The organism is Bradyrhizobium sp. LeoA1Lang (genome assembly GCF_055413685.1).
In genome coordinates this window covers 1-48,169 of sequence record NZ_JBVAPG010000060.1, presented here as the reverse complement: position 1 = coordinate 48,169, position 48,169 = coordinate 1, and the positions used below count along the sequence as shown (strand labels likewise).

The following is a 48,169-nucleotide window of genomic DNA, read 5'->3' as shown; positions in this document are numbered from 1 at the left end:
GAAAGGAAAAAATGGTCATTCGCATTGCGCTCGCCCGTAAGCTCCTGGTCCGCCTCAACGCCAAAGCACGCGAGGCGCGTGCCGCTTACGCCAATGCAACTTGACAATCCAGATAGTCGCTCATCCGTCGCGCATTTCATGCGCGCCACCTTCTCCCACAAGGGGAGAAGGGAAGAACCATCATCACGTGTTCTTCAGCGCCACCCGAAACTCGGCTTCGGTCTTGGACTTGACTTCGTCGAGCGTGACGCCGTCGGCGAGTTCGACCAGCGCCATGCCGTCCTTGCCGTGCTTGTCGATGGTGAAGACGGCCAGATCAGTGACGACCATGTCGACCACGCGTTCGCCGGTCAGCGGCAGCGAACATTGCTTCAGCAGCTTCGCGCCGTCCTTGGCGGAATGCTCCATCACCACGACGACGCGCTTGACGCCGGCGACGAGGTCCATGGCGCCGCCCATGCCCTTCACCATCTTGCCGGGGATCATCCAGTTGGCGAGATCGCCGTTCTGCGCCACCTGCATCGCGCCAAGGATCGAGAGATCGATATGACCGCCGCGCACCATGCCGAAGGAATCGGCGCTGGAGAAATAGCTGGTCGACGGCAATTCGCTCACCGTCTGCTTGCCGGCGTTGATGAGGTCGGCATCCTCCTCGCCCTCATAGGGGAACGGGCCCATGCCGAGCATGCCGTTCTCGCTCTGCAGGCTGACGTCGATCCCCTCGGGTATGTAGTTCGAAACCAGCGTCGGGATGCCGATACCGAGGTTGACGTAATAGCCGTCGCGCAGCTCTTTCGCAGCGCGCGCCGCCATCTGTTCACGGGTCCAGGCCATGGGACTCTCCTGCTAAATTTAGGCTGCGGGGCGCGGGCGGGTGTTGCGGAACTCGATCCGCTTCTTGCCCGTGCCGACCTCGACGATGCGCTTCACGAAAATGCCTGGTGTGTGGATGTGATCGGGATCGATCTCGCCGGTCGGAACCAGATGCTCGACCTCGGCCACCGTGATCTTCGCGGCCGTCGCCATCATCGGGTTAAAGTTGCGCGCGGTCTTGCGATAGACCAGGTTCCCGGCGGTGTCGCCCTTCCAGGCGTGGATAATGGCGAGGTCGGCGAACAGGCCGCGCTCCATGATGTATTTCTCGCCGTCGAATTCCTTCACTTCCTTGCCCTCGGCAATCAGCGTACCGACACCGGTCTTGGTGTAGAAGGCCGGAATCCCGGCGCCGCCGGCGCGGATGCGCTCGGCCAGCGTGCCCTGCGGATTGAATTCGAGCTCGAGCTCGCCGGCGAGATATTGCTGCGCGAACAGCTTGTTCTCGCCGACATAGGAGGAAATCATCTTCTTGATCTGCCGCGTCTCCAGCAGCCGGCTCAACCCGATACCGTCGACGCCGGCATTGTTGGAGACCACCGTCAGGTCCTTGACCCCGGAGTCCCTGATCGCATCGGAGAGGGTTTCGGCGATGCCGCAGAGGCCGAAGCCGCCCGACATGATCATCATGCCGTCCTTAAGGATGCCGTCGAGTGCCGATTTGGCGTCGGGATAGACCTTGTTCATGGAAGAGGACCTGATGGAGGGGCATTGGCAGCCCGAGGGCGCGGACGGCCGTTACAGACCGGGATTATTAGGCGAAATCTTCGCAATGCGTCAATGACGCCCCGTTTCGCCATCTCACCTGCCTACAACCTCGACGATGGCCTTGAAAGCGTCAAGAAAACCCTTCAAGTTGCGTGGCTTGGCAGGGGCGCCCGGTGCGCCGCCCGTTTTATTCGAATATCCGATCACCTCAACCCGACCTGGATATGTCACTGACGATGGCCCAAGGAATGAAGCGCCTGGGGATGCCGATTGCGGCGTTTTTCGGCCTCGCGCTGCTTGGCCTGATCGGGACATCCTGGTTTCTGAACCGGGACGCCCTGCAGCAGGCGGTGGAGGCGCAGATTCGCGCCGTCACCGGGCTCGACCTCGTCGTCAACGGCCATATCGATGTGTCGGTGTTCCCCGGCAGCTATGTCTCGTTCCATGATGTCGGGCTGAAGGGCGGCGGCACCATCGACCCTGCGCTGCGAGTCGACGTGCTGACCGCCAATCTGCGCCTGCTGCCGCTGTTGCTGCGGCGGTTCGAGATCGCCGACGTGATGATGCTCCGGCCGCATATCCATGTCATCAGGGACGGCAAGGGCGACAGCAACTGGACGCCGTTCATCGACACGATCGCGCGCGCGATGAAGCCCGGTGCCGAGAACCAGATGTCGTTCTCGGAGATCCGCATCCAGGACGGCATCCTCAATTACGAGGATGAGAACAACCATGTCAGGGAGCAGCTCGGCGATATCGACCTGTCGCTGGCCTGGCCATCGATCTCGCGTTCCTTTGCCGCAACCGGGCAGTTCGACTGGCGCGGCGAGCGCGTCGACGGCTCGATCAGCGCCAGCGACTTCATCGCGCTGTTGTCGGGCGACCGCTCGGGGCTGAAGGCGCGGCTTGCCAGTGCGCCGCTCAAGCTCGCCTTCGACGGCACGGTCGCCAACCGGACCAGCCTGATGATGGAGGGCAACGCCACCATCGACAGCGTGTCCTTGCGCAACGCGCTGCGCTGGATGAGACAGGCCCCGCCTGGCAGCGGCGGGTTCGGCCGCTTCACGCTGAAGGCGCGCACCAATCTTGTCGGCGGCTCGGTGGCGCTCACCAATGTCAATGTCGAGCTCGACGGCAATGTCGCCGAGGGCGTGATGACCTTTGCCAACAATGGCAGGCAGACGCTGCAGGCGACGCTCGCCGCAGGCAACCTCGATTTCACGCCTTATGTCTCGACCTTCCGCCTGCTCGCCGGCGGCCAGCGCGACTGGAACCGGCAGTTGTTCGATCTGAACGCGCTCTCCGCCACCGACCTCGACATGCGGCTGTCGGCAGCGCGGGTGACGGTCGGCTCGACCAGACTCGGGCGCACCGCGCTCGGCGCCAATTTGCGCGGCGGCACGCTGGCGCTCTCCGTCGCGGAAGCGCAGATGTATGGCGGCATCGCTAAGGGCTCGCTCGGGATCGCGCGCTCGGATGCCATCGCCGATGTGAAGGCGCAGCTCGAGTTCACCGATGTCGACCTGCAGGCCTGCGCCAGCGAATTGTTCGGCGTCAGCAAGCTCACCGGCCGCGGCAATCTCAACGTCGCGCTGACGGCCTCCGGCTCCAGTCCGTTCGGGCTTGCGCAATCGCTCGATGGCACCGCGACGCTGAGCGGTCATGATGGCGCGATCGCGGGCTTCAATATCGAGCAGCTCCTGAAGCGGCTGGAGCGGCGGCCTCTGTCCGGCGGCGGCAATTTCCGCTCGGGCTCGACGCCTTACGACAATCTGACGATTGCCGTGCGGTTCAATGATGGCGTCGCCACCGCCGAGAACATCCGCCTCGAAGGACCTGCGGCCAAGATCACGCTGACCGGCACCGCCTCGGTGCCGTCGCGGGAATACGATCTGAAGGGCGTCGCCAGCCTGAATTCGGCGCCGAGCGGCAGCAACGGTTTTGACCTGCCGTTCGTGGTGCAGGGGCCGTGGGACGATCCTTTGGTATTCCCGGATCCGGAAAGCCTGATCCGCCGCTCGCCGGCATCGTCGCAGTTGCTCAAGGCGATGAAGGACCGCAAGACCGGCGACACCGTGCGCTCGGTGATCGAGCGCCTCACCGGCGGCGCGCGGCAGCCGCCTGCCGATGCCGCGGCATCCCCGACAAGAGCGCCGACGGCGGCCGAGAACGCCAAGCCGAATTGAACTTTTCCGACTTTCGTCGTGGTTCAAAGGCGAACCGTGCGACCAAGATTCCGACGCGCCATCTGGATCAGGCCGCGGCCATGCGCTAGTCTTTTATCCAACCGGTTAAAAAAACCGGCATCAAGACAGGGAGAACAACGTGAAATCCAAGTTGGGTATTGCTGTGCTTTCTTTCGCGGTCGCCGCCATCGGGCTGATCCACGCGACCGCGCCGGCAATGGCGCAGGAGAAGAAGATCACGGTCTGGTGGGGCAAGGGCTTCTACAAATCCGAGGATGACGCGCTCCTCGAGGCGATCAAGAAGTTCGAAGCCAAGACCGGCATCAAGGTCGAGCTGTCGCAATACGCGATCCAGGACATGATCCCGAAGACAGTGGCCGCGCTCGATTCCGGCACCGTGCCCGACGTCGCCTATTCCGATACGTATGACGTGCAGGCCGGCGGCAAATGGGCGTTCGAAGGCAAGCTCGAGGACCTCTCCGACATCCTGCTGCCGATGAAATCGGCCTTCGCCCCGAACACGCTGGAAACCGCCTACCTCTATAACGACCAGACCAAGAAGAAGGGCTATTACGGCTTCCCACTGAAGCAGCAGAGCATGCACGTCCAGATCTGGGGCGACATGCTGCAGCAGGCCGGCTTCAAGCCGAGCGATATCCCGACCAAATGGGCGGATTACTGGTCGTTCTGGTGCGACAAGGTGCAGCCGGCGATCCGCAAGGCGACCGGCAACCGCATCTACGGCGTCGGTCAGCCGATGGGCGTGGAATCGACCGACTCGTTCCAGTCGTTCTACACCTTCATGGACGCCTATGACGTCAAGCTCGTCGACGACGACGGCAAGCTCCTGGTCGACGATCCCAAGGTGCGCGACGGGCTGATCCACGCGCTCAAGGATTACACCGACACCTACATCAAGGGCTGCACGCCACCCTCCTCGACGACCTGGAAGGACCCGGACAACAACGTCGCCTTCCACAACAAGACCATCGTGATGACCCACAACTTCACGATCTCGATCGCGGCGAAATGGTTCGAGGATTCGAACAACCAGGCACTGACGCCGGAGCAGCGCGCCGCCGGCAAGAAGGCCTATGAGGAAACCATCATCACGGCGTCCTTCCCGAACAAGCCGGACGGCAACCCGATCAAGTACCGCTCCGACGTCAAGACCGGCGTGATCTTCACCGCGGCCAAGAACAAGGCCGAGGGCAAGGAGTTCGTCAAATTCCTGCTGCAGGAAGAGAATCTCGGCCCCTATGTCGAAGGTGCGCTCGGCCGCTGGTTCCCGGTCACGGTCGCCGGCCAGAAGAGCCCGTTCTGGCAGGCCGACCGGCATCGCAAGGCGGTCTACACCCAGTTCACCGGCGGCACCACGCCGTTCGACTTCACCAAGAACTACAAGTTCACGATCCTGAACAACGAGAACGTCTGGGCCAAGGCCATGAACCGCGTCGTCAGCGAGAAGGTGCCGGTGGACAAGGCCGTCGACGAACTGATCGCCCGCATCAAGCAGGTCGCGGGCTGACGCCTGCTTCTCCCTCTCCCCGCTCTTCGCGGGGAGAGGGTCGGGGTGAGGGGCTTTCTCCGCTGGCTCGAAACATATGAGTACGCGGAGAGTCCCCTCACCCGGATCGCATCTTGCGATGCGATCCGACCTCTCCCCGCAGGCGGGGCGAGGTGTACGAAATCGACAGGGATGAGTAATGGCGATCACGCTTTCCGATCATGCGATCCCGCGCCCGCCGCTGTCGGCGCGGCTGTCGACGCCGCAAGTCTGGGGCATCGTGCTGCTGGCGCCCTATCTGCTCGTGTTCCTGGCCTTCGTGCTCTATCCCGTCGGTTACGGGCTATGGCTCGCGCGCCATCCGCAAAGCTATGTCGAGCTCTATCACGACCCGATCTTCGCGCGCGCCGCCGTCAACACGCTGATCTTCCTCGTTATCGGCATCAACGTCAAAATGCTGATCGCGCTGTTCCTGTCGGGCTTCTTCGTCCAGCAGCGCGCCTGGATCAGGTGGCTGTCGGTGCTGTTCATCCTGCCCTGGGCGGTGCCGTCGATCCCGACCATCCTGTCGGTACGCTTCATGCTCAATCCGGAATGGGGCGTGGTCAATCACATCATCTTCAGCTTGACCGGCGATGACGGTCCGAACTGGCTCAACGATCCCACGGTGGCACTGACCATGGCGATCGGCGTGCACATCTGGAAGTCGCTGCCGTTCTGGACGCTGATCCTGATGACCGGGCGGCTTGCCATCTCCAACGACCTGTTCGAGGCCGCAGCCGTCGACGGCGCGAGCTTTTGGCAAAAATTCCGCTACATCACCTGGCCGTCGATGCAGACGCTGTACATCACCTGCACGCTGCTCTCGATGATCTGGACGCTCGGCGACTTCAACAGCGTCTATCTCTTGACCGGCGGCGGGCCGGCCGACCTCACCCATGTGCTGTCCACGCTCGGCATCCGCTATCTCCGGCTGGACCAGCTCAATCTGGCGATGGCCTCGATCGTTTGCGCGCTGCCGCTGGTGCTGCCACTCGTCTATTTCATGATGAAACGGTTGTCGCGATGAAGCTCCCTACCCTGCGCGAGATCGGCACCGAGGCCAAGCTGCTCCTGATCGGCATCCCCGTCCTGATCTGGACGTTGGTGCCGATCTATCACATGTTCCTGTTCGCGATCTCGCCGAAGGAGGACGCGTTCTCCGGCAAGCTTTGGCCCGATCATCCGACGCTGCACAATTTCGAGATCGTGTTCCGCCAGCAGCATTACTTCCTGCGTGACTTCTGGATGCAGTTCGGGAATTCAACCGTGATCGCGCTGGCGACCGGGGCGCTGACGCTATTCATCGCCACTACAGCGGCATTCTCGATCTCGCGATTGCGCGCGCCCGGCGGCCGCGCGATGATGAACCTGGCGCTGTTCACTTATTTCATCCCGGCGGCGTTCCTGGCCGTGCCGATGTACCGCACCATGGGCAATTACGGATTGCTCAACAGTCACTGGTCGCTGATCCTGGCGATGGTGACGATCGCTTCGCCCTACGCGATCTGGGTGCTGAAGCAGGCTTCCGACAAATTGCCGGTCGAGCTCGACGAAGCCGCGACCATGGATGGCGCGACCACGCTGCAATTGTTCCGCCTGGTCTATGTGCCTCTGATGATGCCCTCGCTGGTCGCGGTCGGCACCTACGCGATCCTGCTGGCCTGGAACGAATATCTCTACGCGTTCCTGCTGCTGTCGAAGGACACCGATATCACGCTTCCCGTCGCGCTCGGCAACTTCCTTGCCGCCGATGACTCGCCGTGGGAGCTGTTGATGACCACCGGCTTCATCTATGCGCTGCCGCCGGCCGCCATCTACTACGCCTTCAGGCGCTACATGGTGGGCGGCCTCACCGCGGGCGCGGTGAAGTCGTGACTGCTCACAGCGGCGCGGCGCTCTCGCCCTGAGAGCTCGACAGTTTCGAGGCGAACGAGGCGGCCACGATCAGCATGGCGATCAATGCGATCACCAGCGTGCAGATCGCGTTGATCTCCGGCTTCACCCCGAGCCGCACCTCCGAATAAATCCGGATCGGCAGCGTCGCCGAGCCGGGACCGGTGGTGAAGCTTGCGATCACGACGTCGTCGAGCGACAGCGTGAAGGCGAGCATCCAGCCCGCGACAATGGCGGGGATGATCAGCGGCAGCGTCACCATCAGGAACGCCTTCACCGGATTGCAGCCGAGGTCCATCGCGGCCTCCTCCAGACTGCGGTCAAGCGAAGCAAGGCGTGACTGCACCACCACGGTGACGAAGCACATGGTCAGCGTGGTGTGCGCGATGGTCACCGTCCAGAAGCCGCGCTCGGCGTTCAGCGCCACAAACAGCAGGAGCAGCGACAGGCCCGAGATCACCTCCGGCATCACCAGCGGCGAATAGAGCATGCCGGAGAATAGCGCCCGCCCAGCAAAGCGTTCGCCGCGCGCCAGGCCTATGGCCGCGAGCGTGCCGAGCAGCGTCGCAAATGTGGCGGAAACCGCGGCAACGCGCAGGCTCATCCAGGCAGCTTCGAGCATGGCGCGGTCGTTGAAGAACTCGATGTACCAGCGCAGCGACCAGCCGCCCCACACGTTCACCAGCCGCGACGCATTGAACGAAAAGATCACGAGGATCACGATCGGCAGGTAAAGGAACGCGAGCCCGAGCGCCAGCGCGGTCATGTTGAAGCGCGAAAGTCGGTTCACGGTATGCGCCATCAGCGTCGGCCCTCGACCTGCCGGCGCTGCAGCCGGTCATAGAGCACGAGCGGCGGCACCAGCAGCAGCAACAGCGCAATCGCGACGGCGGAGGCCACCGGCCAATCCTTATTGGTGAAGAATTCGAGCCAGAGCGTCTGGCCGATCATCAACGAATTGGAGCCGGCGAGGAGATCGGGGATCACGAACTCGCCGACGATCGGAATGAAGCAGAGCAATACCCCTGCCCCGACGCCCGGCAGTGACAGCGGAAACGTCACGAGCCAGAAGGCCTTCCGCGGCGAGGCGCCCAGATCTTCGGCGGCTTCCAGCAGCGCGCGGTCCATCTTCGCGAGCGTGGCGTAGAGCGGCAGGATCATGAACGGCAGATAGGAATAGACGATGCCGATATACATCGCGGTGTCGGTCGAGAGCCAGACAACCGGCTTGGACACCAGATGCAATGCGAGCAGGATCCGATTGAGCAAACCGTCATGCTGCAAGATGTTGATCCAGGCATAGATGCGGATTAGGAACGAGGTCCAGAACGGCACGATGACCAGGATCATCGCGATGCCCTGCCAGCGCTGCGGCAGCCGCGCCATGCCGTAGGCGATGGGATAGCCGATCACGAGCAGAATCAGCGTCGAGGTTATGGCGACGACGAGGCTACGCAGATAGGACAGGATGTAGAGATTGTCAGAAATCAGCAGCCGGTAATTTTCCAGCGATAACTGTTCGAACGCGCCCTTGAACGCTTCCCACCCCTCGCTGAGGTCGAACACCGGCGTATAGGGCGGCTGCGCGATCGCGGCAGGCTGATCTTCAGCACAAAGCCGAACGGTACCAGGAAAAACAGCGCCATCCAAAGATATGGCGCGATGGCGGCATAGCGCGCCGGACGGGCAAAGATACGGCGCGTGCTCATTGCTCGAGCACCACACCGTCGTCAGGCGCGAACCAGGCGGCCACGCGCTCGCTCGAGCCATAGCCGTCCACGTCAAGCCGCGCGGTATTGGCCATCACGGAGCGCACCACGGCGCCATTGTCGAGCCTGATCCTGTAGGCGGTGAGGCCGCCGAGATAGTTGATCTCCGCAACCTCGCCCTCGAACCGATTGATCGCTTGCAACGCGTCGGCACTCGACGCCAATCCGCGCCGCGATAATTTGATCTTCTCGGGCCGGATCGCGACGGTGACGATCTCTTTCGTCACCGGCTGGCGCGGTTCGGTCACGGTGATGATCCCTGCCTCGCGCGTCGTGACCTTCAGCCTGCCCTGCTCGCGGGAGATGACCTGCCCCTCGAACAGATTGACGTCGCCGACGAACTCGGCGACCCAGCGTGAGGCTGGCGCCTCATAGAGGTCGCGCGGCGTCGCGACCTGCGCCAGGCGGCCTGTGTCCATCACGCCGATCCGGCTCGCCATCGTCATCGCCTCTTCCTGGTCGTGGGTGACGATGATGAAGGTCATGCCAAGGCGGCGCTGCAATTCCATCAATTCTGCCTGCGTGCTCTCCCGCAGTTTCTTGTCGAGCGCGGCCAAGGGCTCGTCGAGCAGCAGCACCTGCGGCCGGCGTGCCAGCGAGCGCGCCAAGGCCACGCGCTGCCGCTGTCCGCCGGAAAGCTGGTCGGGCTTGCGTTTCTCCATCCCTTCGAGCTTGACGAGCGCCACCATCTCGGCGACGCGGGCGGCGATCTCGCCGCGCGCCATGCCAGCGCGCCGCAGGCCGAATGCGATGTTGTCACGCACCGAGAGATGCGGAAACAGCGCATAGTTCTGGAACATCATATTGACGGGCCGCTCATGCGGCATCACCTGCGCGATATCGCGACCAGCAAGCAGGAGGCGTCCCTCGTCCGGGGTCTCGAAACCCGCCAGCATGCGCAACAGCGTGGTTTTGCCGCAGCCGCTCGGGCCAAGCAGGGCGAAGAACTCACCGGCGCGGATGTCGAGTGAAAGCCCGTTGACCGCGGTGAAGTTGCCGAACCTTTTCGTCACGCCCTCGATGCGCAGCAGCGGCATGTCGGTCGCCCTCCGCGGCGCAGTGTCTTCCGTCGTCGAATTATTTGCCGTCTTCGCCAGTTCCTCAGCCATGATTCCCTTTAGCCCGATCGTGACCGCAAGCTAGCGGCGGATCGCCACTGGCTCAACCGCTTCACGCGGCGTCTTTCGCAATATTGTTGTCACAGCCGCCTCTGCTAGATTTCGCCTTCACGTCAGGAGGACGAACGATGAACCGGGACCGCTACGACCTGCCGCTGACGGCCGCTTCCGATCGCGCCGCGGCGCTCTACCGTGATGGCATCGACTGTATCCTTGCGGCCTGGCATGGCGCGGATGCGGCCTTTGAGGCGGCCATCGCCGAGGATCCCGATTTCGCACTGGCGCATGTGGCGCGTGCCCGCGTCCATCAGATCAACATGGAAGGCGCGGCGGCCCGCGACAAGGCGGCAATAGCCCGGCAATTGGCCGCGACCGCGAGCCGGCGCGAGCGGCAGCACGTCGAGATCGTAGCCTCGGTGGTCGAAAGCCAGACCAGGAAGGCACTACAAGCTGCCGAACAGCACCTCGCGGAATTTCCGCGCGACGCGCTGATCCTGTCGCTGCTGCTCGGCGCCTTCGGCCTCTACGCTTTCTCAGGGCGCGCCGACCACGACGCGGCGCGGCTTTCGATTTGCCAGCGCTACGCCGCCGATTATGGCGAGGACTGGTGGTTCCTGACCTATCTCGGCTGGTCGCAAACCGAGGCGGGCGACGTCGTCACGGGCCGCGATATCACCGAGCGCGCCTATTGGATGAAGCCGGCAAACGCCAGCGCGGCCCATGCCCTGTCGCATGCGCTGTTCGAGCAGGGTGATCCCACGCAAGGCCGCACCTTCCTGTCCGGCTGGCTGCCGGCCCACGACCGGGTAAGCTTCCTGCAGGGACACCTTGCCTGGCACCTGGCACTGATCGCGCTCGAGGACGGTGACACTGGCGGCGCGCTCGACATCTACGAGCGGCATATCAGACCTCAGGGGCGCCCCTATCCGCCGCTAAACATTCTGACGGATACCACCTCGCTGCTGTGGCGGCTCTGGCTGGCGGGAAGGACCGGGCTTGAATCGCATTGGCAGGAAGTGTTCGCCTACGGAGAGAAATTCTTCCCGAAAGCCGGCGCGCATTTTGCCGACGTCCACCACGCCTTGGCGGTCGCGGCGAGCAACGGCGGCGCGCTGGAGACACGGCTTGCGGAAATGGAGGCACGGCGCGCCGAGGGCAAGCTGGCGCCCGGCGCTTCTGCGATCGGTCTTTGCCGCGGCATCCAGGCATTCGCGTCAGCCGACAACGACGGCGCTGTCCGCATCCTCGGGCCGTTGATGCCCGAACTGGTGCGGATCGGCGGCAGCCACGCCCAGCGCGAGCTTTGGGAGGACACGTTCATCGTCGCCTGTCTTCGCGCGAGGCGAGGCGAGAAGGCGACAAAGCTGATCGCCGATCGCCTGCATCGGCGGCCGTCCCGCCGCGACGAAGCATGGTCGCGCGAGACAGGTTGAGACAGGGCCTTCAGCTAGAGCCTGTAATTGTAAATCCGGAACCCATGGACTTGGCGATATCCGCACTATACTCCGAAGCAGACATCCCGACCGGCCTTCAGCATGTGGGCTTTGGGCCACAGGTGGATTGGGATCCTCGTGAATAGATCCCAGGTTAACTCCTCCTACAGTCAAGACGCCTCGCGTCTTCCTGGTTCGGCGTCAGGATTGGGATTATCTTGTGCCGCGACTAAACAGTAACAAAAACGGCAACTGCTGGCGGTTCGCTCGGGTTCGCTGAAGTGGCGCGAGTGGCCTCCTTCGTGATGGCCGAAATCGAATTTCCAGACTTCCGAACTATACTGGCGAACTGTTCGTCCGAGAGCTTGAGGCGCTTGCGCAAGACCTTGACCTGCACTTTATCTCTCAAATCCAACGCATTACGGAAATAGGTGGGCTTGCGCCTATTCATTGTGGTTCACTCGCGATGAAAGGATACGGTTGAACCGCGACTAGGCGGGCGTTACGCCGCTTGGTCGCGATGGTGACTGTCCCACTCCTCGTGAAGATTCCGTCTCCGTTGAGAAAACCTATGGCATGGACCAACGTTCCGCCGTATTTGGAAATATCTGACTGTCGAGCAGAGACCGGTTATAGGCTGCCGCAGCATTGGAGCCTCTTACTTTCCGTCTATCGTTTTCGGCTTTGTGGGCTGCTCGCACCTTGCCCCGGACATATTCCGTGAGGCCGCCAACCTCGTCATTCGGCGCTTCCGAAGTAAATCCATTCTGGATCGAAAGCGCTGGGTTTAAGGGGCGGTCCGTGTCTTCCAGTCTACCCCGATAAGCAGACGATTTCAGAGCTACGCCGTACTTCGCATAGGGCCAGAAACGGACTATCTCTGATCTGTCAATATTGCGGCAGCGAATGCTCGAGGAAAAAACGCAGCATTTCTCTTGTTGCGTCCGGTCCTCGCGGATCAGTGTAGGAGCCCGCGGAGCTTCCCCCCGACCATGCGTGTCCGGCTCCGTGGATGCTCCAGTGCTCAAGGACGTGGCGCCCTCTGGCGTCGCTATGGACGGTGCGAGTATAGGCGTGACCTCCAGCCACCTGCCCACGATGAACGTTTCTTTCCGTGCTCACCGCATTGATGAACTGCTCAATAACTTGATCGCCGTTCTTTGGGTGCACTGTACTGTCGCGATCGCCGTGAAAAACAATGGTCGGAACAGGGTCGGTCGAACCCGTCCGATGGTTAAAGCCGCCGCCTTGTCGCATGGCGAGGAGCGCAGAGGGAAGGTCGGTGGCGGCACCACATGCAAGGCCAGAATGTACACCCACGGCCGCGTATAGATCGTTATATGTTGCTCCCATGATGACCGCTGCGGCCGCTCCGGCTGATAATCCAGCCACGTAGACACGCATTTGATCAACTGAGTACTCCCGCATGATTTGGCGCGTGATCCCCGCGATAAGCGAGGGCTCCCCTGTGCCACGCTGCTGGTCGGTTGTGCGAAACCAATTCCAGCATTTCGCGTGATTTGCTTCGCTACGCTGCGCGGGATAGACCACAAAGCAAGGTTGTGCTTCTGCGATGAAATTCATTCTCGTGCCGGCGGCGAAATCTTCTGGCGACTGGGTGCAACCGTGGAGCATGACGATCAACGGAATGGGCTGCCCGTGATACCGGCTCGGAATGAAGAGCCTGTAGGCACGACTTCCCGCAGGATTGCTATAGCTGCCGTCGATAAATCTCGCACCCTCCGGCACGATGTCGCGCATGGACGGCGGAGCGCGCTTTATTGCGCGCCGCAATGGGAGCCCAACGAAACTGTTTGTGCGATTTGACGACGCGCGGACCTTGCGCGGTTGAGCGGATGTGCTCCGCGCTGACTGCGGGCTCTCCGTTTCTTCAACCCAATTTGCTTTCGCATCTATAATTAACGGTGCACCTCCTGGGAGGGCGATGGGGTCGGTGCGCAATGTCGCATCCGGCGCTCGTTCACCGCAAAGCATTTGCTGGAGAAGTGCCGTCGCCTCGACGAGTCGGCCCGCGCGCGTGAGACGTGTGGCTTCGCGAATGATGTCCTGTCTGAGCATCGCCATCACCGCGTCCTGTCGGTTAGCGCGGCTTTGACCGCCGGAGTGGCATGGAGAGCGCCAAGCACGGAGACCGAAGCAATCGTGGCGCGAGCAAGCTCGGGTGTGACGTCTTGGGCGATTGTCGCAAGGCCCAGAACATTGATGTGCAGCATCTCGCCGGCGCGTCGGACCGTTTCGAGATCCTCACGGCTGTAATTCCGTAGACCGAGGTCCAGGCTTTTCCGAGCAGTCGACTGTTTGACCACATCCGCATGACGTTCGAGTTGGTTGCGGATGGCTGTGCGAATGAAATCGGTTCGGTTCGAGTAGAACCCTTCCTGGACCATGAGGTCGACCTGCCCAAGGTCGACATAACCCAGATTGATCGTGATTTTCTCGCTATCTGGCTGCTTCGGCCGGAGTTCGCGGACATTGTTCGACATAGCTTTTTCCATCCATATGACATCCGTATGGATGGTAATTGGATGTCAACTCGGAGTATTCAAGGGGCTCGCCCTCAAGAAAGTATCTGCCTTTGGCGGGGCCTGGTGTATCCGCGTACAGCTCGAATAACTCGATCCAGGTTGTTTGCCGGCAATAGGTCACTCGTGGGATAGCGCCAATGGTGACGTCGCGCTCTCAGGCGATTGGTTGATCCAGCGATGGCACCCGGGCGATGTACTCTTCAGCACGCTCGCCTCCGAGAGCGGCGCAACAGCGGATATGCCGTGAGGTCCGCGTCGGGCCAAATCCGGACATTCTCTTTGCTGCCTCTTCGACAAAAGAGCCGCGAACGACGATGGGGCTTCTTCGGTCCGAGTTGCGGGCTGGCCTGTCGGCCAGAAGATCTCCGGTTTAGTCTAGGATGGTTCCAAGCCGAGCGCTTGCGCGCTCTCCATCCAAACCGGCAATTCCCGCTGATACAAAGCGTTGCTGTCCTTGAAGCCGAGCGCTGGTTCGAGCACGAAAGTGCTGAGAACTTCCTTCACTTTCGGATCGCTATTGGCTGCCACGCAGAGTTCCGCCAACCGGTCGACGATCGGCTGTGGCGTCGCCTTCGGCAACGCCCAGCCCGTGAAACCGCTCACCGTGAAGAATTTCGCTGTCGCGCCCTGTTCAGGCAGAGTCCTGATGTTCGGGATCGCGTCGACCTTCTTCGAATGCACCGCGAACACAACTCCGCGACGACTCTGCAGGACGGATTGCGCGGCGGTGTAGCTGCCCATCGCGACATCGAGCGTGCCTTCCGCCAGCCCCGTCCACATTGGCGCTTCGCCTCGGTAGTGGATCGGCTCGATGTTGAGACCATATTGTTTGTTGAGCTCATTGATCGTCATGTGCGGGGCCGAGCCCGCGCTATAGGTGCCGAAGTTCACCTTGCCGCTCTTGCGCGCGAAAGCGACGAATTCATCCAACGTCTTGACGCCAGCCTTCGGGCTTGCGACCAGCAGCAGCCCAGCACCCGGGATAATGCTGACGAGCGTCAGGTCCTTGTCCATGTCGTAGCCGGGGTTCTTCATCATCACTCTGTTCATCACGTAGGTGGTCGAGATGGAGCACAGGATCGTGTGGCCATCTGGGTCCGCGCGCATGACTTCCGCGGCGCCTATGGAGCCCGAGGCCCCCGCTCTGTTCTCTATGACGACAGTCTTTCCCACCTGCCTGGAGATGAATTCGCCGAAGGCGCGCGCGAGCAGGTCGGTCTGCCCACCCGCCGGATAGCTGCAGATCATACGGATTTGCCGCGACGGCCACGCCTCCTGCGCGGCGGCCCTGCGCAAGAGGAACGGCATCGCCGCCGCTGTCGTACCGGCAGCAATGAAGTGACGGCGATCAAGTTTCGCTGACATGGCTCCCTCCCTGAATTTTTCATCAGGGTATCGCATCGTCCGACCTCGGCCAGGGGCGAAAGACGGGACAGATTGGCGCAGAGGCGCGTCAGAAGCGAACGTTTACGAACGTCCGCTTTCATCCATTTCAGAAGTTGGCATTGCCAGGGCGCGCCGAGTCGTCTGGTCGCTCGCACACACCAGATCGAGTCGGAAGTCGAAGTTCAGGGGCTTTTCCTGCCGACGATTCCGTCGCTTTCGAGGGCCTTGGCGATCTGCTCGAGGATTGCCTCCGTCGAGTCCCTATTTGCCAAACTGCTCTGCGCTGGAGCAGGCTGCTGGTCCAGGGACACGTTCACCTTTGGCACCAGCTCGCCGAGTTCCTGCTCGACGCGGCTCCAATCCCGCTGATCCATGGCATCCTCCCCACTGATCAATTGCAAGACTACCGCGGGAGGTCTTCGGCAAAAAAGCAAAAGGCGTCCGATGGTTAAGACTGGCCTAAGCGGCCGCGACGACAGCACGCCCATGCCGGCCGGCAGTCTCGCTTTATGGACATACACCTAGTTCAAAGCCGCGTTCGCCATGAACGCTGCGAGCGCGTCGTGATCCGCCGGCGGCATGGTCAGGCCGAGCTTGGAGCGGCGCCACAAGATATCGTCCGGGAACCGCGCCCACTCTCTTGCCATCAGATAGCGCACCTCGGCGCCGGTCAGCTCCGGCCCAAAGGAGGGACCGAGGTCGGATTTCGCCTTGGCATTCCCAAGGATCGCTTCAACCCTCAACCCGTAGGCACCAAGCAGCCGCCTCGCCTCTTGCTCGCTCAGGAAACGCCAGCGATCCCTGATGATATCGACCTCGGTCTCGAACCGGCCAAAGGCAAAATCGCCGCCCGGCAGCGGCGCCTTGGCGGTCCAGCGCGGCGACATCGGATAGAACGCCGTCAGTTCGGAGACAGCCTTTTCCGCGCGCAGCCGCGAGGTGGTGACGTCACCGCCGAAGACAGTGATCAGCGGCGCCTTGCCGCGCTTGAAATCAAACTTCATCCCGCCGTCCCGCAACCGGCCGCCCGCCGCACCTATCGCCATATTGGCGCCGGAGACCGGCCGCACCACGTCGACGAGTTCGATCCGCTCGCGGAAATAGCGGTTGGCCGCCTCACAGAGGTAGGTGATATCAGTTGCGCTCATCGCAACGATGGCGGGATCGCCCTTGAACGGTCGCGAGACCGTCCCGATCAGCGTGAAATCGCCGGCATAGGGGCTGGCGAAGATCAGCCGTCCATCGCCGTTCCGGAACACGTAGACATTGTCGTTGTCGAACAGCCGCCGGACCACGATCCGGCTCATCTGCACCATCGAAAGCGCGGGGGCCGGAACGCGCAGCACGGTTTCGGCGACGGACGGCATCCAGGCGCCGCTCGCGTTGACCAGCGAGCGCGCGGTGATCACCCGGCGATAGCCGCGATCGATCACGATCAGCCGCCAGGTTTCGCCGCGCTCGCCGCGGGCGACGCGCGCGCCGGTATGGATCGCGGCACCCCGCTCGGCCGCATCGAGCGCCAGCAGGGCCGCGAGCCTGCTGTCATCGACCACGCAATCCGAATATTCAAAGGCGGTGCCGAACGGCCGCTTCAGCGCTTCGCCGATCGGATGGTGCGAGATGTCGACGGTCGTCGATGCCGGAAGACCGGTGCGCGATGCCAGCCGGTCGTAGAGCAGCAGCCATGAGCGCAACTGCCATTCGGGGCGCCCCTCGGCATGGGCGGGAATCGCAAAGCGCATCGGCCGCACCAGATGCGGCGCGATCCTGAGCCAGACCTCACGCTCCTTCAGCGCGGCGCGGACGCGGAAGAAATTGCAGCGTTGCAAGCCAGCGAGATCGCCATGGATCAGCCGCGGCGAGGCCGAGGAGGCGCCGCCGGCGAAATCGCCCTGCTCCAGCAAGATCACGCGCAGGCCGCGTCCCACAGCGTCGCGCGCAATGCTGACACCGTTCAAGCCGCCGCCGATGATCGCGAGATCGTAATCCGCCATGCCGGAAGGTCATAGCGTTCTCACGTGAAGGAGATACAGGCTCGGGTGAAGAAAACCCGTCCAACAAGACCTACCCGGTCTTGCGGACCAGCTCCACGACATTGCCGCCGTTGCCGACCAACGCCGCATACTGGCCGACCGGCGCCGGCTTGCCGATCAGATAGCCCTGCACCGCGTCGCACCCCTCCTTTGCCAGGAAGCCGAGTTGCTCCTCGGTTTCCACGCCCTCGGCAACGATCGACATCTGCAGGCCGTGACCGAGATCGATGACGGCACGGACGATCGCCGCCGATTGCGGGTTGCGGCCGAGATTGATGACGAAGGCGCGGTCGATCTTGATCTTGTCGAAGGGGAACGCCTGCAGATAGCTCAGCGAGGAGTAGCCGCTGCCGAAATCGTCCATCGAGATGCGCACGCCGAGCGCCTTCAGCCGCCTGAGCAGCGCCAGGCCGCGATCGAAATCCTCGATCAGCACGCCCTCGGTGATTTCGAGCTCGAGCCTGTCCGGCCGCAAGCCGGTTTCGAGCAGGATCGAATGCACGAGGCCGACCAGATCGCCGTGCATGAACTGCGCCGGCGAGAGGTTGACCGCGATCTGCAGCGGCTGCTTCCAGGAGGCCGCTTCGCGGCAGGCCTCGCGCAGGATCCATTCGCCCATCTCGACGATCAGGCCGCCTTCTTCCGCAAGCGGAATGAAATCCGCCGGCGAGACGAAGCCGCGCACCGGATGCTGCCAGCGCGCCAGGGCCTCGAAACCGATCACCGCGCTCTCGGCCACCGTAGCGCCCGCCGCAGCCAGCGGCTGGTAGTAGAGCGACAATTCGCCGTTCCTGATCGCGGCCGAGAGGTCCTGATGCAGCACGCGGCGGTCGCGGATCTGCTGGTCCATTTCCGGCTCATAGATCGAGATCGTGCCCCGCGATTTCGCCTTCGCGCGGAACAGCGCTGCGCCGGCATTGGCGAGCAGCGAGGCGGCATCCGCGCCATTGTGCGGGAATACCGAGATGCCGGCGGTGACGCCGGTGCGGACCGATTTGCCGTCGATTACGAATTCCTGGGCGAGCGCCTCCGCCACCTGCTCGGCAAGAACGATGCCGGCGGCCGGCTGCTTGCCGTCGATGATCAGGCCGAACTCGTCGCCGGAGAGGCGCGCGACCACGCCGCCGCGCGCCGAGGTCTGCAGGCGCCGGGCCACTTCGATCAGCAATTTGTCGCCGATCGCATGGCCAAACACGTCGTTGATCTCTTTCAGGCCATCGAGATCGACGCAAAGCACAGCGAATTCCTCGTCGGTGCCGCCGCAGGCCTCGATCATCTGCGCCAGCGCCTGCAGGAAAGCGGCGCGGTTCGGCAAATCGGTCAAACCGTCGTGATAGGCCATGTGGGCCATGCGCGATTCTGTCTGGCGCCGGTCGGTGACGTCCTCATGCGTCTTGATCAGGTATTGCGGCTCGCCATGCTCGTCGAGCACGGTCATGCGGCGGGTCAGGAACAGCCGCAAGCCGTCCTTGGTCGAGATCGGATGCTCCTCGGTGAGCAGGCCGCGTTTCTTGATCGCGGCCTCGTCGCGCGCGATGATCAGCTTGGCCTCGCGCGGATTGAAGATGTCCGTTGCCGTCAGCCCGGTGGCATCCTCGCGCCGGCGGTTGAGGATGGTCTCGGCCGAACGGTTGGCGAGCAAATATCGGCCGTCGCTGACGCGTTCGACGATCAGCGAGACCGGAATGTTGTCGACCACGAGCTCGAGGAACTTCTTGGCGTTCTCCAATTCCCGCGACAGCGAACGGCGGTCGGTGACGTCATCGAACAGCGCGATGAGGAATTCCGGCTCGCCGTTCTCGTTGCGCGCGATCACGCGGTTGGAGGCGAGAATGCGCCGCTCCGAGCCACGCTCGACCCAGAACTCATTGCGGAAGAAGCCTTCCGGCGCCTCCAGCGCCGCCTTGTCCGCGGCCGCGATGCTGGCGGCGGTCTCGGGACTAAAGATCTCGTCGGCGCGGTTGCCGACGATGCGATCGCGCGAGAAGCGCGAGAACCGCTCGAAGGCGCGGTTCGCGAAGATGTAACGGCCGTCCTCGATGTTTTTCGCGGCCACGCAGACTGGTACGTTGTCGAGCACCGATTCCAGGAACTGGGTGGTGGACGCGAGCTTGCGCGACAGTTGCCGCTGGCCGGTGCAGTCTTCGTGCGTCGCGATCGATCCGCCATTGGGCAGCCCGAAATGCCGGACCACGACCGACTTGCCGTTGGGCAATTCCGTCACCATCCCCTCGGGGTTGGCGGCCCGGACATAGAACTCTGCAGGCGTGACATCCATCAAGCCGCGCCGGTAGCGCATTTTCAGCAGTTCGGGCCCGGTCATGTTGCGCGGTATGTCGGAGCGCGACAGGCCATAGATCTCGAGATAGCGATCGTTGCAGAACACGATCCGCTTTTGCGCATCGGTCATCACCACGCCCTGGTTCAGATGGTTGAGGGCGGAGCTGACGAAGGCATTGCGCCGGAGTTGTACGCGCTGCACCCTTCGCAGCGCCGAAAGCACCGAGAGCGTGACCGCGCCCAGGAAGGAGGCGACGACGGTGCCGCCGATCAGGAGCTCCCAGACCAGGTCGGGCGCAAGCGAACCGATATCGCTCGATGGGACAAAGCCGGCTGATGCAGCGAGCGCCAGTCCGGCCGACGCAATGGCGGCGACAAGGCACACGACGACAAGCGCCGGAATCACATTCCTCCCGCCTGCCTGCCCTTTCTTGCCAGCCATTCCGTCACCTTGCGGATTTCCGCATTACAGTGTCTGGCCTTGGCAGTTTGGATCGGGTAAACGCCGCGCGATGCAACCGCAAAATGTGACTTAATTTAGGGCAATTGCCCTGACATGATTAATGCCGCACTAATGCCGGTGCGCCACGAGGCCTATTTCGAGGCCATCCGGGGCGTTGCTACCAAGGCTCGGATGGACAACAACAAGCAGAAACCCTATTCGCGCCGATTCCCGGACTTGAAGGATCCATGGACAGAGTTGATTGCGTCGTCATCGGAGCGGGTGTGATCGGGCTTGCCGTCGCACGCCGCCTCGCGCAAGCAGGGCGCGAGGTGATCGTGCTGGAAGCCGCCGAGGGGATCGGCACCGTGACCTCCTCGCGTAACAGCGAGGTGATCCATGCCGGCATCTACTACCGGGCCGGCAGCCTGATGGCGCGGATGTGCGTCAGCGGCAAGCATTCGCTTTACCGCTATTGCAAGGAGCACGGCGTCCCCTATCGCAATTGCGGCAAGCTGATCGTCGCGACCACGCCGAAAGAGACCGAAAAGCTGCAATCGATCCGCGCCCATGCCGAGGCCAATGGCGTACTCGACATGGAGCTGCTTTCGGGCGAAGCCGCCCGCGCGATGGAGCCAGCGTTGAATTGCGACGCCGCGCTGCTGTCGCCGTCCACCGGGATCATCGACAGCCACGCCTATATGCTGGCGCTCAGGGGCGATGCGGAGGCCACCGGCGCCGCATTCGCGTTCCATACCCCGCTGCTCCGCGCCAAGGCGGCCGCCGGCCGGATCGAGATCGAGGCCGGCGGCGAGGCGCCGATGACGCTGGCATGCGACCTGCTGGTCAATGCCGCAGGCCTCGGGGCGCCGGCGGTCGCGCGCGGCATCGAGGGCATGCCGCTCGAATTGATCCCATGCGCCTATCTCGCCAAGGGAAACTATTTCAGTTGCAGCGCGCGGGCACCGTTTTCGCGGCTGATCTACCCGGTGCCCGAGCCCGGCGGGCTCGGCGTGCACCTCACCCTGGACATGGCCGGGCAGGCCCGCTTCGGCCCGGATGTGGAATGGGTGGAGAGCATCGACTACGCCGTCGATCCGGCGCGCGCGGACCGCTTCTATCCGGCAATCCGCAAATATTGGCCCGGACTGCCGGACGGGGCGCTGATGCCAAGCTATTCCGGGATCCGGCCGAAGATCGTCCCGCCGGCGGTGGCGACGCAGGATTTCCTGATCCAGGGGCCGCGCGATCACGGCGTCACTGGATTGATCAATCTGTTTGGTATCGAATCGCCCGGCCTGACGTCGTCGCTCGCGATCGCCGATTACGTCGGCGAATTCGTGTGAGCAGTCGCAACATCTGCCACGGATGAGCGCTTCGGCGCCCATCCGGCCTGAAGTGGTGTATGTTGCGATACGTTACCGGGGGACTGGCTAGTGGAAGGTCTCGCCGACGGATTGTTTCAACCGTTCGATCTCGTCCTTGACCATCAATTTGCGGCGCTTGAGTTCGGTGATTTGCAGATCGTCTGTAGATAGGTGCAGGAGCGCTTCGTGTAGTTCGCTTTCGAGAATTTTGTGCTTGCGTTCCAGTTCGACCAGATGCGCCTGTATCGCCATTACGAAACCTCCTCGGCAGGTTAACCTCAATTTCGATCAGGACAACAAAGTGTACACCAGCCAGACTATCTGTCGACGGGGATTGCGAATCAGCGCTGCGACATTTTCGAATTTATCTGTAACAGAACGTGCGTATGGAACCGTCTTAACTTGCGCGGCGAGCGTGGAGGGAGGATATTTCGGCGCGCGGATACCGAGCGATCCGTCCACAACCTCACCGTGCTTATTTTTTAGTGCACAGCCATGACCGACGAAGATGAGCGCGAACTCCACGCAGAGCTTGCACGGCTGCAGCAGGAGCACCGCGATCTCGACGCAGCCATCGACGCGCTGCATCAGTCGCCGGCGCCGGATCTGCTGATGGTGCAGCGGCTCAAGAAGCGCAAGCTGCACTTGCGCGATCGCATCGCCTTCATCGAGGATCAGATCACGCCCGACATCATCGCGTGACGTGTTGGTTTTCTCCACTTCGTCATTCCTGGGCGCCCGAAGGACGAGCTCTGATGTGCAATTGCACATCAGAGAACCCATCGGGCCGCGCGTGCAAGTGGTGAAATGGATTCCGGGCTCGCGCTTTGCGCGCCCCGGGTTGACGAGACGAGAGAATTTGCGCCTGGCTTTGCTGACAGCGCATGTTGACTAGCTGTCCCCGACATCCACAGGCAGACATCCACAGGCGCTTGGCGCGATCGGTCACAAGCCGCCCGCGAGGCGCTTCCGCCCTCTTGACTTCACTAGAACAAAATAAGAACATTGCCGCTGCCGCCAGCCAGAACCGGAAGGATCATCGCCATGCCCATGCCGTCAGTGTTCTCCGACAACAACCGCTACGAGGTGGCCTGCGACCAGGCGATCGCAATGTGCGACGGCAATCTGCGCAGCACCATCAAGGCGCTGATCATGGCCAACGAATTCCTTGAGACCGAGGTCGCGGAATTACAGGACGCGCTCGCGACCTGTTTCGCGCAGGCAAAGAACGACGCCGCGTAGGTAAGGAGCACGCCGATGGCCGATATCACCTATTACGTTGCGCTGCCTTTCGTGCGGGACGACAGCGGTGAATTGGTCGCGGGCAATGCCGAGGAGTGCCAGAGCGCCGCGACCGCGTTGCGGCGCGCCGAGATGATGTCGCGGATGCCGGGCAGCATCGGCGCGGTCGCTTTCAGCCGCACCGGCGATCCCATGATCGGCGAATTCGGCGATGCGCACCTGCTGCGGAAATTCGGCAACGTGCCGGACGATCTTGGCCTGTGAAGGCGATCGCTATTAGCCCACTACTTCATGCCGCCGCTGCGCCTTGCGCACATACATCGCGCTGTCCGCCTCTTCCAGCGCGCGGCTCGCCACGGAGTGCGGACCGAGGATCGCAACGCCGGCCGAGGCGCCCGCGCTGACGCTGCGGCCACCGAAATCGAAGGTGAGGCGATCGATCGATTGCTCCAGCGCCGCGGCCTTGGCCTTGGCGTCGGTCTCGGTCAGGTTCCACAGCAGTACCGCGAACTCGTCGCCGCCGAGCCGTCCGACCACGTCCGAGGCACGCACCTGGCTCGTTACTGTCTTCACGACCGCCTTCAGCACCGCATCGCCGGCGGCATGGCCATAGGTGTCGTTGATCGGTTTCAGGCGATCGACGTCGAGCATGACCAGCGCGCCGCTGGCATGATAGCGCTTGATGTAGGCGATCGAGCGGTTGAGCTCGCGCTCGAAGCCGCGCCGGTTGAGGATGTCCAGCAGGAAATCGGTCTCCGCGGATGCCTGCAGTTCCGCGATCTGCGCCTCCGCCGCGGCCAGTTCCGCCTTGAGGCGGCGAATTGTCGCCTTCGCCTCGGTCAACGCAGCCGAGGACACCTGGGCAGGTCCGGTTTGGGCAGGTGCCGCTTGGGTAAGTGCGGCTTGGGCGCGGCGAGGCGCAACCTTGCGCGCAGCTGCGCTTTTCCTTTTCGCGGCCCCGGATGCAGCCGCCCTCTTCTTCTTTTTCATAAGCATCCTTGTTGAGGCCCGCTGATGAGGCTTGCCCGCATTCACCAAGACAGGATAGTCCATTCCGGATTCCTTGCCACGCCTTGGATCAGTGACGGGCCGCTCTTATAATCCGGCCCATGCTTCTGGATTCCCGAACAGAATTGACGACATGCCCGCCGCAATAGCCATCATCATGGGAAGCCAGTCGGACTGGGAGACCATGGGCCACGCCGCCGAAACGCTCACCGCCCTCGGGCTCGCGTTTGAGGCGCGGATCATTTCCGCCCATCGCACCCCGGACCGGCTGTACGCGTTCGCCAAGGGCGCCAAGGCGGCCGGTTTCCAGGTCATCATTGCCGGGGCCGGCGGCGCCGCGCATCTGCCCGGCATGACGGCTGCGCTGACGGAACTTCCGGTGTTCGGGGTTCCCGTCGAATCAAAGGCGCTGTCGGGCGTCGATTCGCTGTATTCGATCGTGCAGATGCCGGCCGGTATCCCGGTCGGCACGCTGGCGATCGGAAAATCGGGTGCCATCAACGCGGCGCTGTTGGCAGCGAGCGTGCTCGCGCTGAACGATCCGGCGCTGGCGGCGCGCCTTGCCGCCTGGCGCAAGGAACAGACCGACGCGGTCAAGGAGCATCCGGAGGCATCGGCGTGACGGCTTCGACAAGAGTGAAGCTGAAGCCGGGTGATACCATCGGAATTCTCGGCGGCGGACAATTGGGCCGGATGCTGGCGATGGCCGCGGCGCGGCTCGGCCTCAAATGCCAGGTGTTCTCGCCGGATCCGGATTCGCCCGCCTTCGACGTGGTGCAGCACGCGACCTGCGCGGAATTTGCCGACGTCGAGGCGCTCGAACTGTTCGCCAATGACGTCGACATCATCACCTATGAATTCGAGAACGTGCCGTCCGCGACCGCCCTGGTGCTGGCGGCGCGCCGCCCGGTGCTGCCGTCGCAGAAGATTCTCGAGACCACGCAGGACCGGCTGATCGAGAAGGACTCCATCACCAGGCTCGGCATCGGCACCGCCGATTATGCCGATGTGTCCTCGGTCGAAACGCTGCGCGCCGGCATCGCGCGCATCGGCCTTCCCGCCGTGATCAAGACGCGCCGCTTCGGCTATGATGGCAAGGGCCAGGCGATGATCCGCGAGGGCGACGACATCGACCAGCTCTGGGAAGACCTCGGCACCAAATCCGCCATTCTCGAAGCCTTCGTGCCGTTCGAGCGCGAAATCTCCGTGATCGCCGCGCGCTCCTCGGACGGCCACGTCGAATGTTTCGACGTCACCGAGAACGAGCACCGCGATCACATCCTGAAGATCTCGCGCGCGCCGGCGGCGATCCCGGCCGAGCTCGCCGTGCAGGCGCGATCGATTGCGGAGAAGATCGCGCACGCGCTGAACTATGTCGGCGTGCTCGCGGTCGAAATGTTCGTAGTGGCGGGCAAGGACGGACCGACCGTGCTGGTCAACGAGATCGCGCCGCGGGTCCACAATTCCGGACATTGGACGCTCGACGGCGCCTCGATTTCGCAATTCGAGCAGCACATCCGCGCCATCGCCGGCTGGCCGCTTGGCAAACCGATCCGCCATGGCGCGGTGACCATGACCAACCTGATCGGCGACGACATCCTGAGCTATGAGGAATGGCTGACAGTGCCCGGCGCAACCGTGCACCTCTACGGCAAGGGCCCGCCGCGGCCCGGCCGCAAGATGGGCCATGTCACTGAAGTAGCGCCACCGAAGTAGTGCCGGCGGACAACAAATAGCGGCCCGCCGGCAAAGTCTTAAATCAGAAATTGATCAAGCCTGTCGTACGCCTTCGACGACGCCGGTCGGCTCTTCGCTGAGCCAGCGATAGAGCACCCCGCCGAGCGCGCCGCCGATCAACGGCGCCACCCAGAACAGCCAGAGCTGCGCCAGCGCCCAGCCGCCGACGAACAATGCCGGCCCGGTGCTGCGCGCCGGATTCACCGAGGTGTTGGTGACGGGAATGCTCACGAGATGGATCAGCGTCAGTGCGAGCCCGATCGCGAGCGGCGCAAAGCCCGCAGGCGCCCTGCCATGGGTCGCACCCATGATGATGAACAGGAACATCATCGTCATCACCACCTCGGTGATGAAGCCGGACAACAGGCTGTACTGCCCGGGCGAATGCGCGTCATAGCCGTTGGAGGCAAAGCCCTTGGCGAGGTCGAAGCCGGGCGCACAGCTCGCGATCAGATAGAGCACTCCCGCGGCGACGATCGCACCGATCACCTGCGCGATCACATAGGGCAGGATCTGGCCAACGGGAAAACGTCCGCCGGCGGCAAGGCCGACGGTGACGGCCGGATTGAGATGGCAGCCGGACACATGGCCGATCGCATAGGCCATGGTGACGACGCTCAATCCGAACGCCAGTGACACACCGACCAGGCCAATTCCGACTTGCGGAAAGCCAGCGGCGATCACGGCGCTGCCGCATCCCGTAAATGTGAGCCAGAACGTCCCGATCGCCTCGGCGGCATATTTTTGTGTGTCCATACCAGTTCTCCTGTTATTTTGTTTCCCGGAGCGGGCAAAAGCTGCGGTAGCGGCCAAGCATTTGGCGTCGAATCACCCCAATCAGGGCCGCTAAGTGGCAATTCTGCCCTATTTCGTGGCTTTACTTGGCCCTTGCCGCTGCTTCACTGGTGGACATTTGCGATTTTGTCTGCTACATGCGCGCCCCTAGGCTGAAAGTCTGGCCTTTTTGCCGACCTTGGCTTTTCCAGATTTCCGAACCGACCAATCGAAAAGAGGATGCCGCGTGCAGGTTCTCGTCCGCGATAACAATGTCGATCAAGCCCTGAAGGCGCTCAAGAAGAAGATGCAGCGCGAGGGCATTTTCCGCGAGATGAAGCTCCGCGGCCACTATGAGAAGCCTTCCGAGAAGAAGGCCCGCGAGAAGGCCGAAGCCGTGCGCCGCGCCCGCAAGTTGGCGCGCAAGAAGCTGCAGCGCGAAGGCCTGTTGCCGATGAAGCCGAAGCCGGTGTTCGGCGCCGGCGCGGGTGGTGATCGCGGCGCTGGTGGACGTGGCGGCCCGGGCGCTGGACGCGGTCCGCGCTGATCGCACCTTTATACAAGGTTGGAAATGAGAACGCGGGCCTGAGGGGTCCGCGTTTTGCGTTTTGACCGGTGCATTTTGCACCGCGGCCGGCTACCAATACGGAATTGCAGACGCGAGCATTTCCATTACGCGAGCAGTTCCGTTGATGGTGTTTCCGGCATCCCGCCCCCGCTCTGGAGCTTTGACTGTCCCGCGCCTGATGGGGCGGCCGGCGATCCTGCTTGCCGTCTTACTTGGCGTCCCCCTTGGCGTTCTCTTGGGCGGCTGCTCGTTCGATCTGGGATCATGGGGGGCCGGCAACGACAAACCCAAGCAGGCCGCCACCGAAAAGCCAACCGGCAGCGTCAGTACCCAGAATGTCAGCGACTCCAAGGAGCACGCGACGCGGGGCCAGGACTTCGCGCGATCCTTCAAGACCGAACAGGCGCTCGCCGAATTCGAACAGGCGCTCGCGCTCGATCCCTACAATACGCAGGCGCTCTATGGCCGCGGCCTGATCTATCAGGGCCAGAACCAGCACCAGCAGGCGATCGAGGATTTCAGCGCGGCCAGCGGCCTGGCGCCGCAGCGCGTCGAGCCGTTGCTGGCGCGCGCCAACAGCTATCTCGCCCTCAACAAGGCCAAGGAAGCGACCGCCGATCTTGACGAAGCGGTGCAGGCCGATCCGAACAGCGCCCAGGCCTGGACGGTGCGCGGCGAGGCCTATGAGCGGCTCGGCGACAAGAGCAAGGCAGCAGCTTCATACAGCCGGGCGGTAGCATTGCGGCCCAGGGACGACGCCGCGCGCAGCGGCCTCGCGCGCACGGGCGGTTAGTTTCGAGTCGTAGCCCGGATGGAGCGCAGCGCAATCCGGGGCTCAACTGGCCACACGGCGTGATCCCGGATTGCGCTGCGCTCCATCCGGGCTACAGGCAAGCGATCAAATTCAGCTATTTCGGCAGGACCGCGTGGAATACCGACTTCGCAGCCGACAGCATATCGTCGCCGATCGTCGGGCGCTCCTTGGCCGGCTCCGCCGCTGCCGCGTCGGCGCGTAGATCCAGCGGCGGACGCGAGGTCGGAATGTCGGCCGGCGGCGTCGGACGGTTCGGATCGTCAGCCGCGCTTGCGGCATAAGGCGGACGCGGCTGGGAGGTCTGGCCGAAGGTCTCGCTCGGCGGCGTCGAGACCATGATCGGTGGCGGCAACGGCCGCACCACTGACGGTGCGGTCGCGACGCGAGGCGCTTCAGGTGCACGCGCCGTCTCCGGCGCACGAGAGCCGCCCTCGGCGGTGCCGCGCAACCGCTCGATCGCGGCGCGCGCGAGGTCGTTGGCGTCACGATGCTCGTCCGATACAGCCGCAGCTTCGGCTGGCGGCGAGGCGGGCGTAGCGGCGGGCACGGTAGCAGGCTGCTGCGCCGGCGCGGGCGTCACCTTGGCGACGGCCTTTTCGCGTTCGCGCGGTGCGGGCTGATGGCGACGGAGCTCGGCGGGCGGAATGCTTGCGGTCTCGGCGGGCGCTTCGGCGGGTTTGCTCTCGGTCGCCTTCTCGGCCGGCCTCTCGGTCACCGTAGCCTTCTCGGACGCCGTGCGCTCCATCAATGTGCGCTCCGACATGCCCTTGGCCTTCACGCCAGCTTCGGGGAGATTGGAGACCTCGGCGGCCTTTTCGACCGGCTTGCTCACAACAGCCGCCTTCGGCTGAGCGGTCGAAACAGCGGCGGCGGCCGGCGCATCCGGCTTGGCTACGATGTAGTGGTTAACGATGTAGGCCCCGATGACCGTCGCAGCCACCGAGGGTAAGATATCGACGACAAATTTCGTCAGGTATTTCAGCATTGCCAACCACTCCCCGCCGCGCCGTTAGATGCGGGAACTTTGAGGCACATTGAGGGATCAACTGCGACGGATCAATGGCAACCGGCCGGTTCCGGCGATCACGGATGCTTACGGCTTGAGTTCAATCTCGAGGAAGACGATCTCCGTAGAGGTCTCGTTAAGCACATCGTGCTCCACCCCCGCCTTTCGGAAATACGACTTGCCGGCGCCGAGCTGGGCCTTCGACCGCTCGCCACTGGGCGCCACGATGGTCATCTCGCCCGCGGTCACGGGCACGATCACATAGTCCATCTCATGGGTATGACGCCCGGTCGCACTGCCCGGCGCCAGCCGCCACTCCGTGACGCGGACCTCGGGGGTGTCGACCTGGACGTCGGATTTGGCGGCAAGCATCGTCATCGTCTCCTATGGCACGAATTCCAGGAACAAGAATACGGCAAATACCACCAGATGCACCAAGCCGAACAGGATGTTGGTGCGGCCGGTGCCGAAGGTCAGCATGCTCAAGAGGAAGGTCAGGAACAGCAGCACCGTGCTCTGGGCGCTGAGCCCGAGTACAAGTTCTTTGTCCAGCAGGTAGGTGGCAATGCCGACCGCCGGGATCGTCAACCCGATCGTGGCAAGCGATGAACCCAGCGCAAGATTGATGCTCTTCTGCAAATCATTATTGCGGGCGGCCGAAGCCGCGGCGACGGCCTCCGGCATGAGGATGAGAAGCGCGACCACCAGGCCCGCGAAGGCTGCCGGCGCACCGATCATCGCCGCGGTGGCATCGATGACGAGCGAGAATTTCTTTGACAGCAGCACGACGGCCAGAAGGGAAACCAGGAGCAACGGAACACTGAGCGCCAGCACTGCGCCCGATGACTTCTTCGGCGCCTCGGCATCATTTGCGGACTCGACGACGAAGTAATCGCGGTGCCGCATGGTCTGGATGTAGAGAAAGACGCCGTACAACGCGAGCGTGACCACGTCGACAAAGCCCAGTTGCGTGGCCGAATAGACCGGCCCGGGCGTCGCCAACGTATAATTCGGCATGACCAGCGTTATCGTCGCCAACACGAACAACACGCTGAGATAAAGGTTGGCACCGGAAACCTGGAAATCCTGCTCTCGATAATGCAACCCGCCGATGAAGATGCAAAGCCCGACCAGGCCGTTGCAGACGATCATCACGACTGCAAACACGGTGTCACGGGCCAGGGCCGGCTGCGGCTTGTCGCCCAGCATGATCGTGGTGATCAGCGCCACTTCAATGATCGTCACCGCTAGCGTCAGCACCAAGGTGCCGAAAGGCTCGCCGACCTCTTCGGCGATCACCTCGGCATGATGGACTGCCGCGAACACCGTGCCGAACAGGATGGCCAGCAGGATCGCGGCGAGGAGCCATCCGCTAGGAGATGGGCTGAACACCCATCCGACGGCTGTCGCCGCAGCGAACAGTGCCATCGCCAGCGCCGGGAAAATCCATGCCGTATGCGGCATCGGACCGTGTGCGCTCATGAACTCCCCCTCCACTGCTCGAGGAGCTCCAACATACGGCACTCAGTGAACGCTGAGAACAGGGGCGATCGGCAGAAGGGTGAGAAGCAGGAACAGTGGTATCAACACTCCGCCCGCAAACAAAAGATAGCCAAAGAAGCTCGGCATTTTGACGCCGCGCTCGTTCGCGATCGCCGCCACCATGAAGTTCGGTGCGTTTCCGATATAGGTGAGCGCCCCCATGTAGACGGCGCCCATGGAGATCGCAGCCAGCGTCCCCGACAATTCCCCCATTAACCGCTGCGGATCACCGCCGGCGAGTTCGAAGAACAGGAGGTAGGTCGGAGCATTGTCGAGGAACGCCGACATCAGCCCGGTGAACCAGAAATAGGGAACCTCCCGCGGAGCACCGTTGGGCTCGGTGACGGCGGACAATAGCCAGGCAAAGGACCCGTCGTGCCCTGCATGCAGCATCGCCAGCACCGGGATGATCGCGGCGAAGATACCGGCAAACAGCTTGGCGACCTCCCGGATCGGCTCCCAGTTGAAGCCGTTCGCCTCGCGATGTTCGTCCGGGGTGAGCCACAGTGAAAGCAGCGCGATCACGACCAGAAGGCCGTCGCGCACCAGGTTCTGCAGCTCCAGCCTTGTGCCGAGAACGTCGAAGGCAATTCCCGGCCGCCAGGTCGCCGACATCAGGATGCTGGCAATGATTGCGGCGATCAGTGGCAGATTCATCAGGCCGTGAACCCGGATCGGCGCCGCTCCGCCTGGCGGCGCAGCCGGTTCTTTGCGGAAAAGCCAGAGATCGAGCACGACAAAGATCAGCAGCAAGATGCCGGCCACGACCGCGGTCTGCGGCCAGATGTTCCTCGTGGTCCAGAAGAACTCGACGCCGTGCAGGAATCCGACGAACAGCGGCGGGTCCCCGAGCGGACTGAGCGCGCCGCCGACATTGGCAACGAGAATGATGAAGAACACGATGACATGCGCGTTATGGGGCCGCGGCAGGTTGGCGCGGATCAGCGGGCGGATCAGGATCATGGCGGCACCGGTGGTGCCGACGACGCTCGCCATCATCGTACCCAATGCAAGAACCGACGTATTGGTCCAAGGCGTGCCCCTCATGTCGCCGGTCACCAGGATCCCGCCGGCAACGGTATAGAGCGCGAACAGCAGCACGATGAAGCTCAGATATTCGCCGAGCATCGCATGCACGAAGCTCTCTAGCATGGCTGCGCCTCCGGCGACCCAGGCGAGCGAAGCGAGCGTCAGCGCCGACCAGGCGGCGGCGATCTTGCCGTAATGGTGATGCCAGAATTTCGGGAACAGCAGCGGCCCAAGCGCGATCGACAGCAGCAGGCCGGCGAACGGAAGGGCAAATGGCCAGGTCATCGCCGCGCCGTCGAGCGCCGCCGCGGCGCGCGCCTGCCCCGGCAGCAGCACCAACGCCGATAGGACGAGCACACCATGCCATTTCTTAATTCCACACCTACAAACCGCCAATGAACTGCCGCGCCGTTTCGATTGCGCCATAGTAGTCGAGATTGTCGTGGCCGCCGCCAGCCAATCGAACGAACCGCTTTGGCTCATGCGCCAGCGTGAACAGACGCTCTCCGAACATGATCGGTATCACGGCATCGTCGGTGCCGTGCATGACAAGCAGCGGCGCATTGACGCGCGCAATGCGCTCGTCGGAGCGGAACTGATCGCGCATCAACCAGCGCACCGGCACGAGCGGGAATGCCGCACCGGCAATGTCGACCGTCGAGGTATAGGGCGCCTCCAGGATCAACTTGCCGATCGGCTGTTCCGCAGCCAGTGCGACCGCAACGCCGGTACCGAGCGAAAATCCCCAGACCACGATTCGGTCCGCGGCGTAGCGCGCCGTGGTGAAGGCGTAAGCAGCAGCAGCATCCAGCAGAATGCCGCGCTCGCTCGGATATCCGCTCGAGCCGGCATAGCCGCGGTAGGAGAGCGCGACCAGGCCGGTACCGTCAGACGTCATGGCGCGGAAATGGCTGACTCGCCCTGCGAGAAAATCGCCATTGCCGGGAAAGTACAGGATCACGGGCTGGCCGGGCTTTGCCGGCACGTGCCAGACGATGACCCTTTCGCCATCGCCGGTGGTGAGCACATGTTCCTCGGCTTCAGGAAAGCCGGCTGCTTCCGGTGAGGTTCGCTCCCGCGTCGGAATCGGAAACAGCATCGCGCGCTGCTTGACGAACAGCAGCGCGAGCGCGCCGAGATAACCGACTGCAGCGACGATCAGGAGCCATTTCAGGACGAGCATCGCTGCCCGCAAGCGGCCTCACATCGCCTTGACGATGCTCTCGGTCACCTTCTTGGCATCGCCGAGCAGCATCATGGTGTTGTCGCGATAGAACAGCGGATTGTCGATGCCGGCATAGCCCGAGGCCAGCGAGCGCTTGATGAACATCACCGTCCCGGCCTTCCAGACTTGCAGCACCGGCATGCCGTAGATCGGTGAGGTCTTGTCCTCTTCCGCCGCCGGGTTGGTGACGTCGTTGGCGCCGATCACGAAGGCGACGTCAGCCTGGGCGAATTCGGAGTTGATGTCCTCCAGTTCGAACACCTCGTCATAGGGCACGTTGGCTTCCGCCAGCAGCACGTTCATGTGGCCGGGCATGCGGCCCGCGACCGGGTGGATCGCATACTTCACCTCGACGCCTTCTTTCTTCAGGATGTCGGCCATCTCGCGCAAAGCGTGCTGGGCCTGCGCCACCGCCATGCCATAGCCGGGCACGATGATGACCTTCGAGGCATTCTTCATGATGAAGGCGGCATCATCAGCCGAGCCGAGCTTGGCCGGCTTCTGCTCGCCGGTCGCGCCGGCCGCCGCCGCGGTCTCACCGCCGAAGCCGCCGAGGATGACCGAGATGAAGGACCGGTTCATCGCGTGGCACATGATGTAGGACAGGATCGCGCCGGAGGAGCCGACCAGCGCGCCGGTGATGATCAGCGCCGAATTGCCGAGCGTGAAACCAATGCCGGCCGCGGCCCAGCCGGAATAGGAGTTCAGCATCGAGATCACGACTGGCATGTCGGCGCCGCCGATCGGGATGATCATGAGCACGCCGAGCGCCAGCGCAATGATGGTGATCAGCCAGAAGTCGAGCGCGCTGCCCGACAGCACGAGGCCGACGATGAAGAACACCAGCGCCAGGGCGAGCGCGACGTTGATGAGGTGACGGAACGGCAGGATGATCGGCGCGCCGCTCATCCGCGCCGACAGTTTCAGGAATGCGATCACCGAGCCGGTGAAGGTCAGCGCGCCGATGGCGACGCCGAGCGACATCTCGATCAGGCTCTGGGTGTGGATATTGCCGGGCGTGCCGATGTCAAAGGCCTCGGGCGCATAGAACGCGCCGGCGGCGACCAGCACCGCGGCCATGCCGACCAGCGAGTGGAACGCGGCGACCAGTTCGGGCATCGAGGTCATCGGCACCCGCCGCGCGATCACGGCGCCGATCGTGGCGCCAATGGCGACACCAAGCACGACCAGCAGCCAGGCGACGCCGTCGGCCGGCGGATGGCTCGCGAGCGTGGTCAGAATCGCGATCGCCATGCCGATCATGCCGAACAGGTTGCCCTGCCGCGAGGTGGCGGGGCTCGACAGCCCCCTCAGCGACAGGATGAACAGCACACCCGCCACGAGATACAATAATGCAGAGAGATTGGCGTTCATCTCAGGTCCCCCGTCCTGTCATCATCCGCGAAGGCGGATGATCCAGTAATCCGAAATCGTCGTGTTCCGACGAAACGTCACGGCGTACTGGATGCCCCGCCTGCGCGGGGCATGACGATATCTGTTGGAAATGTCCCATGGCCGCTTACTTGGACTTCTTCTTGTACATCGCCAGCATGCGCTGGGTGACAAGGAAGCCGCCGAAGATGTTCACGCAGGCGAAGATCAGCGCCACGAAGCCGAAGCCACGCGCCCAGCCCGAGCCGCTCGAGATCATGCCGACGCCGACCGCGAGCAGCGCGCCGACCACGATCACCGAGGAGATCGCGTTGGTGACGCTCATCAGCGGCGTATGCAGCGCCGGGGTCACCGACCACACCACGAAATAGCCGACGAACACGGCCAGCACGAAAATGGAAAGCCGGAATACGAAGGGATCGACGGCCTGCGCGATATGCTCCATGGCTTCTCTCCTTAAGCTTTCGGCTGGAAGTTCGGATGGATGACGGCGCCGTCCTTGGTCAGCGCGGTGGATTTCACCAGTTCGTCATCCCAATTGACGGCAAGCGCCTTGTTCGCCTTATCGACCAGCGTCTCGATGAAGGCCAGCAGGTTGCGGGCATAGAGGCCCGAGGCGGAGGCCGCGAGGCGGCCGGCGACGTTGGTATAGCCGACGATCTTGATGCCATCGACGTCGACGACCTCGCCGGCCTTCGCGCCCTCGACATTGCCGCCGCGTTCGACGGCGAGATCGACCAGCACTGAGCCCGGCCGCATCGATTTGACCATGTCCGCGGAGACGAGCATGGGCGCCGGGCGGCCGGGGATCAGCGCCGTCGTGATCACGACGTCCTGCTTCTTGATGTGCTCGGCGGTGAGCGCGGCCTGCTTGGCCTGGTACTCCTTGGACATTTCCTTGGCGTAGCCGCCCGCGGTCTGTGCGTTCTTGAACTCCTCGTCCTCGACGGCGAGGAATTTGGCGCCGAGGCTCTCCACCTGCTCCTTGGTCGCCGGACGCACGTCGGTCGCGGTGACGATGGCCCCTAACCGGCGCGCGGTCGCGATCGCCTGCAGGCCGGCGACGCCGACGCCCATCACGAACACTTTCGCGGCGGGGATCGTGCCGGCCGCGGTCATCATCATCGGAAAGGCGCGGCCGAAGGCTTCGGCGCCCTCGATCACCGCGCGATAGCCGGCGAGGTTCGCCTGCGACGACAAAACGTCCATCACCTGCGCGCGGGTGATGCGCGGCATCAACTCCATCGCAAAGGCCGAAATGCCGGCATCCGCCATCGCCTTCAGCGCGGCGTCATTGCCGTAGGGGTCCATAATGGCGATGACGAGCGCGCCGCGCTTGTATTTCGAGAGTTCGGACGCCTCCGGCCGCTTCACCTTGATGACGATGTCGGCATCCTTCACCGCATCCGCGTTCACCGTGGCGCCCACGGCGGTGAATTCCGAATCCGGCAGGCCCGACTTGATGCCCGCGCCCGGCTCGACCGCGACCTCGGCGCCGAGCGCCTTGAGTTTCTTGATAGTGTCAGGGGACGCGGCGACCCGCGGTTCGGACGGGTCGATTTCCTTGGCAACGGCAATCTTCATAAGGCCTCCGGCGGCGCGGGACAGCGCACGCAAGCAAACTTAGCGTTACTCCCGCAACGTTGGATACCGGTTTTGGGACCGGTTTGAATGCAATTTTTTTGAGCACCGCCGGCATTGGCGGCGCGGCCGGCGAGAGATCAGACCAGGAAGAAGGCCATCAGGATGAGAATGAGGGCGACCGTCGCGGTGCCGTACTTGACCAGCATGATGAAGCCTTCATAGGTCCGCTCATGCTCGATATAGTCGTTGCCGTCGGCGGTGGTGTAAGCCACTTCGCTATGGTTTGCCATCGGTGTCCCCAGTCAAACGTCTATTTATGCCGTGCCAATACCGCAAACCGGATGGCAGGGCAACGCCACCCTGCCTATCGCCTCATTCGGAAGGCCAATTATCCCGAATCCAGCGGCTGAGGCTTTCCTCGCTGACCTCGCCGGCCGCGAGTGAGAGGATGATCGATGTTGCGTGCGCCGGATCAGGACTGAAGTTGACGCCATTCTTGATCAGAAACGTCATCATCGCCATGAAGGCGATCCGCTTGTTCCCATCGACAAAGGCGTGGTTCTTGGCGAGGCCAAACGCATAGGCCGCGGCGAGCTCAGCCAGGGAAGCCTGCTCATAGCTCCATTTGTTGACCGGCCGCTCCAGCGCCGATCGTAGCATGCCCTCATCGCGCAAGCCGGGAGCTCCGCCGAAGCGGCGGAGCTGGCGGGCATGGATGGCGATGGCTTGCTCGTAGGTGATCCAAAGCGGCTCTTTCGGCTCGCTCATTTGGAATTTCCACTACTTCGCAAGCGCCGCCAGCGTATCGCGATACTTGTCCATGACCTCATCTGCGACTTCCATCGTCCGTTCAAAATCCGGATCGTAGGGAAGCGCCTGGAAGCCGCCTCCCGGAAGCTCGGTGACATGCAGTTGCTGACCGCGCTTCAGGTCGAGCCGCTGCATCAGCTCGCGAGGAAGCAGCAGGCCATCGGAATTCCCGATCTTTTTGATCTCGATTTTCATCAGAAATTTGCCTTTCGAGTTGCGCACAGTCGCGCCGATTTCTTGTAAGAGCTTCAAAAAACAACATAATTTTCATACCTCAATGCACGTTATACATCAGTATAACGCGCTCTAAAACCTCGTTCAACAGATGTTTTACGCCCTGGCCCTTCAGCCCATCGCTTCGAGTTCGTCGATCATGCCCGAGATCACCGACAGCCCGCCGTCCCAGAACTTGGGGTCCTTGGCGTCGAGGCCGAATGGCTTGAGCAGTTCCGAATAATGCTTGGTTCCGCCGGCTGCGAGCATGTCGAGATAGCGTTCCGCAAAGCCGTCGGAGGCGTGCTCGTAGACCGCATAGAGCGAATTCACCAGGCAGTCGCCGAACGCATAGGCGTAGACGTAGAACGGCGAATGGATGAAATGCGGGATGTACATCCAGAAATTCTCATAACCGGGCTTGATTTCGATCGCCGGCCCTAGGCTCTCGTTCTGCACGGAAAGCCAGATCTGGCCGATCCGCTCGGCAGTCAATTCGCCGTTCTTGCGCTCGGTGTGCACCGCGCGCTCGAACGAATAGAACGCGATCTGCCGCACCACGGTGTTGATCATGTCCTCGACCTTGCCGGCGAGCAGCGCCTGACGCTGCTTGGCGCTCTTGGTCTCGGTCAAAAGGCGCTTGAAGGTCAGCATCTCCCCGAACACGCTCGCGGTCTCCGCAAGCGTCAGCGGCGTCGGCGCCATCAGGGCGCCGTTCTTTGCCGCCAGCACCTGGTGCACGCCATGGCCGAGCTCATGCGCGAGCGTCATCACGTCGCGCGGCTTGCCCTGATAGTTCATCAGCACGTAAGGGTGCGCTGACGGCGTGGTCGGATGCGAGAAGGCGCCGGGCGCCTTGCCCGGCCTGACCGGCGCATCGATCCAGCGGTCGGTGAAGAAGCGCTCGGCGATCGCGGCCATGTCGGTGGAAAAACCGCGATAGGCCGACAGCACCATGTTGCGCGCCTCGGGCCAGGCGATCGTGCCGGTCGCGGCAAAGGGCAATGGCGCGTTGCGGTCCCAATGCGGCAGCTTCTTCTTTTTGAACCAGCCCGCCTTCAGCCGGTAGTAGCGATGCGACAGTTTCGGATAGGCGGCGCGCACGGACGCGACCAGCGCATCCACGACCTCGCGCTCGACGCGGTTGTTGAGATGGCGGGAATCGGCGACATCCTGGAAGCCGCGCCAACGGTCGGAAATCTCCTTGTCCTTGGCGAGCGTGTTGGTGACAAGCGCGAAGGTGCGCTCATTGGCCTTGAAGGTTTTCGCCAGCGCCTCCGCCGCCGCCTTGCGCTTTACGCCATCGCGGTCCTGCAGGAAATTGAGCGTCGGCTCGATCGCGAGTTCCTTGGCGCCGACCTTGAAGCGCAGGCCGGCGATGGTCTGGTCGAACAGCCGGTTCCAGGCGGCATAGCCGCTCTGCGACTTCTCGTGGAAAAGCTGCTCGATGCGATCCTCGAGTTGATACGGCTTCTCCTTGCGCAGATCCTCGATCCAGGGCCGGTAATATGCGAGGTCTTCCGCCTGCATCGCGCGCTCGATCACATCATCGTCAATGCGGTTGAGCTCGAGCGCGAAGAACAGAAGATGCGTCGAGGCAGCCGTCAGGCGCTCTGAAACATCGCCGTAAAATTTCGTGATCGCGGGATCGACGCTGTCGCCGGCATGCACCAGGCCGGCAAAGGAGCCGAGCCGGCCGGCGAGATCGTCGATCGCTTCATAGCGTCGCACGGCTTCCGCGAGCCACTTTCCGCCATCTTCCCGCGCCGTATGTTCCGCGAGCTTGCCCCTGTGGTCGGTCTCAAACGCGACGCAATCTGCATCCATCTTCGCAAGGTCGCGCGCGACTTCCGGTGCGTCGATGCCGGAATAGAGATCGACGAGATTCCATTCCGGCAATTTGCCGGTCTTTCCCGCGGTCTTCTTCGCGGCGGACTTGTTTGCGGCGGATTTGGCATTGGCCGGCTTGCGTTGCGTTGGTTTGCGGAGAGCGGAGGAGCGCGAGGTCATCTTGCTGGTAACCTGTGTTCAATCGGAGATGCGGCGGCGAAATGTGCGGGGATGGGCAACGTTTAAGAGGGCGTTAATCGGCTTCGGCGAGAGTGCCCCGATTCGAGACAGATAAGCGTAACGCGCGGGGAAAACCATGGTTGCCACCATTTTGATTGCCGATGATGACGCAGTACAGCGCCGTCTGGTTGAAAACATGGTGCAAAAATGCGGCTACCAGCCCCTCGTAGTCGACAGCGGCGACGATGCCATCGCCGCACTCACCGCCCAGGAAAACCAGACCATCGATGCGGTCGTGCTCGACCTCGTGATGCCCGGCCTCGACGGCTTGGGCGTGCTCGCAAAGATTCGTGACGCTGGTTTGAACGTCCCCGTCATCGTGCAGACCGCACATGGCGGCATCGACAACGTGGTCTCGGCGATGCGCGCCGGCGCCCAGGATTTCGTCGTCAAGCCGGTCGGCTTCGAGCGGCTGCAGGTATCCTTGCGCAACGCGCTGAACACTTCTGCACTCAAGGGTGAATTGCAGCGCATCCGCCACAGCCGCGAGGGGCGGCTCACGTTCACCGACATCATCACCCGCAGCGAAGCGATGACAAGCGTGCTGCGCACCGCGCAGAAGGCCGCCTCATCAGCCATTCCGGTATTGATCGAAGGCGAATCCGGCGTCGGCAAGGAATTGTTCGCCCGCGCCATCCACGGCAGCAGCGAGCGCAAATCGAAGCCGTTCGTCGCGGTGAACTGCGGTGCGATCCCCGACAATCTCGTGGAGTCGATCCTGTTCGGCCATGAGAAGGGCGCGTTCACCGGCGCCACCGAACGCCACATGGGCAAGTTCGTGGAAGCCCATGGCGGCACACTCTTCCTCGACGAGGTCGGCGAACTGCCGCTGACCGCGCAGGTGAAGCTCTTGCGTGCGCTGCAGGAGGGCACGGTGGAAGCCGTCGGCGGCCGCAAGCCGGTGAAGGTCGACGTCCGCATCATCTCCGCCACCAATCGCAGATTGCTCGAACTGGTGAAAGCCGGCCAATTCCGCGAGGACCTATTCTACCGCCTGCACGTCTTGCCGCTGACGATTCCTCCGCTGCGGCAGCGGCGCGAAGACATCCCGCATCTGCTGCGGCATTTCCTCGCGCGCTTCAACGCCGAGGAAAACCGCAACATCACCGGCATCAGCGGCGAGGCGATGGCGCATCTTTCGCAGCTCGATTGGCCCGGCAACATCCGCCAGCTCGAGAACACGGTGTATCGCGCCGTGGTCATGAGCGATGGCGACCAGCTTGACCTCGCCGACTTTCCGCAGGTCGCCGCGCATCCACTTGCTGACCCAGCCCCGACGCATGGCGAGCCGCTGATCGTCGCCCCGTCGACGGCGCCCGCGATGGTATCGGGTAATGATATACCAATCGCTCCGTTGCCTGCCGCGGGCAGCCTCTCGATGCTGACCAGCAGCGGCGACGTGCGGCCACTGGAAGAGATGGAGAACGAGATCATCCGCTTCGCGATCTCGCATTATCGCGGGCAGATGTCGGAGGTCGCGCGGCGCCTGAAGATCGGCCGCTCGACGCTCTACCGCAAGATCGACGAAGCCGCGGCAAATGACTCCGCCGACGGCGCCGGCGGTACCAATTGAGCCGATCGGCGTTTATGCCCCAGAGCGGGCATTAGGTCGTGGCTTCGCATGCTCAGTCCGGAACCTATTGAACCGTGGCTTGGGGGTGACAGACAAACGGGGTGCCGCGTGGCAAAAATCGCGCAAGATCGAGTGCAAGTGGTTAATCAAGGTCAGTTTGTCGTGAGTTGCCCCGCATGGCGCTGGCTGCATGAAGGGGGCGTATGTATCGTCTGCGTTGATTTTGTTGCGTGCAGGCGTGAAGCAGTTTTGATCGAGTGAGGCCGGCGCTTCCGCGCAATCTGAGGGCATGATCCGGGAAGGTCATGCTCGAACAAATCGAGCGTGATGACGGCTCTAACGAAGCGTCATCAGGCTCCAGGACCATGATGTGAGAACTGTTCCAATGCCGGGCAGTTCGCCCCAGGGGGTGTGACGATGCGTGACTGTTCGAAAGGCCGTACCGGATTCGACCGCGTGCTGATGGCCGTCGCCGCGACGTTCCTGACGGTCTCCGCGACCTCAGCGCTGGCCCAGTCGGACGCGCCGCGCGCCAGTGCCGCAGAACTCGCGATCGACGCCGCAATCCCGCGTCCCGAGCCTGCCAACGTTCCGCCGCCGACCGCGGCCGATATCAAGCTGGACACCACCGCCTCGGTGCCGGATGCGACGAAGGACGCCATCACGCCGAGCGAACCCGACGCCGCCACCAAAACCGCTGAGCCCAAGCTCGAATCCAAGCCGGCCGATGTCGTCACCGCGCCCGCCGCCGAACCGAAGCCGAGCGACGTGGCGAAGGACGCGCCCAAGGACACGGCGAAGGAGCCAGTCAAGAACGACACCGCCACGGTGACGCCTTCAGCCGGGCCCGCTCCTGCGACCGCCACAGCTCCTGCGCCCGTCACGGCGCCTGCCCCGGCAACCGCCAACGCGCCTGCTGCCGAGCCCGCCAAAGAGCCGGTCAAGGCTGCGAGCAACGTGCCGGGGGAAGATCAGCCGGTTGCCGACAAGCTTCGCGAGACGCTGGCCAGCAAGACGCTGCGCACCTTTGACCGCAAGAACGAGCGCGCCGCGGTCGAGAAGTTCTACTCCGCGCGCGACTATGCGCCGGTGTTCACGCAAGGCGGCAAGCTGACCGCAACCGGCAAGGGCGTGATCGCGCGGCTCAAGGACGCCGCCTCCGATGGCCTCAACCCGGAAGACTATCCGGTGCCGGAGTTTGCCTTGGCCTTCTCCTCGCCCGACGCGCTGGCGGAAGCCGAGCTGAAGCTCACCGCCAGCATGCTGGATTATGCGCGTCAGGCGCAGAGCGGCCGGATGCACTGGTCGCAGGTCTCGGCCGACATCCTCTATCCCGAGCATCCGATCGATCCGTCGGAAGTCCTCGCCAACGTGACCGGCGCGAAGGACGCCTCCGCCGCGCTGGACAGCTACAACCCGCCGCACAAGCTCTACCGCGAGCTCAAGGCCAAGCTCGCCGAGTTGCGCGGCCAGGGCGATGGCCCGGCGATCGAGATCACCGAGGGGCCGGTGCTGGCCTACAAGCCCGCCACCAAAAAGCAGCCGGCGGATGTGCCGGAAGATCCGCGCGTACCGCAGCTCCGCGCCAAGCTCGGCATCAACGAGAATCCGGATGACACGCGTTACGACGCCAAGGTCGCCGAAGCCGTGCGCAAATTCCAGCGGCGCGTCGAGCTGAAGCCTACCGGCGTGCTCGACGATCGCACCGTGAAGGCGATCAACAGCCCGAAGCGCGACAGGCAGATCGACACCGTCATCGTCAACATGGAGCGCTGGCGCTGGCTGCCGCGCCAGCTTGGCGCGGCTTCCCTCGGCAACGCCTATGTCATCCTCAACATCCCCGACTACACGCTGCGGGTGATGCAGAACGGTGCGCCGGTCTGGACCACGCGCGTCGTGACCGGCAAGCCGGGACAGCACGCCACCCCGCTTCTGACCGAGACGATGAAGTACATCACGGTCAACCCGACCTGGAACGTGCCGCCGTCGATCATCTACAACGAATACCTGCCGGCCCTGCAGCAGGATCCGACCGTGCTGCAGCGGATGGGCCTGCGGCTCGAATACGGCCGCGACGGCTCGATTCACATCTCGCAGCCACCGGGTGAAGCGAACGCGCTCGGACGCATCCGCTTCAACTTCCCGAACAAGTTCCTGGTCTATCAGCACGACACGCCGGACAAGAACCTGTTCGGCAGGGAAGAGCGCGCCTTCAGCCATGGCTGCATGCGTGTGCAGAACCCGGACCAGTACGCTTCCGTGCTGCTCAACATCACGACAACGGACGAGCGTTGGACGCCCGAGCGGATCCGCAGCATGTATGGCTCGAGCGAGATCGACCTGAAATTCCCGACCCCGATCCCGGTCAACATCACCTACCAGACCGCGTTCGTGGACGATGCCGGCAAGTTGCAATTCCGGAAGGACGTCTATGGCCGCGACGCCGGCATGCTGGCGCTGCTCAAGAACAACCGCGGCAAGGACCTCGAATCAGTGGTGGCGCATGCGCAGCCGAACTATTCGCGCCCGAGCCGCAACAGCCTGCCGCCCGGCGTCAGCATCGCCAGCGAAAACACCAATTCCGGCCTGAACTTCTTCGAGCGGCTGTTCGGCGGCGGCCAGCCCGTGCCGCCCGCTCCGATTGGGCGCGGACAGTCGCGCGGGGTGTTCACCCGTTAATCCACCGCTCCCGGAACGCGCCAGATTCCAGAGCAAAATCAATGATCCCGCCCGCCCGGCGGGATCAATTACATTAACCATTATTCATTTGGCGCGGGTGGCGGCGCTTTTTCGCCACAGTCAACAGTTTAGGTGAGAGCTAACTTGGGAAACGGGATGGTAAATCTCGGTTGACCGTCCCGCTTTAAGAATGCGTTCACCGCCTTTCGCCGGGGTCTGCGAAAGAAAGGTCGAACGCTCGACGACTGGGTGGGCTCATCGGTGTTGGCTGTACGCACACGCCACTATAAACTGCTGTCGTTCCCGAAAGCCGGATGTCAGGTCGGGCTGACGTCGCTATTGCTGCTTGCAGGCGCCGGATCGGTTCACGACGCCACCGCCTTGAACGAGACCCGCACCCTCTCCTTCCACCACACCCATTCGAACGAAGACCTCACCATCACCTTCAAGCGCGACGGCCGCTACGACGAAGACGCGCTGAAGAAGCTCAATCATTACCTGCGCGACTGGCGCACCCAGGATGAGACCACGATGGATCGTCGGCTCTTCGACATCCTCTGGGAAGTCTATCGCGACGTCGACGGCAAGCAGCCGATCAACATCATCTCCTCCTACCGCTCTCCCGCTACTAACGCCATGCTCCGCCGCCGCTCCTCCGGGGTGGCGCGCTTCAGCCAGCACATGCTGGGGCATGCGATGGATTTCTACATTCCCGGCGTGCCGCTCGAGCAGATCCGCTATGCCGGCCTGCGCCTACAGCGTGGCGGTGTCGGTTTCTATCCGACCTCCGGCTCGCCTTTTGTTCACCTCGACACCGGCTCGATTCGCCACTGGCCGCGCATGACGCATGACCAGTTGGCGAGGGTGTTCCCGGACGGCCGCACCGTCCACGTCCCCTCCGATGGCAACCCGTTGAAGGGCTATGAGCTTGCCCGGGCCGACATCGAGCGGCGCGGTAATGGCGATGGTGCCTCCTCCGGCGGCGGCAAGATCGGCGGCTTCCTGACCGCGCTGTTCACGGGCAAGTCAGCCGCCGGCAGCGACGAGGACGACGAGGGCGCAGCTACGCCGGCTGCCGCCGAGAAGCCCGCGCCCGTCCTGGCTTCCGCCAGATCTGCCGATTCCAAGTCGGCCGACCCCGTGCCGATGCCGCGCGCAAAACCGCAATTCGCCTCGACGATCCAGCTCGCCGCAGCCGACGCCCAGATCGTCCCGGTCGCAAAGGCCAAGCCGGCAGCGCCGGCGCCCGCCGAGAAGTCCGAGCCGAAGCTTGAGACGCCTGCCGACATCATCAATGCCCGCGGCTTCTGGGGCGACGATCTACCGGCAGCGAAACAGGCAACCGCCGCGCAGATCGCAGCCCTCAAGGCACGCGAGGCGGTCGGTGCCACCGATCCGCAGGCCACTGCCAGCGTGTCGGAGAATTTCAACAAAGCGCTCGCCTATGCCCCGGCGAACTCGTCGGTTGACCGTAGCAATGTCGTTGCCGCCTCCGCGCCGGTCCCACGCAGCGTCCGTCCGAGCCGCAATGCCGGCGCCGCCGCAACCGAGATCAACACCGTGGTCGCCAAGGGCGCGCAAGGTCAGGGCAGCGTGATCTCGACCTCGACCCGCATCTCCGCCGCCAAGGGCAACGATCTCTGGATGCGCGTGGTAATGCTGGCGCCGAGCGCGAGCAACGCCATGCTGACCACCGTGCTCGGCGATACCGACATGACCATGATGCGCGCCCATTTCGTCAAGCCGCAGGCCGCGATCAACATGACCTTCTCAAACGATCCGATGATGGGCATGAGCTGCGACAGCTTCACCGGCTCCGCCACCGCAACTCTTCCGACGACCTCCTTCGTCGTCCGCACCGCCGCACTGCGCTGATTCGCCTCCGCAAATTCAGTGTCGTCCCCGCGAAGGCGGGAATCCGCCGCTGTCTGACATCGAAACGGAATCCTTTCCGTCATTGCGAGCGAAGCGAAGCAATCCATGCCACCACCTGCGGAGACATGGATTGCTTCGTCGCGTTGCTCCTCGCAATGACGGCGGTGTCCGGGGTCGCGCTTCGCTTGCCCGGGACGACAGGGGTGTAGTTGCGCGGCTAAGGCCTCAGATCATCCCCAGCGCTTGCATGTAGGTCTCGATGATCGTCTCCTGTTCCTGGCGCTCGTTCGGATCCTGCTTGCGCAGGCGCACGATCGTGCGCAGGGCTTTGACGTCGTATCCGTTGCCCTTGCTCTCGGCATAGACGTCGCGGATGTCGTCCGAGATCGCCTTTTTCTCTTCTTCCAGCCGCTCGATGCGCTCGATGATGGCCTTGAGCTGGTCTTTTGCGAATCGGGTCGCGGGTTCTTCTTTGACGGCAGCGGAGGTGGCCATCGGGTACTCCTGAAATGGAACTGGTGTTGAGGCGTCCTGAGCGGTATGCGCTCCTCACGCATCGCGTGTCGGAAATGACCCTCAAGTTTGGGACGCCTCCCGTCAAGGAAACGTCGCGCTCATCCACAGCGCGCCCACAAGAGATGCGGGAGAAGTCCGTGATTCCCGGTACAGGCCCGTAGCCCGGATGGAGCGCAGCGTAATCCGGGAATCTTGGTGTGCGCGCGGCAAAGACCCCGGATTGCGCTGCGCTCCATCCGGGCTACAGGCCTCGCCTCAATGCCCGGGGTGCGCCTTCTTCATCGCGGCCAGTTGCTCCGGCGTCGCCGTGCCCTGGTATTTTGCCTTCCACTCCTCATAGGGCATGCCGTAGACGGCCTCGCGGCTCTCATCCTTGCTGATCGCGACACCCTTGGCGTCGGCCTCTTCCTTCATCCAGTTGGAGAGGCAGTTCCGGCAGAATCCGGCGAGGTTCATCAGGTCGATATTCTGGACGTCGGTGCGGTCCTGCAGATGCTGGACCAGGCGCCGGAAAACGGCGGCTTCCAGCTCGGTCCTGGTCCTGTCGTCAATGGTCATGGCCGTCATCCCGGTTTGTGATTCCCAGCATATTGATATCAGGTGGGATTCGTCACAGATTTTGCCACATCGCTGCGCAAAACAGCATGAAATCGGGTGGGATCGGCGGTTTTCGATGGCAGAAGTCCGCCTGCCTTCCGTTGACAGGCGCCGCCGAGCCACGCGAAATCGTCAATGATTCGGTGTAGCTTCGCCTCATGATCGTACTGGATTCCCTTCCCCTCCCCCCTCGTCTGCTTGCCGGTCTTCTGCCCGTGCTGGCGCTTGTGGCGGCGTGCCTGTGGACCAGCCCCGCGGCGGCCGATTTCCGGCTCTGCAACAATACCGCCAGCCGGGTCGGCATCGCGCTCGGCTACAAGGACGCGGAGGGCTGGACCACCGAGGGTTGGTGGAACATCTCCTCGCGCTCCTGCGAGACCTTGCTGCGGGGCAATCTGGTCGCGCGCTATTATTACATCTACGCGCTGGACTATGACCGCGGCGGCGAATGGTCGGGCCAGGCCTTCATGTGCTCGCGCGACAAGGAGTTCACCATTCGCGGCACCGAGAATTGCCTGGCGCGCGGCTATGACCGCACTGGCTTCTTCGAGGTCGATACCGGGGAGCAACGGGCGTGGACCGTACAACTGACCGAAGCCAACGAGCAGCCGGCGCAGAAGGTGCCGGGAATGCCGGGCGGGGTCGCACCGGGGACTCCCCCAGTGCCAGGCCTGCCCAATCCACCGGGCGGAACGCCTCCAGGCGCGTCTGGTCTACCTCCAGCCGCACCGCCCGGAAGCAAGCAATGAGAAGACTACGTCGGATCAAGATCCTCGCGACCTTGGGTCCCGCCTCCTCCGACAGCGCAATGATCCGCAAGCTGTTCGAGGCCGGCGCCGACCTCTTTCGCATCAACATGAGCCACACCCCACATGACAAGATGCGGGACCTCGTGAAGACCATCCGCAATGTCGAGTCCAGCTACGGCCGGCCGATCGGCATCCTGGTCGACCTGCAGGGGCCCAAGCTCCGGCTCGGCGCCTTTGCCGAGGGCTCAGTGCAGCTCAACAACGGCCAGAGCTTCGTGCTCGATTCCGACAAGACGCCGGGCGACAGCACCCGCGTCAACCTCCCGCATCCGGAGATCCTGGCGGCACTGCGGCCCGGCCACGCGCTATTGCTCGATGACGGCAAGGTGCGGCTGATTGCGGAAGAGACCTCGCCCGACCGCGCGGTGACGCGCGTGGTGATCGGCGGCAAGATGTCGGACCGCAAGGGCGTCAGCCTGCCCGACACCGACCTGCCGGTGTCGGCGATGACGCCGAAGGACCGCGCCGATCTCGAGGCCGCGCTGACGACGGGCATCGACTGGATCGCACTGTCCTTCGTGCAGCGCGCCGAGGACGTCCACGAGGCCAAGAAGATGATCCGCGGCCGCGCCGCCGTAATGGCGAAGATCGAGAAGCCGCAGGCGATCGACCGGCTGGCCGACATCATCGAGGCATCCGATGCGCTGATGGTCGCGCGCGGCGATCTCGGCGTCGAGCTGCCGCTGGAGCGCGTGCCGAGCCTGCAGAAGCAGATGACGCGGATGGCGCGCCGCGCCGGCAAGCCGGTGGTGGTCGCAACCCAGATGCTGGAATCGATGATCCAGGCGCCGGTGCCGACCCGCGCCGAGGTCTCCGACGTCGCCACCGCCGTCTATGAAGGCGCGGATGCAATCATGCTCTCGGCGGAATCGGCCGCCGGCAAATATCCGGTGGAAGCGGTCACCACCATGAACCGCATCGGCGAGGAAGTGGAACGCGACCCGACCTATCGCGGCGTGCTCACCGCGCAGCGCGCCGAGCCGGAGCAGACGGTGGGCGATGCGATCGCGGATGCCGCGCGCCAGATCGCCGAGACGCTCGACCTCTCGGCGATCATCTGCTGGACCTCGTCAGGCTCGACCGCGATCCGCGTCGCGCGCGAACGGCCCAAGGTGCCGGTCGTTGCGATCACGCCGAACCTGGCGACGGGCCGCAAGCTCTCGGTCGTGTGGGGCGTGCATTGTGTCGTCGCCGAGGACGCGCGCGACCAGGACGACATGGTCGACCGCGCCAACTCCATCGCGTTCAGGGATGGCTTTGCCCGCGCCGGCCAGCGCGTGATCATCGTCGCCGGCGTCCCCCTCGGCATCCCCGGCACCACCAACATGGTCCGCATCGCCTCCGTCGCGCCCCAAAGCGACACGGAGAAGTGACGCCCGCAACCAAGACCTCCGCCGTCGTCCCGGGCTTGACCCGGGACCCATATGTGGACGGCCCCCGTGGCACAAGAGCTTTTGAGGTGATCGGATCGCTTGCATCCATATGTCCGGCCTGTTTGATGCGATCGGATGATCGCTGGCCAA

The 48,169-nt window shown here is 63.3% G+C and carries 45 protein-coding genes and 2 pseudogenes; 19 read left to right on the top strand and 28 right to left on the bottom strand.

Annotation, left to right across the window (positions count from 1 at the left end):
* A pseudogene (locus ACZYOF_RS20995) lies at window positions 1-104 on the top strand (IS110 family transposase); the annotation flags it as partial.
* Between the two features lie 79 nt (window positions 105-183).
* Here the strand turns inward: ACZYOF_RS20995 and ACZYOF_RS20990 are convergent.
* Entirely contained in the window at window positions 184-834 is a 651-nt protein-coding gene (locus tag ACZYOF_RS20990; protein WP_130582135.1) for a CoA transferase subunit B, read from the bottom strand.
* Window positions 835-852: 18 nt separating this feature from the next.
* Window positions 853-1,560 (bottom strand): CoA transferase subunit A, encoded by a 708-nt coding sequence (locus ACZYOF_RS20985; protein ID WP_463716970.1) that lies wholly within the window; start codon window positions 1,558-1,560, stop codon window positions 853-855.
* A 257-nt stretch (window positions 1,561-1,817) separates the two neighbouring features.
* Here ACZYOF_RS20985 and ACZYOF_RS20980 point away from each other — a divergent pair, with 257 nt between their 5' ends.
* The 4 genes from ACZYOF_RS20980 (at window position 1,818) to ACZYOF_RS20965 (ending at window position 7,191) form a co-directional block, all read left to right on the top strand.
* The gene (locus tag ACZYOF_RS20980; protein ID WP_463716969.1) at window positions 1,818-3,767 is read left to right on the top strand and encodes an AsmA family protein; all 1,950 of its coding nucleotides are present in this window, start codon (window positions 1,818-1,820) and stop codon (window positions 3,765-3,767) included.
* 139 nt (window positions 3,768-3,906) lie between these two features.
* Window positions 3,907-5,295, top strand: coding sequence for an ABC transporter substrate-binding protein (locus ACZYOF_RS20975; RefSeq protein WP_282531141.1), 1,389 nt, complete (start codon window positions 3,907-3,909; stop codon window positions 5,293-5,295).
* A 178-nt stretch (window positions 5,296-5,473) separates the two neighbouring features.
* Window positions 5,474-6,343, top strand: a complete 870-nt coding sequence (locus tag ACZYOF_RS20970) for a carbohydrate ABC transporter permease (RefSeq protein ID WP_463716968.1) — start codon at window positions 5,474-5,476, stop codon at window positions 6,341-6,343.
* Complete coding sequence (locus ACZYOF_RS20965) at window positions 6,340-7,191, top strand: carbohydrate ABC transporter permease (protein ID WP_130582139.1); 852 nt, start codon at window positions 6,340-6,342, stop codon at window positions 7,189-7,191. The genes ACZYOF_RS20970 and ACZYOF_RS20965 overlap by 4 nt, the downstream gene beginning before the upstream one ends.
* A 4-nt stretch (window positions 7,192-7,195) precedes the next feature.
* Here ACZYOF_RS20965 and ACZYOF_RS20960 read toward each other — a convergent pair whose 3' ends face one another.
* The 3 genes and pseudogenes from ACZYOF_RS20960 to ACZYOF_RS20950 all read right to left on the bottom strand — a co-directional run bounded on the left by ACZYOF_RS20960 (window position 7,196) and on the right by ACZYOF_RS20950 (window position 10,087).
* Window positions 7,196-8,011, bottom strand: a complete 816-nt coding sequence (locus ACZYOF_RS20960; protein ID WP_130582140.1) for an ABC transporter permease — start codon at window positions 8,009-8,011, stop codon at window positions 7,196-7,198.
* A pseudogene (locus ACZYOF_RS20955) lies at window positions 8,011-8,918 on the bottom strand (ABC transporter permease). The gene ACZYOF_RS20960 and the pseudogene ACZYOF_RS20955 overlap by 1 nt, the downstream one beginning before the upstream one ends.
* A complete protein-coding gene (locus tag ACZYOF_RS20950; RefSeq protein ID WP_463716967.1) occupies window positions 8,915-10,087 on the bottom strand; it encodes an ABC transporter ATP-binding protein in 1,173 nt (390 codons plus the stop codon). The pseudogene ACZYOF_RS20955 and the gene ACZYOF_RS20950 overlap by 4 nt, the downstream one beginning before the upstream one ends.
* A 137-nt stretch (window positions 10,088-10,224) precedes the next feature.
* On the opposite strand from ACZYOF_RS20950, the gene ACZYOF_RS20945 reads away from it, so the two are divergent.
* Window positions 10,225-11,529, top strand: a complete 1,305-nt coding sequence (locus tag ACZYOF_RS20945; protein WP_463716966.1) for a tetratricopeptide repeat protein — start codon at window positions 10,225-10,227, stop codon at window positions 11,527-11,529.
* Window positions 11,530-12,417: 888 nt separating this feature from the next.
* On the opposite strand, the gene ACZYOF_RS20940 is transcribed toward ACZYOF_RS20945, so the two are convergent.
* The 6 genes from ACZYOF_RS20940 to ACZYOF_RS20915 form a co-directional block, all read right to left on the bottom strand.
* Window positions 12,418-13,608, bottom strand: a complete 1,191-nt coding sequence (locus tag ACZYOF_RS20940) for an extracellular catalytic domain type 1 short-chain-length polyhydroxyalkanoate depolymerase (protein WP_463716972.1) — start codon at window positions 13,606-13,608, stop codon at window positions 12,418-12,420.
* 5 nt (window positions 13,609-13,613) lie between these two features.
* Window positions 13,614-14,033 carry a CopG family transcriptional regulator gene (locus tag ACZYOF_RS20935; RefSeq protein WP_282531136.1) on the bottom strand — a complete coding sequence of 140 codons (420 nt, stop codon included), beginning with the start codon at window positions 14,031-14,033 and terminating at the stop codon, window positions 13,614-13,616.
* Window positions 14,034-14,450: 417 nt separating this feature from the next.
* Window positions 14,451-15,440, bottom strand: coding sequence for a Bug family tripartite tricarboxylate transporter substrate binding protein (locus tag ACZYOF_RS20930; protein ID WP_130582235.1), 990 nt, complete (start codon window positions 15,438-15,440; stop codon window positions 14,451-14,453).
* Between the two features lie 203 nt (window positions 15,441-15,643).
* Window positions 15,644-15,835 carry a hypothetical protein gene (locus ACZYOF_RS20925; RefSeq protein WP_130582236.1) on the bottom strand — a complete coding sequence of 64 codons (192 nt, stop codon included), beginning with the start codon at window positions 15,833-15,835 and terminating at the stop codon, window positions 15,644-15,646.
* Window positions 15,836-15,982: 147 nt separating this feature from the next.
* Window positions 15,983-17,455: a glycerol-3-phosphate dehydrogenase gene (locus ACZYOF_RS20920; protein WP_463716965.1), complete on the bottom strand. Its 1,473-nt coding sequence runs from the start codon at window positions 17,453-17,455 to the stop codon at window positions 15,983-15,985.
* Window positions 17,456-17,525: 70 nt separating this feature from the next.
* Window positions 17,526-20,216, bottom strand: a complete 2,691-nt coding sequence (locus ACZYOF_RS20915) for a sensor domain-containing protein (RefSeq protein WP_463716964.1) — start codon at window positions 20,214-20,216, stop codon at window positions 17,526-17,528.
* Window positions 20,217-20,464: 248 nt separating this feature from the next.
* Here ACZYOF_RS20915 and ACZYOF_RS20910 point away from each other — a divergent pair, with 248 nt between their 5' ends.
* Window positions 20,465-21,562 (top strand): NAD(P)/FAD-dependent oxidoreductase, encoded by a 1,098-nt coding sequence (locus tag ACZYOF_RS20910; RefSeq protein ID WP_463716963.1) that lies wholly within the window; start codon window positions 20,465-20,467, stop codon window positions 21,560-21,562.
* Between the two features lie 87 nt (window positions 21,563-21,649).
* Here ACZYOF_RS20910 and ACZYOF_RS20905 read toward each other — a convergent pair whose 3' ends face one another.
* A complete protein-coding gene (locus ACZYOF_RS20905; protein ID WP_130582239.1) occupies window positions 21,650-21,835 on the bottom strand; it encodes a YdcH family protein in 186 nt (61 codons plus the stop codon).
* A gap of 243 nt (window positions 21,836-22,078) precedes the next feature.
* On the opposite strand from ACZYOF_RS20905, the gene ACZYOF_RS20900 reads away from it, so the two are divergent.
* The 3 genes from ACZYOF_RS20900 to ACZYOF_RS20890 all read left to right on the top strand — a co-directional run bounded on the left by ACZYOF_RS20900 (window position 22,079) and on the right by ACZYOF_RS20890 (window position 23,089).
* Complete coding sequence (locus ACZYOF_RS20900; RefSeq protein WP_028167008.1) at window positions 22,079-22,285, top strand: YdcH family protein; 207 nt, start codon at window positions 22,079-22,081, stop codon at window positions 22,283-22,285.
* A gap of 348 nt (window positions 22,286-22,633) precedes the next feature.
* Window positions 22,634-22,825, top strand: a complete 192-nt coding sequence (locus tag ACZYOF_RS20895; protein WP_028167007.1) for a hypothetical protein — start codon at window positions 22,634-22,636, stop codon at window positions 22,823-22,825.
* Window positions 22,826-22,840: 15 nt separating this feature from the next.
* A complete protein-coding gene (locus ACZYOF_RS20890; RefSeq protein ID WP_130582240.1) occupies window positions 22,841-23,089 on the top strand; it encodes a hypothetical protein in 249 nt (82 codons plus the stop codon).
* A 12-nt stretch (window positions 23,090-23,101) separates the two neighbouring features.
* Here the strand turns inward: ACZYOF_RS20890 and ACZYOF_RS20885 are convergent, their stop codons facing one another.
* Window positions 23,102-23,815, bottom strand: a complete 714-nt coding sequence (locus ACZYOF_RS20885) for a GGDEF domain-containing protein (RefSeq protein WP_463716962.1) — start codon at window positions 23,813-23,815, stop codon at window positions 23,102-23,104.
* Window positions 23,816-23,966: 151 nt separating this feature from the next.
* On the opposite strand from ACZYOF_RS20885, the gene purE reads away from it, so the two are divergent.
* Complete coding sequence (gene purE / locus ACZYOF_RS20880; RefSeq protein ID WP_130582243.1) at window positions 23,967-24,455, top strand: 5-(carboxyamino)imidazole ribonucleotide mutase; 489 nt, start codon at window positions 23,967-23,969, stop codon at window positions 24,453-24,455.
* The gene (locus ACZYOF_RS20875; protein WP_463716961.1) at window positions 24,452-25,549 is read left to right on the top strand and encodes a 5-(carboxyamino)imidazole ribonucleotide synthase; all 1,098 of its coding nucleotides are present in this window, start codon (window positions 24,452-24,454) and stop codon (window positions 25,547-25,549) included. Before purE ends, ACZYOF_RS20875 begins: the two co-directional genes overlap by 4 nt.
* 54 nt (window positions 25,550-25,603) lie before the next feature.
* Here ACZYOF_RS20875 and aqpZ read toward each other — a convergent pair whose 3' ends face one another.
* A complete protein-coding gene (gene aqpZ, locus ACZYOF_RS20870) occupies window positions 25,604-26,326 on the bottom strand; it encodes an aquaporin Z (RefSeq protein WP_463716960.1) in 723 nt (240 codons plus the stop codon).
* 265 nt (window positions 26,327-26,591) lie between these two features.
* On the opposite strand from aqpZ, the gene rpsU reads away from it, so the two are divergent.
* On the top strand, window positions 26,592-26,891 hold the full coding sequence (gene rpsU, locus ACZYOF_RS20865; RefSeq protein WP_027579707.1) for a 30S ribosomal protein S21: 300 nt from the start codon (window positions 26,592-26,594) through the stop codon (window positions 26,889-26,891).
* A gap of 199 nt (window positions 26,892-27,090) precedes the next feature.
* On the top strand, window positions 27,091-27,705 hold the full coding sequence (locus ACZYOF_RS20860) for a tetratricopeptide repeat protein (RefSeq protein WP_463716971.1): 615 nt from the start codon (window positions 27,091-27,093) through the stop codon (window positions 27,703-27,705).
* Between the two features lie 115 nt (window positions 27,706-27,820).
* On the opposite strand, the gene ACZYOF_RS20855 is transcribed toward ACZYOF_RS20860, so the two are convergent.
* From ACZYOF_RS20855 to ACZYOF_RS20800, 12 genes are all read right to left on the bottom strand, one after another.
* Window positions 27,821-28,711, bottom strand: coding sequence for a hypothetical protein (locus tag ACZYOF_RS20855; protein ID WP_282531129.1), 891 nt, complete (start codon window positions 28,709-28,711; stop codon window positions 27,821-27,823).
* A gap of 108 nt (window positions 28,712-28,819) precedes the next feature.
* Complete coding sequence (locus ACZYOF_RS20850; RefSeq protein WP_282531128.1) at window positions 28,820-29,104, bottom strand: cupin domain-containing protein; 285 nt, start codon at window positions 29,102-29,104, stop codon at window positions 28,820-28,822.
* A 12-nt stretch (window positions 29,105-29,116) separates the two neighbouring features.
* Window positions 29,117-30,214: a calcium:cation antiporter gene (locus ACZYOF_RS20845; protein ID WP_130584103.1), complete on the bottom strand. Its 1,098-nt coding sequence runs from the start codon at window positions 30,212-30,214 to the stop codon at window positions 29,117-29,119.
* A gap of 42 nt (window positions 30,215-30,256) precedes the next feature.
* On the bottom strand, window positions 30,257-31,588 hold the full coding sequence (locus tag ACZYOF_RS20840) for a sodium:proton antiporter (protein WP_130584102.1): 1,332 nt from the start codon (window positions 31,586-31,588) through the stop codon (window positions 30,257-30,259).
* A 97-nt stretch (window positions 31,589-31,685) separates the two neighbouring features.
* Entirely contained in the window at window positions 31,686-32,486 is an 801-nt protein-coding gene (locus tag ACZYOF_RS20835; protein ID WP_463716959.1) for an alpha/beta hydrolase, read from the bottom strand.
* An 18-nt stretch (window positions 32,487-32,504) separates the two neighbouring features.
* The gene (locus ACZYOF_RS20830; protein ID WP_463716958.1) at window positions 32,505-33,902 is read right to left on the bottom strand and encodes an NAD(P)(+) transhydrogenase (Re/Si-specific) subunit beta; all 1,398 of its coding nucleotides are present in this window, start codon (window positions 33,900-33,902) and stop codon (window positions 32,505-32,507) included.
* Between the two features lie 145 nt (window positions 33,903-34,047).
* Window positions 34,048-34,365: a proton-translocating transhydrogenase family protein gene (locus ACZYOF_RS20825; RefSeq protein WP_028166994.1), complete on the bottom strand. Its 318-nt coding sequence runs from the start codon at window positions 34,363-34,365 to the stop codon at window positions 34,048-34,050.
* An 11-nt stretch (window positions 34,366-34,376) separates the two neighbouring features.
* Entirely contained in the window at window positions 34,377-35,504 is a 1,128-nt protein-coding gene (locus ACZYOF_RS20820) for a Re/Si-specific NAD(P)(+) transhydrogenase subunit alpha (protein WP_463716957.1), read from the bottom strand.
* A gap of 137 nt (window positions 35,505-35,641) precedes the next feature.
* On the bottom strand, window positions 35,642-35,794 hold the full coding sequence (locus tag ACZYOF_RS20815; protein ID WP_130579708.1) for an aa3-type cytochrome c oxidase subunit IV: 153 nt from the start codon (window positions 35,792-35,794) through the stop codon (window positions 35,642-35,644).
* Between the two features lie 82 nt (window positions 35,795-35,876).
* The gene (locus ACZYOF_RS20810; RefSeq protein WP_130579707.1) at window positions 35,877-36,272 is read right to left on the bottom strand and encodes a type II toxin-antitoxin system death-on-curing family toxin; all 396 of its coding nucleotides are present in this window, start codon (window positions 36,270-36,272) and stop codon (window positions 35,877-35,879) included.
* Between the two features lie 12 nt (window positions 36,273-36,284).
* On the bottom strand, window positions 36,285-36,509 hold the full coding sequence (locus ACZYOF_RS20805) for an AbrB/MazE/SpoVT family DNA-binding domain-containing protein (protein WP_282531122.1): 225 nt from the start codon (window positions 36,507-36,509) through the stop codon (window positions 36,285-36,287).
* Window positions 36,510-36,659: 150 nt separating this feature from the next.
* Complete coding sequence (locus ACZYOF_RS20800) at window positions 36,660-38,537, bottom strand: M3 family oligoendopeptidase (protein WP_282531121.1); 1,878 nt, start codon at window positions 38,535-38,537, stop codon at window positions 36,660-36,662.
* A 136-nt stretch (window positions 38,538-38,673) separates the two neighbouring features.
* Between ACZYOF_RS20800 and ACZYOF_RS20795 the strand changes: the two genes are divergently transcribed.
* The 3 genes from ACZYOF_RS20795 to ACZYOF_RS20785 all read left to right on the top strand — a co-directional run bounded on the left by ACZYOF_RS20795 (window position 38,674) and on the right by ACZYOF_RS20785 (window position 44,724).
* Window positions 38,674-40,170 (top strand): sigma-54-dependent transcriptional regulator, encoded by a 1,497-nt coding sequence (locus ACZYOF_RS20795; protein WP_282531120.1) that lies wholly within the window; start codon window positions 38,674-38,676, stop codon window positions 40,168-40,170.
* A gap of 417 nt (window positions 40,171-40,587) precedes the next feature.
* Window positions 40,588-42,849, top strand: coding sequence for a L,D-transpeptidase family protein (locus tag ACZYOF_RS20790; RefSeq protein WP_463716956.1), 2,262 nt, complete (start codon window positions 40,588-40,590; stop codon window positions 42,847-42,849).
* A 261-nt stretch (window positions 42,850-43,110) separates the two neighbouring features.
* On the top strand, window positions 43,111-44,724 hold the full coding sequence (locus tag ACZYOF_RS20785) for a peptidoglycan L,D-endopeptidase MepK (RefSeq protein WP_463716955.1): 1,614 nt from the start codon (window positions 43,111-43,113) through the stop codon (window positions 44,722-44,724).
* Between the two features lie 225 nt (window positions 44,725-44,949).
* On the opposite strand, the gene ACZYOF_RS20780 is transcribed toward ACZYOF_RS20785, so the two are convergent.
* Together ACZYOF_RS20780 and ACZYOF_RS20775 are read right to left on the bottom strand one after the other, a co-directional pair.
* Window positions 44,950-45,219: a DUF2312 domain-containing protein gene (locus ACZYOF_RS20780; protein WP_028163653.1), complete on the bottom strand. Its 270-nt coding sequence runs from the start codon at window positions 45,217-45,219 to the stop codon at window positions 44,950-44,952.
* Window positions 45,220-45,495: 276 nt separating this feature from the next.
* Window positions 45,496-45,798: a DUF1244 domain-containing protein gene (locus tag ACZYOF_RS20775; RefSeq protein ID WP_130579701.1), complete on the bottom strand. Its 303-nt coding sequence runs from the start codon at window positions 45,796-45,798 to the stop codon at window positions 45,496-45,498.
* A 197-nt stretch (window positions 45,799-45,995) separates the two neighbouring features.
* Here ACZYOF_RS20775 and ACZYOF_RS20770 point away from each other — a divergent pair, with 197 nt between their 5' ends.
* Window positions 45,996-46,586 carry a DUF1036 domain-containing protein gene (locus tag ACZYOF_RS20770; RefSeq protein ID WP_165421175.1) on the top strand — a complete coding sequence of 197 codons (591 nt, stop codon included), beginning with the start codon at window positions 45,996-45,998 and terminating at the stop codon, window positions 46,584-46,586.
* Complete coding sequence (pyk, locus tag ACZYOF_RS20765) at window positions 46,583-48,019, top strand: pyruvate kinase (protein WP_130579700.1); 1,437 nt, start codon at window positions 46,583-46,585, stop codon at window positions 48,017-48,019. Before ACZYOF_RS20770 ends, pyk begins: the two co-directional genes overlap by 4 nt.
* Window positions 48,020-48,169 lie beyond the last annotated feature (150 nt).

Coding starts and splice junctions, on each gene's coding strand:
- ACZYOF_RS20990 (WP_130582135.1), bottom strand. CDS start 834: ATGGCCTGGACCCGTGAACAGATGGCGGCGCGCGCTGCGAAAGAGCTG.
- ACZYOF_RS20985 (WP_463716970.1), bottom strand. CDS start 1,560: ATGAACAAGGTCTATCCCGACGCCAAATCGGCACTCGACGGCATCCTT.
- ACZYOF_RS20980 (WP_463716969.1), top strand. CDS start 1,818: ATGGCCCAAGGAATGAAGCGCCTGGGGATGCCGATTGCGGCGTTTTTC.
- ACZYOF_RS20970 (WP_463716968.1), top strand. CDS start 5,474: ATGGCGATCACGCTTTCCGATCATGCGATCCCGCGCCCGCCGCTGTCG.
- ACZYOF_RS20965 (WP_130582139.1), top strand. CDS start 6,340: ATGAAGCTCCCTACCCTGCGCGAGATCGGCACCGAGGCCAAGCTGCTC.
- ACZYOF_RS20960 (WP_130582140.1), bottom strand. CDS start 8,011: ATGGCGCATACCGTGAACCGACTTTCGCGCTTCAACATGACCGCGCTG.
- ACZYOF_RS20950 (WP_463716967.1), bottom strand. CDS start 10,087: ATGGCTGAGGAACTGGCGAAGACGGCAAATAATTCGACGACGGAAGAC.
- ACZYOF_RS20945 (WP_463716966.1), top strand. CDS start 10,225: ATGAACCGGGACCGCTACGACCTGCCGCTGACGGCCGCTTCCGATCGC.
- ACZYOF_RS20940 (WP_463716972.1), bottom strand. CDS start 13,608: ATGCTCAGACAGGACATCATTCGCGAAGCCACACGTCTCACGCGCGCG.
- ACZYOF_RS20935 (WP_282531136.1), bottom strand. CDS start 14,033: ATGTCGAACAATGTCCGCGAACTCCGGCCGAAGCAGCCAGATAGCGAG.
- ACZYOF_RS20930 (WP_130582235.1), bottom strand. CDS start 15,440: ATGTCAGCGAAACTTGATCGCCGTCACTTCATTGCTGCCGGTACGACA.
- ACZYOF_RS20925 (WP_130582236.1), bottom strand. CDS start 15,835: ATGGATCAGCGGGATTGGAGCCGCGTCGAGCAGGAACTCGGCGAGCTG.
- ACZYOF_RS20920 (WP_463716965.1), bottom strand. CDS start 17,455: ATGGCGGATTACGATCTCGCGATCATCGGCGGCGGCTTGAACGGTGTC.
- ACZYOF_RS20915 (WP_463716964.1), bottom strand. CDS start 20,216: ATGGCTGGCAAGAAAGGGCAGGCAGGCGGGAGGAATGTGATTCCGGCG.
- ACZYOF_RS20910 (WP_463716963.1), top strand. CDS start 20,465: ATGGACAGAGTTGATTGCGTCGTCATCGGAGCGGGTGTGATCGGGCTT.
- ACZYOF_RS20905 (WP_130582239.1), bottom strand. CDS start 21,835: ATGGCGATACAGGCGCATCTGGTCGAACTGGAACGCAAGCACAAAATT.
- ACZYOF_RS20900 (WP_028167008.1), top strand. CDS start 22,079: ATGACCGACGAAGATGAGCGCGAACTCCACGCAGAGCTTGCACGGCTG.
- ACZYOF_RS20895 (WP_028167007.1), top strand. CDS start 22,634: ATGCCGTCAGTGTTCTCCGACAACAACCGCTACGAGGTGGCCTGCGAC.
- ACZYOF_RS20890 (WP_130582240.1), top strand. CDS start 22,841: ATGGCCGATATCACCTATTACGTTGCGCTGCCTTTCGTGCGGGACGAC.
- ACZYOF_RS20885 (WP_463716962.1), bottom strand. CDS start 23,815: ATGAAAAAGAAGAAGAGGGCGGCTGCATCCGGGGCCGCGAAAAGGAAA.
- purE (WP_130582243.1), top strand. CDS start 23,967: ATGCCCGCCGCAATAGCCATCATCATGGGAAGCCAGTCGGACTGGGAG.
- aqpZ (WP_463716960.1), bottom strand. CDS start 26,326: ATGGACACACAAAAATATGCCGCCGAGGCGATCGGGACGTTCTGGCTC.
- ACZYOF_RS20860 (WP_463716971.1), top strand. CDS start 27,091: ATGGGGCGGCCGGCGATCCTGCTTGCCGTCTTACTTGGCGTCCCCCTT.
- ACZYOF_RS20855 (WP_282531129.1), bottom strand. CDS start 28,711: ATGCTGAAATACCTGACGAAATTTGTCGTCGATATCTTACCCTCGGTG.
- ACZYOF_RS20850 (WP_282531128.1), bottom strand. CDS start 29,104: ATGCTTGCCGCCAAATCCGACGTCCAGGTCGACACCCCCGAGGTCCGC.
- ACZYOF_RS20845 (WP_130584103.1), bottom strand. CDS start 30,214: ATGAGCGCACACGGTCCGATGCCGCATACGGCATGGATTTTCCCGGCG.
- ACZYOF_RS20840 (WP_130584102.1), bottom strand. CDS start 31,588: ATGACCTGGCCATTTGCCCTTCCGTTCGCCGGCCTGCTGCTGTCGATC.
- ACZYOF_RS20835 (WP_463716959.1), bottom strand. CDS start 32,486: ATGCTCGTCCTGAAATGGCTCCTGATCGTCGCTGCAGTCGGTTATCTC.
- ACZYOF_RS20830 (WP_463716958.1), bottom strand. CDS start 33,902: ATGAACGCCAATCTCTCTGCATTATTGTATCTCGTGGCGGGTGTGCTG.
- ACZYOF_RS20825 (WP_028166994.1), bottom strand. CDS start 34,365: ATGGAGCATATCGCGCAGGCCGTCGATCCCTTCGTATTCCGGCTTTCC.
- ACZYOF_RS20820 (WP_463716957.1), bottom strand. CDS start 35,504: ATGAAGATTGCCGTTGCCAAGGAAATCGACCCGTCCGAACCGCGGGTC.
- ACZYOF_RS20815 (WP_130579708.1), bottom strand. CDS start 35,794: ATGGCAAACCATAGCGAAGTGGCTTACACCACCGCCGACGGCAACGAC.
- ACZYOF_RS20810 (WP_130579707.1), bottom strand. CDS start 36,272: ATGAGCGAGCCGAAAGAGCCGCTTTGGATCACCTACGAGCAAGCCATC.
- ACZYOF_RS20805 (WP_282531122.1), bottom strand. CDS start 36,509: ATGAAAATCGAGATCAAAAAGATCGGGAATTCCGATGGCCTGCTGCTT.
- ACZYOF_RS20800 (WP_282531121.1), bottom strand. CDS start 38,537: ATGACCTCGCGCTCCTCCGCTCTCCGCAAACCAACGCAACGCAAGCCG.
- ACZYOF_RS20795 (WP_282531120.1), top strand. CDS start 38,674: ATGGTTGCCACCATTTTGATTGCCGATGATGACGCAGTACAGCGCCGT.
- ACZYOF_RS20790 (WP_463716956.1), top strand. CDS start 40,588: ATGCGTGACTGTTCGAAAGGCCGTACCGGATTCGACCGCGTGCTGATG.
- ACZYOF_RS20780 (WP_028163653.1), bottom strand. CDS start 45,219: ATGGCCACCTCCGCTGCCGTCAAAGAAGAACCCGCGACCCGATTCGCA.
- ACZYOF_RS20775 (WP_130579701.1), bottom strand. CDS start 45,798: ATGACCATTGACGACAGGACCAGGACCGAGCTGGAAGCCGCCGTTTTC.
- ACZYOF_RS20770 (WP_165421175.1), top strand. CDS start 45,996: ATGATCGTACTGGATTCCCTTCCCCTCCCCCCTCGTCTGCTTGCCGGT.
- pyk (WP_130579700.1), top strand. CDS start 46,583: ATGAGAAGACTACGTCGGATCAAGATCCTCGCGACCTTGGGTCCCGCC.